This is a genomic window from Mesorhizobium sp. AA22, assembly GCF_001672375.2.
Lineage (GTDB): Bacteria > Pseudomonadota > Alphaproteobacteria > Rhizobiales > Rhizobiaceae > Mesorhizobium > Mesorhizobium wenxiniae.
In genome coordinates, this window is sequence record NZ_CP048406.1 from 3,143,009 (window position 1) to 3,198,788 (window position 55,780).

Below are 55,780 nucleotides of genomic sequence, written 5' to 3' on the forward strand. Positions count from 1 at the left end.
GCCGCACTTCGCCTTCTGGTCGAGGAGGGCGATCAGTTGACCATGACCGCCGTGGCGCGGCGGGCGAGCTGTTCCAAGGAAACGCTCTACAAATGGTTCGGCGATCGCGACGGGCTTTTGACGGCAACTGTGCAATGGCAAGCGTCCAAGGTGCGCGTAGTGCCGGTCGACCGCAAGGGGCTCGACCTTGCCTCGCTGACGGCGAGCCTAGAACGCTTCGCCTCGGATTGGCTGAGGGTGATTTCGAGCGACACTTCGATCGCGCTCAACCGCATTGCGGTCAGTCACGCCGGATCCGGCAAGGACGATCTCGGCGGCATCGTGCTGGAGAACGGCCGCTTCGCGCTGGCCAGGCGCCTGAAGCCGGTGCTGGAAGCCGGTCGGCAGGCCGGGCTTCTCGAGTTCTCGGACGCCGAAGCGGCATTCCGTACCTTTTTCGGGCTGGTCGCCCGCGACGTGCAGATCCGCCTGCTGCTCGGCGACCGGCTGGAATTGACTGATGCGGCGATCGGCGGTGATGCCGTCCGGGCGACGCAGCAGTTTCTCGCTCTTTACGGAGCAAAAACCGGGCCGCAAGGCCCCTAGAGCCGGATGATTTCAGGTCAACTCGACCTGAAATCTGAATCCGGCTCTAAATCAAAGAGATAGAGCATGATGTTGTCCGAAAACCGCTTCACACTTTTCGGCATCATGCTCTGAATTCACAACGGGAAGGAAAGAAAAATGCGTGTCTATTACGATCGCGATGCCGATCTCAACCTGATCAAGGGCAAGAAGGTCGCCATCATCGGCTATGGCAGCCAGGGCAGGGCGCATGCGCTCAATCTCAAGGATTCCGGCGTTAAGGATATCGCAATCGGCCTGAAGGCCGGATCGGCGACCGCCCAGAAGGTCGAGGCAGACGGGCTGAAGGTGATGAGCGTGGCGGAGGCCGCCAAATGGGCCGACCTGATGATGATGGCAACGCCCGACGAGCTGCAGGCCGACATCTATAAATCCGAGATCGCGCCGAACATCCGCGACGGCGCGGCGATCGCCTTCGCCCACGGCCTCAACGTGCACTTCGGCCTGATCGAGCCGAAGGCCTCGGTCGACGTCGTCATGATCGCGCCGAAGGGGCCCGGCCACACGGTGCGCGGCGAATACCAGAAGGGCGGCGGCGTGCCGTGCCTGGTCGCCGTTAACCAGGACGCTTCGGGCAATGCGCTCGATCTCGCTCTGTCCTATGCCTGCGGCGTCGGCGGCGGTCGCTCGGGCATCATCGAGACCAATTTCCGCGAGGAGTGCGAGACGGACCTGTTCGGCGAGCAGGTGGTGCTGTGCGGCGGTCTGGTCGAGCTGATCCGGGCGGGTTTCGAGACGCTGGTGGAAGCCGGCTACGCGCCGGAAATGGCCTATTTCGAGTGCCTGCACGAGGTCAAACTGATCGTCGACCTGATCTATGAGGGCGGCATCGCCAACATGAACTACTCGATCTCGAACACTGCCGAATGGGGCGAATATGTTTCGGGCCCGCGCATCATCACCGCCGAGACCAAGGCCGAGATGAAGCGCGTGCTGAAGGATATCCAGACCGGCAAGTTCACCTCGGAATGGATGCAGGAATACCGCGCCGGCATGTCGCGCTTCAAGGGCATCCGCCGCAACAACGACAGCCACCAGATCGAGGAAGTCGGCGCCAAGCTGCGCGCGATGATGCCGTGGATTTCGAAAAACAAGTTGGTCGACAAGGCCAAGAACTGATCCGCAATTTCACTTTGCGTAAGAGCCGGCGGAGCGATCCGCCGGCCCAGGGTGCGAGGCCTTTGGGTCCTGTGGGCCTCCGCCTCTATCTTACTTGCCGGGGCTGCACTGCTCGTCGGGGTATTCTAGGAGATTTTTCTCTCGCCTAACTTCGTCGACTGCTTAAAGGGCCCCGTGCAGAGGATTTAGCCGTAGTGCCAGTGGGGCTTTGGCTCGGTGCCGGTGAACATGATGCCGATGCGGTCCTCGCGGCGCCAGCGGACCACTGCCTTGTAGGCGATGCCGTCGGTCGGCACATAGAGCAGGAACTCGTCGGGCACGCGTGCGTCGATCGAGACCTTCAGTTCGGCGCCGCCGTCATGCATGTTGCGCACCGTGCACGTGACCTCGGAATTGGTCATGCCGGTTAGGATCGTCGCGCCCTTGAAGACGCGCTGCCTGCGTTTGTCCCGGTTTTCCTCTTCAGCCATCGCGCATAATCCCTGGTGCGATCGGCAAGATAGTTAGGCCCGCCTGATAAACATAGCGTTATCATCGGCGGCGAAAACGATTTCGCGGTGCCCTGGCCGGGCGGAGTACAAGAGAAGGATCGTGTAGACGAAAACGGCGCCGCGCGGCGCGGCGCCGTCTGGAGTTCATCACTCGCTCCGCTCAGCTGTAAGGCGACCAGCACTGCTGGCGCGGACCGCCATAGGGCTGGAATGTGTTGTCCCAGGCGCGATACGACCGGTAGCGGTCGTAGCACCAGCGGACATGGGCGCTGGAAAGCCTTTGTGTGCGATACTGACGCCGAGGCGGGTAATAGCCCGGCCCATAGTAGCTCGGCCCGCTGTAATAGTTGTAGGCGGGCAGCCCGAGGCCGAGGCCGAAAAAGATCGCGGAATCGTTGAAATGACGGCGATGATGACGACGGTGGCGCCAGCGCCAGCCATCGTCGCGATCACGCCATCTCCAGGCTTCGTCGCGACCGCGCCATCTCCGATGATCGCCGCCGCCCCGCCACTCCCGGATGCCGTGCCGATTGCGCCAGCGCCATTCGCTCAGCATCCGCCTGTCGTTGCCGCCGGCCCAACTCTCGCGGACCGGCACAATGTCGGGGGCGACGGCGTTGGCCGGCACCGGAAGGACAGGGTTGGCAATTGGGCCGGCAAGCGAGGGAGCCGTCAGGCCGGCCAGAAGACCCAGCGCCAGCAGCCCGGATCTGACAGAAAGAGAAAAGAGCGGTTTCATTGCACTCTCCAAGAAATTTCAGGCCCCACGCCCGAATACCCTGAGGAAGAATGTCATTCATGGAACTTCGCGCCTGAACGGAGGATGAACGGAAAGGTTTCGTCAACCATGACGGGCAGGGCAGGCCCTTGTTTTCGGGCGCGCTTGTGGGCAAAGGTCACCGCCATGTCGCTGCGCCTCGCCACCTTCAATGTCGAAAACCTGATGAACAGGTTCGATTTTTCCGGATACCGCAACCAGCTCAACGAAGATCGCACGCTGGCGCTCTTCGACATTCAGAGCGAGGCCGAATACAAGATGCTGGAGCAGGCGCGGGCGATTGCGCAATCCGACGATACGCGCCAGCTGACGGCATTGGCCATCGCTGCTACCCGCGCCGACATCATCTGCATGCAGGAGGTCGACAATATCGAGGCGCTGAAGGCTTTTGAATATGGTTATCTGTTCAAGATGGTCGGGCATGGCTACCGCCAGAAATACACTACCGCCGGCAACGATTCGCGCGGCATCGACGTCGCCGTGATGATGCGCAACGAGACCGCTCAGGGTCAGCCGATCGAATTCGTGCGCATGACAAGCCACGCCTATGTCACGTTCGAACAATTCGGCCTGCACACGCCGGAACTGGCAGCGTTTGGGCATCAGGCCAACCAGCGCATCTTCCGGCGCGACTGCCTGGAGATCGACCTGACCGTCGGTCGCGTGCCGCTGACGCTCTATCTGGTGCACTTCAAGTCGATGGGCTCGCCCCGCAACGGTCTCGACGGGCGCCAGGCGACAATGCCGCTGCGCATCGCCGAGGCGCAAGCGGTGCGCCGGATCATCGAGGAGCGTTTCGGTGGGGATCACGCCGCCGACAAGTACTGGGCGATCTGCGGCGACATGAACGATTATCGGCAGCGCGTGAAGATCTCCGGCGACGCCTTTGACGGCTACCGCTTCGAGGTGATCGATGAGAGCCAGTCCTGCCTCAACGTGCTCACCGCCGGCGGCTTTTGCGAGAATGCGGTCGAGCGGCGCCCGGAGATGGATCGTTGGACCTTATACCATACGCGCGGACCGCAAGAGCGGCATCTGTGCCAGCTCGACTACATCCTGTTGTCGAAGGCACTGGCAGCCAAGAACGCGACGGCCGTTCCCGACATCATCCGCCACGGCCAGCCCTGGCGCACGATCTTTCCGACGGGCCAGGAGGTGGACCGCTTTCCGCGTGCCGGCTGGGATCGGCCGAAAGCGTCGGATCATTGTCCGGTGGCGATCACCCTTGAAATGGCCTGAGGATCGCTCCGTTGAGCTTCGACCTGCCGCGCAACATCATCCTGCCGGTCGACGCCGTCGACGTCAGGCTCGACCCCGGCCCGCATCCGTTCGAACGCGATAATGCGCAAGCGATCGCCGAGAATTGGCGGCGCGAGACCGCAGCCAATCCGGCGTTGTTCGACGGCACTGTGGTGCTGCTTTCGGCGCTCAGCTTTCGCGATAACAGCCTCGTGGGCCGCTGCCATGCGGTGCGCTACTCGACTTTCATGCTTTGGCGCGGCAACCGGCAGGTGGCTGGGGCCGAGCACGCCTATGCCCATGCCATGCTGGTCGCCGGCGACAACGCGCTGGTAGCGATCCGCATGGCGTCGCACACGGTCAATGCCGGCCGCGTCTACTTCGCCGCCGGCTCGTTCGAGCCAACCGATTTCCGCGACGGCCTTGTCGATGTCGACTTCAACATGATCCGCGAGGTGCGGGAAGAAACCGGCCTCGACCTTGCCGGCGCGACACGCGGTAGGCGCTACTATGCCCTGTCGACGGCAACCGGCACGGTGATCTTTCGCCGCTATCGCGAGACGGCATCCGCCGACGAGGTCGCGCAGCGCATCAGTGCCTTTGTCGCCGCCGAGGCAGAGCCGGAAATCGACGGGCCTGTTATCATCCGCAATGCCGATGACCTGCCGGACGGGCTGATGCCGCATATGAAGCCACTGATCGAGTGGCATTTTGCCGGCAAGGACTGACGCATCGGCCCGAAATCGGAAAGCACCATGCAAAGATTAAAAGTGTTAGAGCGTACTTTGTGCGTCCAAGTGGACGCAGGTCGCTCTAACGACGCATTTTGTTTTCGATGGCTTTGCGGTCGTTGCGGGCGGCGACGAAAAACAGCATGACGCCGATACCCAGCAGCGCACCCATCGCCGTTCCCATCGTCTGACCAACAACCTGCTGGAAATCGGCGGTGACATGATCGGGGTTGGCCATGCCATAGCTGGCCAAGTACCACCAAAGGCCCGCCAATGCGGCCTCGATGATCACCGTCACCAGAATCACACGCTCTTTCTTGCTCATCCCACTATTCCCCCATATCCCCAAGGCGATTGCTACCACCGCGGATTGGATCGCGACAGGGGGAGGCGACGGCAGCGTCAAAATTTTGGGGGACATCTGAAGGCGGCGCGCGCTCCGCCGCGCTATTCATGCCTCAGCGCGTCGATCGGATCGAGCCGCGCGCCACGCAGCGCCGGGAAGAAACCGAACACAATGCCGATCAGCGCCGAGAAACCGACGGCGAGCAGGATTACCGCCGGGCTTGGCGCGAAGGGGATGGTCAGCGTCAGCGAGGCGAGGCCGGCCAGCGCCAGGCCGATCAGGATGCCGATGATGCCGCCGAGCAGCGACAGCACGGTCGCCTCGACCAGGAACTGGATGAGGATGTGCTTTTCATGCGCGCCGATGGCCAGCCGGATGCCGATCTCGCGGGTGCGCTCGGTGACCGACACCAGCATGATGTTCATGATGCCGATGCCGCCGACCAACAGGCTGACGCCGGCGACCGCACCCAGCATGCCAGTCATCGTCGTGGTGGCGCTCGCCATGGCGTCGGCGATCTGGGTCATGTCGCGTATCGAGAAATCGTCTTCGCGGTCGGGCGTGATGCGGCGTGTGTCGCGTAAGATGTCCTCGACGCGCGGCAGCAGCTCGGTCGTCGGCGTCCGGTCGTCGGCGGCGACGTAAATCGAGTCGATGTCGCGGTTGCCGGCGATGCGGCGCTGATAGGCGGCGAGCGGCATCAATACGACATTGTCCTGGTCCTGGCCGAAGCCGGTATAGCCCTTCGGCTCGAGCAGGCCGATGATCTTGCAGGATGTGCGATTGACGCGAATGATCTCGCCTTCGGGGTCGCCTGCGCCGAAAAACTGCTGGCGCACCGTTTCGCCGATCAGGCAAACGCCGGTACCCGAGCGGGTCTCCGAATCGCTGAACGGGCGGCCTGAAACCAGCTTCCAGTCGCGCGCATCGAGATAGGCGCTATCGGTGCCGGTGACACCCGATGTCAGGCTCTCGGTGCCGAAGATGACGCGGACCTGCTTTTGCGAGGCAGGTGAAATGGCGCGGGCGCCGCTCAGATGGGTGACGAGCGCGGCAAGGTCCTTTTGGGCAAGCGGACGGACCACCTGGTCGAGCCCTCCCGGTCCGCCGGGTCCGGCGGGGCGGCCGGAACGGACGACAAGCAGATTGCTGCCGAGCTTGGAGATATCGGCCTTTACCTTTTCGGTGGTGCCCGAGCCGATGGTGAGCATGGCGATGACGGCGGCAACGCCGATGACGATGCCGAGCAGCGTCAGAAACGAGCGCAGCACGTTGCGGCGGACCGACAGCAGCGAGAGGCGGACAGTTTCCCAGATCACGGTCACACCACCTCAAGGTTCATGGTGTCGGATGCGACATGGCCGTCGAGGAAGCGGATTGTTCGCTCGGCATAACCGGCGACATCGGCCTCGTGCGTGACCATGGCGATGGTGAGGCCAAGCTCTGTGTTCAGCCTGGTCAAGAGTTCCATGATCTCGTGGGTGCGGGCGGTGTCGAGATTGCCGGTCGGCTCGTCGGCCACCAGCAGGGTCGGCCTGGTGACAATGGCGCGCGCGATCGCCACACGCTGCTGCTGGCCGCCGGAAAGCTCGGCCGGCGTGTGGTGCTCGCGGCCGATAAGGCCGACCTCGGCCAGCGCTTTCATTGCGAGGTCATAACGCTCGCGGGCGGCAACGCCGCGATAGATCAGCGGCAATTCGACATTCTCCACCGCCGTGGTGCGCGGCAGGAGATTGTAGCCCTGAAAGACGAAGCCGACATAGAGGTTGCGCAGCATGGCGCGGCGGTTGCGGTCGAGACGGCCAGCATCGATGCCCATGAAGCTGTAGGTTCCGGCCGTCGGCGTGTCGAGGCAGCCGATGATGTTCATTGCCGTCGACTTGCCGGAGCCGGACGGTCCCATGATGGCGACGAATTCGCTGCTGCGGATAGCAAGGTCCACACCAGCCAGCGCATGGACCGTGGCCTCGCCCTGGCCATAGCTTTTCCAGACCTCGTCGAAGGTGATGAGCAGCGAGCCTGACATGATTTCAGCTCCGCTGCTGCGCTGCGGTGATGACGTGCGCGCCTTCTTCGAGGCCGGAGGTGATCTCGGTCAGTTCGCCATCGGTGGAGCCGACCTTGACGCTGACCGGCCGAGGCCGGCCGTTCTCCAGCACATAGAGCGTGCGCGAGCCGTCGGTAGGCTGCGACGTCGCCAGGCGCTGGCGGTTGCCGCCTGGACGGCCCATGCGGCCCGTGAACAGGTCGCTCAGGCTCCACGCGCGGGCGGCTGTTTGCGCCGGCCGATAGCGAAAGGCGATCGCCGGCACTGTGAGCACGCCCTTGGCCTGCTTGGTGACGACCGAAACGGTGGCAGTCATCCCAGGCCGCAACAGAAGCTCGTTGTTGTCGACCTCGAACCGTGCATCGTAGGTGACGACGCCGTCGGTGGTGACCGAAGCGTACGAAATGTCGCGGATCTCGGCATCGAACCGCCGTTCCGGAAAGGCGTCGACGGTGAAGCGCGCATGCTGGCCGGGCTTGACCGCGCCGATGTCGGCCTCGTCGACCGCTGCCTTCAATTCCATATTTCTGAGATCGGCGGCGATGACGAACAACACCGGCGCCTGCAGCGAGGAGGCAACCGTCTGGCCGGGATCGACCGAGCGCGTCAGAACGATGCCGTCGATGGGCGCATAGATGGTGCTCTTGGCGAAGTCCGTCTGCTGCGCCTTGAGATCGGCATTGGCGATGGCAAGACTGGCTTTGGCGCTGTCGAGCGCTGCCTTGGAGCGGTCGCGCGTCGCGGTCGCCGCTTCAAGCGACTGGTCCGTCGCCATGCCGCGCCTGGTGAGTGCCGCCGCGCGCACAAGCGCCCTTTCGTTTTCGGTGAGGGTTACGGTGGCGGTCTCGACATTGGCGGCCGCCGCCTTGGCGGAAGCCTCGGCGCGCTCGATCTGCACCTCCAGCTTGGCCGTATCGAGCGCAGCCAGCACATCGCCCTTCTTCACCTGCTGGTTCTCGTTGACCGCGACCGAGCGGACGACGCCGGACAGTTCGCTCGAAATGTCGACCTGGGTGAGGGGCTGCAGCGTGCCGGTCGCCGATACCTCGACCGTGAGATCGGCGACAGCGGCCGGCGCCGTGGTATAGTCGATCCTGGCGGGAGACGCGGCGTACCATTGGTAGCCGGCGAGGCTGGCGGCGATGACGACCAGCACAAGCAGGCCATAAAGCCAGCCGCGATGGCGTTTCTTCTTCAGACCCAGGTGGTCAAGCCCAAGTGCCGTCTCTATGTCGGAAGTGGATTCCGTCTTTGGCAGATTGACAATCTGGTCCACGCCGGACCCCTATGAACAGCGGTAATCCCATCAGTGCACAGATCAGGCCGAATGGTTCAAATATCAAATTAAATTTCGCCCATGTTGGGATTGAGGCAGGAGGCTTTCTACAATGCTGACCCGGAACTACTTACTGTACGACGTGTTCACGACCGAGCGGCTGGCCGGCAATCCGCTGGCCGTCGTGCTTGACAGCAATGGGCTGGACACGACCGCGATGCAGGCCATCGCACGCGAGTTCAACCTGTCGGAAACCGTTTTCGTGCTGCCGCCTGACAATCCCAAGCACCGCGCCCGCATCCGCATCTTCACGCCCGATTATGAGATGCCGTTCGCTGGCCATCCGACTGTCGGTTCCGCGATCGCGCTTGCCGAAATAGCTGGCGATGGCGACACCGCCGGCATCTTCGTCCTGGAGGAGAATATCGGCCCGGTGCGCTGCGCCGTCAGCAAGCATGATGGCACCATCTTTGCCGAGTTCGACCTGGCCAAACTGCCGGAACAACTGGAATTGTCCGCCGACCCGGTGGCGATCGGCGCCGCACTTGGGTTGGGTCCGCACGAAATCGGCTTCGAGAATCACCGCGTCTCGTTCTGGTCGGCCGGCGTGCCCTATGTGACCGTTCCGGTCGCCGGTCTGGAGGCCGCCGCCCGTATAAGGCTGGATAACCAGGCGTGGTCGGAATTAGCACCCCGCAAGAGCGAATGGGCCTTCGCCAGCCCGTATGTCTACTGCCGCGAGACGGTGAACTACGAAAGCGCCTTCCATGCCCGCATGATCGTGCCGGGCAATCCTTCCTATGAAGACCCGGCGACCGGTTCGGCGGCGGCGGCCTTCGCCGGCGCGATCATGCATTTCGACGACCCGCGAGACGGGGTCTCGCGACTGTGGATCGAGCAAGGGCTTGAGATGGGCCGGCCTTCGCGCATTCGCCTCGAACTGAATGTTGAAGGCGGCAGGCTGGCAGCCGCCCGCATCGGCGGCCATGCGGTAAAAGTGGCGGAAGGCAAGCTGTTCGTCTGATCGCGATTGGCTCGAGGCGATTTGTCGGGAAATGAATCCGGCAGGGCTGGACATGGCGGATGGCGGCGGCTATATGCCCGCCGACGCTGGTTTTACCGGCGAGTGGGTGCGTAGCTCAGTTGGTAGAGCAGCTGACTCTTAATCAGCGGGTCACAGGTTCGATCCCTGTCGCACCCACCAAAGATTTCAAAGACTTAGGTGGCAAGACCCTGAGAACGGGGCGAGAATGTGAGACTGAAAATCTCAATCTCACGCCCCTGTATCGAGCCGTGTCGCCTCTCATGAGTTTGCGAGCATTTACTTCTCCGACACCCCGGCCTCGGCGAAGCTTGCCATGCGGGCATGACATTCGAGCGCCGAACGGACAATGTTGACGGCGAGGCAGGCGCCGGAGCCTTCGCCGAGCCGCATGCCGAGATCGAGCAGCGGCGGCAGGCCGAGCGCCTCGAGCAGCCGGCGATGGCCGGATTCGGCAGAGACATGGGCGGCAAGCGTGTGGGCGAGGCCGGTGGGGTGCAATTTTGCCAGCGGTGCGGCGGCGGCGGTGCAGACGAAGCCGTCGAGCAGCACAGGTACGCCTAGATGGCGTGCGGCCAGCGTAGAGCCAAAGATGGCGGCGAGTTCGCGTCCGCCAAGCGCTGCTGCGATCTTCAGCGGGTCGGCAAGCGCCTCGGCGTGGCGCTTGAGGCCGGCCTCGATGGCGGTGATCTTGCGCACCAGGCCGGCATCGTCGACGCCGGTGCCGCGCCCGGTCCATTTTTCCGCGCCGCCGCCGAACAGGGCGGCCGAAATGGCTGCCGCCGGCGTGGTGTTGCCGATGCCCATTTCGCCGAAACAGACCAGGTCGAGGTCTTTCGTCACCGCGCCGTACCCGGCCGAGACGGCGGCGAGGAAGGCTTCGTCGTCCATTGCCGGCACTTGCGTGAAATCGCCGGTCGGATGATCGAGATCGAGCGGAATGACGTCGAGTTCAGCACCGGCGATGCGGGCGATCTGGTTGATGGCGGCACCGCCGCCGGCGAAATTCGCCACCATCTGCACGGTGACCTCCGACGGGAAGGCGGACACGCCCTGTGCGGTGACGCCGTGATTGCCGGCAAAGACGAAGACTTTGACGCGGCCGAGCTTCGGCATGTCGCGGCCCTGCCAGCGCGCAAGCCAGGCCGCTATGGTTTCCAGCCGGCCGAGACTGCCTTGCGGCTTGGTCAACGTGTCCTGGCGGCGGGCGACAGCATTTGCCGCGGCGTCGCTGCCGGCAGGCAGGTCGAGGCAGGCCGCGCGTAATTCATCAAGCGATTTGAAAAGCATGGGGGCATAGTCTCCGAAACAGAGTCAGGAAAGGCAAACGGAAGCGACGAGCAGTATTGCGATCTCGCCAAACTGCTGCAGCGCGCCGACCGTATCGCCGGTCTGGCCGCCGATCTGGTTGAGGCACAGCATACGGAAGGCGGCAAACAACAGGCCGAGCAGGATGAGCGCGGCGACCGCGCCACCGAACCCTAGCGTCAGCCCCGCCACAGCGCCGAGCACGGCGCCGGCAATGGCAGTTTCGGCCGACACGGTGCCTGCATCGGCCGAGAGACCGTCGCTGCGAGCCGGCGGCAACAGATGCATGAAAGCGCCGAGCAGGCCGCGCGAAGCGGCATGCGCAGCGATGAGAGCGACGAGAACTTGCACCGGGCTGCCGAATTCCGAAAGCACGCTCCAGCGGATCAGCAGCGAGAGGCCGAGCGCACAAGCGCCATAGGCGCCGATGCGGCTGTCGCGCATGATCTCCAGTTTTTTCTCGCGTGTCTTGCCGCCGCCAAAACCGTCGGCGACATCCGAAAGTCCGTCTTCATGCATGCAGCCGGTGGCGAGCAAGGTTGCGGCCAGGGTCAGTGCTGCTGCCGGACCGTCGGCAAGGCCGAGCCAAGTCCCGATCGCGTAAACCAAGGCGCCAATCAGAGCGACCGCGAGGCCGGCGACCGGCGCTGCCCAGATCGCGGCAGCAAGGCCGCGGTCCCGGAAATCGACGACCGGCAGCGGCAGCCGGGAGAAGAAGACGACGCAGAGCGCGATGTCATCGAGCGCTTGGCGAAGCGAAGGGGGCATGTCCTTGAGTTTGAGCATGATCTATTCCGAAAACCCGTTCCCGCTTTTCGCTGACGCGGACCCTCGGTTCGGGATCATGCCCTCGCCTCTCGCAATGGCGTGGAAGAACGTGCCGCTGACATGGCCGCGCCGGTAACCGGAGGCGCCGAGCGGATTGCCCTGGCCGTCAGCGAGGTCGGCCAGCGGCTCGTCATTGCCGGTCGCAATCATCTGCGCATAGTGGAACTCGTGGCCACGGATCCGCGTGCCCTGAGGCCCCAGTGGACAATCGGCGCGCAGCCGCGCCTCGCGGTAGCCGAGATTCATCTTTCGCTTGGCAAAGCTGGTCGAGTGGCCGAGCAGGCCGAGCATCCGGTGCATCTCTCCCGATGCGTCCTCCAGCGCTTCGCCGAGCACCATGAAGCCGCCGCACTCGCCATGCACCGGCCGTGTTGCCGAAAACGCCTCAATGCCGGCCCTGAAATTCACAGCCGCCGCAAGGCGGCCGGCATGAAGCTCGGGATAGCCGCCAGGCAGCCAGCAGACATTGCAATTGACGCTGGGCGCTTCGTCGGCGAGCGGCGAGAAGGGGATGATTTCCGCCCCGGCCTTGCGCCAATGCGTCGCGACATGCGGATAGAGGAAGGTGAAGGCGGCGTCCTCAGCCAGTGCGATGCGCTGGCCGGGTGGCGGCAGCGCGCCGCTGAAGCTGCCCGGTGCGGGCGCAATTGGCGCCGCCAACGCCATGATGGCCTCGAGGTCGAGCGATCTTTCGACCATGTCGGCCAGCCGGTCGAGATGGGCCATCAAATTCTCATATTCGCCGGCCTGGACGAGGCCGAGATGGCGCTCCGGCAGGTTAAGCGATGGATCACGCAGGATCGCGCCGACAACAGGCAGGCCGATCGCCTCGATCGCGTCGCTGCAAAGCCTTCGGTGCCGCTCGCTGCCCAACCGGTTGAGCACGACGCCGGCCATACGCACATCGGGATCATATGTAGCAAAACCCTTGGCGACGGCCGCCGACGTGGTCGACTGCCCGGAAACGTCGAGCACCAGCAGCACCGGCAGGCCGTAAAGCCGGGCAAGATCTGCGGCCGAGCCGGTGCGGCCTGGAGCAGCGGGAATCCCGTCGAACAAGCCCATCGCGCTTTCGAGGAAGATGAAATCGGCATCTTCAGTTGCGTCACCGGCTAGCGCGTTGAGCAAGGCGGGCGGCATTGCCCAACTGTCGAGATTGACGCCGGAAAGGCCTGTCGCGGCGGTGTGGAAGCCGGGGTCAATATAGTCCGGCCCGGATTTGGCGCCACGCACTTTCAGACCGCGCCGGGCGAGCGCGCGCAAGATGCCGATGGTGACGCTGGTCTTGCCCGAGCCCGAGCGCGGCGCGCCGATGATGATCGCGCGGGTCATGGCTCGCCCGCCAATGCCGCACGCATCGCGACGATGCCGCCGACGACGATCAGCGCCGGCGAGGTCAACCCGGCGGCGGCGGCCTCCTCGGCGATGGTGGCGAGCGTGGCGACGACGATGCGCTCCTGCGGCGTCGTCGCGGCGACGATCACTGCAGCAGGCGTGGAAGGCGGCAGGCCGCCCTCGAGCAGCGAGGCTGATATCAGCGGCAGATTGGCCATTCCCATATAGACAACGACCGGCTGGCCGGTCCGGGCGATTGCCGCCCAGTCGAGATCATCGTCGGTGCCGGCAGCGTGGCCGGTGGCCAGGATCACCGCCTTGTTGATGCCGCGCATGGTGGCCGGGATGCCGGCTCCAGCCAGCGCGCTGAGACCTGAAGTCAGGCCGGACAGGATGCGGAACGGGATGTTTTCGCGCGCCAGCGCCAGCGCCTCTTCGCCGCCGCGGCCAAAAACATAGGGGTCGCCGCCTTTCAGCCTGACGACGCGGCGGCCTTCTCGCGCCAGTCGCACAAGCAAGGCGGTGATGTCTTCCTGCTTCATCGACGGTTGGCGGCCGCGCTTGCCGGCATAGAACAGCTCGGCACTCGCCGCCACTGCCACGACATCGGGAGATACCAGCGCGTCGTAGACGAGGGCGTCGCACTGCCCAAGCGCGGCCAGCGCTTCCAGCGTCAGGCAGCCGGGATCGCCGGGGCCGGCGCCGGCCAGCCAGACATGGCCCGGCTCGAGCTGGCGCGGTTTGAAGTTCAGCCGGGCCAAAGCCTGTTCGACTGAGGCGTTTCGATGTCTGTTTCCGGTGCTGTCGTTCACGATCCGTCCCGTCCGCGAAAGCGCCGCTGGTAGTGGGCGTCGTAAAGTGAACTCTCGCCAAAGTCTTCCGCTGCCAGTGAGCGGCCGACGAAGATGATCGCCGTGCGCTCCATCGGATCGGCGGCCAATAGCGCCGCGATCGTCGCCAGCGTGCCGGTCAGCAGTCGCTCGTCCGGCCAGGAGGCGCGGAAGACAACCGCCACCGGGCAATCGGCGCCATAGAATGGCGTCAGCTCGGCGACGACACGGTCGATCGCGTGGATGGCAAGGTGAATGGCCAGCGTCGCGCCGGTGCGGCCGAAGCCGGCCAGGGTTTCGCCGGGCGGCATTTTCGAGGCACGACCGGAGATGCGGGTCAGCACCAGGCTTTGTGCGATTTCGGGAACGGTCAGTTCGCGGCGCAGCGCTGCCGCAGCGGCCGCAAATGACGGCACGCCCGGCGTCAGCGTATAGGCGATGCCGTGCTTCTCCAGCCGGCGGATCTGCTCGGCAACGGCGCTCCACACTGACAAGTCGCCGGAATGCAGGCGGGAGACATCGTGGCCGGCCTGGTGGGCCGCCACATATTCCGCTTCGATCTCGTCGAGCGACATCGGCGCGGTGTCGATCAATTTCGTGCCGGGCGCGCAGTGCTGCAACAGTTCCGGGGCGACGATCGAGCCGGCATAGAGGCAGACCGGGCAGCTTGCCAGCAGCCGGCTACCGCGCAACGTAATGAGGTCGGCCGCGCCCGGTCCGGCGCCGATGAAGTGGACGGTCATACCGCGTCTCCGCTGATGGCGATGGCACAGGTGACCGGGCCGAGCACGATGCGGGACCCAAGCAGTTTTGCGCCTTTCCCGGCGGCGGCAAGCGCGGAGGCTTCGGAAACCGACGGCGTGCCGGCATGTTCCTGCGACAGGCTCGAGCGGCTGATTGCGCGCGAAGACGCGGCCCTGAGCGCATCGTCCTCGACAATGGTCACCGGTAGGGCGAGCTCGCGCCCCGCCGAGAAGATTGCCTGCTCGTCCTGCTTCAGAGAAGCGGTGGCGAGCGCCGAAAGTGCCGTCATCGCCAGCCCATGCGCTTCCAGCGCGGTTTCTATGGCCGCAAGAACGTCTTGCACACTCACGCCTTTGCGGCTGCCGATGCCCGCGATCATCATGGCTTGACCCAGCTCCATTGGGTGACCGGCATAGCCGGCCGCCATGCCTGCATCGAACCAACCGGTGAAGCACGGGAGATAGAGATGTGGGTGAGATCGCCGCCGACCGCGGCGTGACGGGCGAGAAGCAGCGCCTCCATCTCCAGCGTCACCGCGTTGGCGACCAGCCGGCCGCCAACACGCAGAGCCTTGATCGCCGCGCCCAGCACGCCGGTATCGCTGCCGCCGCCGCCGATGAAGATCGCGTCGGGCGTGCCTAGCCTGGCAAGCGCCTTCGGTGCCGAGCCTTCGACCACGACAAGGCCAGGCACGCCACAGTGTGAAGCGTTGCGGTGGATGCGGGCGGCGCGGGTTGGGTCGGCCTCGATGGCAATGGCGCGCATGGAGGGATGGGCGAGCATCCATTCGATGCCGATCGAACCCGAGCCGGCGCCGATGTCCCACAGCAATTCGCCGCGCCTGGGGGCGAGGGCGGACAGGGTGATGGCGCGCACCTCGCGCTTGGTGATCTGGCCGTCATGCTCGAACAAATGATCGCCAAGGCCTGACGTCAGCGGCAGGATGCGTCCTTCTGAAGTCGATCCAACTTCGATTGCCAGCACGTTGAGCGGGTTGATCTTTTCGAGGGCGAAGGCGTCCGCGCGCGTCGAACGCAGCCTTTCGTTCGGGCCGCCCAGTGCCTCCAGAATGGTTAGACGCGACGCGCCGAAGTCGAGTTCGGTCAGCAGGCGCGCAATCGCGGCTGGTGCATCGCCGTCCGAGGTCAGCGCAAGGATGCGGGTGCCCGGATGCAGCAGCGGCCGGATCAGGTCGAGCGAGCGGCCGTGCAGCGAAATGGTCTCAATATCCTGAAGCGCCCAGCCGAGGCGGGCGGCGGCCAGCGATGTGGCCGAAGGGGCAGGAATCACCTGCATCTCTCGCGAAGGAATCTTGCGAGCAAGGGTGACGCCGACACCATGGAAGAACGGATCGCCGGAGGCCAGCACACAGACCTTTTTACCCGCAAGTGCCAGCACGTCGCGCATTTCTGCATCGAAAGGGGTCGGCCAGGCGCGTGCTTCGCCTTTGGTGAGCGATGCGACAAGGGCAAGGTGGCGTGTGCCGCCGAAGACGAATTCGGCCTCGGCGATCAACCGCTTGGCCTCTTCGCCGAGACCCGCTACACCGTCCTCGCCGATGCCGACGATTGTTAGCCATCTTGAGTTGAGCTTGGCGCCGCGCGAACCGTCAGCAGGCATGATGACCCACCGTATTCTGATCCTCGGCGGAACCACCGAAGCCCGGCAACTGGCGCGAAAGCTGGTCGCGCGCACCGATGTGTCGCTCACGCTGTCGCTGGCCGGCCGCACCGAAAATCCTGTCGCGCAAGACGTGCCCACCCGTACGGGTGGTTTCGGTGGTGCCGCCGGGCTGGCGGCATATCTGCACGAGACCCACATCGACCTGCTGATCGACGCCACGCATCCCTATGCGGCGCAAATCTCCGCCAATGCCACGGAAGCGGCGCATGAGGCCGGCGTGCCGATCATTGCGCTCAGGCGCCCGGGCTGGGAGCCTGCCGAAGGCGACCGATGGACGCTGGTCGACAGTGTTGCCAGCGCGGTGACGGCGCTGGGGTCGGCTCCACGCCACGTTTTCCTGGCGCTCGGGCGGCAGGAGGTCGCCGCTTTTGAGGCCGCACCCCAACATCACTATCTTATCCGCAGCGTCGATCCGGTCGAGCCAAGGCTCGCTGTGCCCGATGCGACCTATCTCTTGGCGCGCGGGCCGTTTCGGGAAGCCGACGAACGTGCACTGCTTCTGGAACACCGCATCGACGTCGTCGTTTCCAAGAACAGCGGCGGTGAGGGGACCTACGGCAAGATCGCCGCAGCGCGGGCGCTCGGCATCGAGGTGGTCATGATCCGTAGGTCGACGCTGCCGGATGTCCCGTCGGCGGAAACCGTCGAAGCGCTTGCCGCGATGGTCGATCATTTTCTGGTCAGTCATTTTCTTGGGCCCGCCGCCGAACGCGGCGTGTAGACCAGTGCCGGTTTTTCGCCGCGCTTGATGATCCTGGTTTCCGGCGAGCCGATGATGATGCAGGTCGCCATGTCGGCCTTTTCCGCATCGGCTTCCGCCAGCAAAAACACCTCGATGCGCTCGTCGGGACGGCCGGCGGCGCGGCCGAAGACGACCGGCGTGGTGCCGGGCAAGATCGCCGTGAGGCATTCGAAGGCGCGGCCAAGCTGCCAGGGGCGCGCCTTGCTGATCGGATTGTAGAGCGCGATGACGAAGCCAGCGCCCGCCGCCGCCAGCAGCCGCAGCTCGATCAGGTCCCAGGGTTTTAGATTGTCGGACAACGAGATGGCGCAGAAATCATGGCCGAGCGGTGCACCGATGCGGGCAGCGACCGCGAGCATTGCGGTGATGCCCGGCAGCATCGCGACGTCAACGGCACGCCATTCGGCCGGGCCGGCCTCGATCGCCTCGCAGACGGCCGCTGCCATGGCAAAGACCCCGGGGTCGCCGCCCGAGACGACGGCGACAGCGTGGCCCTGCGCAGCCTTTACCAGCGCGTCCCTGGCGCGGGACAGCTCCTCGCGATTGTCCGAGGCGACGCGGGTCTGGTCGGGGCGCAGATCGAGCCGGTCGAGATAGGGCTTGTAGCCGTAGAAGAATTTTGCCTCGGCGACGGCGCGGCTTGCCTCCGGCGTCACCTGGTCGGCATTGCCTGGTCCGAGGCCGATGACGGTCAGGCGGCCGCTCATGTTTCGGCTCCCAATGCGGCGGGCCGGCCTGACCAGCCGGCCACCAGCACGATGGCGAAGTAGGGCGCCTTGGCGTCCTGCTTGTCGGTCAGCCGCATCGAAACGCCGCCCGGCATGGTGCCGCGCTCGACATAGACGGCACGCGCCAGCTTGTCGGTCGCTTCCAGTGCACGCCTGATCTTGGGCAGGTTGCGGCCGACCTTCATGATGACTGCGGCATCGGTGTCGGCGAGGCGGCGCGTCAATTCGAATTCGCTCATCGTGCCCGGCAACACGGTCAGCACGTCGTCGCCCTGCACGATCGGCAGGCCGGTCGCCGACCAGCAGCCGGACATGGCGGTGACGCCGGGAATGACCTCGGTCGGGAAGCGGTGCGCCAGCCTGACATGCAGGTGCATGTAGGAGCCGTAGAACAGCGGGTCGCCTTCCGAAAGCACCGCGACCGTCCTGCCGGCGCTGAGGTGCTCGGCGATTTTTTCGGCCGACTCTTCGTAGAAATCCGTTATCTGCGACCGGTAATCGCTGTGATCCTTGTCGATCTCGGTTGTCACGGGATATAGCAGAGGCAACTCTATCAAATCAGGACGAAAATGCGCGCCGACGATGGCACGCGCATTGCTGTTGTTGCCGCGCTTGGCGAAATGCGCGACCATGTCGGCCTCGGTCAGCGCGCGCACGGCTTTGAGCGTCAGCAGCTCGGGGTCGCCGGGACCAGTGCCGACGCCAATAAGCCTGCCTTTTGCAATCGCGTTCACAGACCCGGCCTCGCCAGCGCGTTGAGTGCGGCGGCCGTCATGGCGCTGCCGCCAAGCCTGCCCCGCACGATGGCGTAGGGCACGCCATAGGAATTCTCGGCCAGCGCATCCTTTGATTCGGCAGCACCGACGAAACCGACCGGCATGCCGATGATAACAGCCGGTTTCGGCGCGCCGTCGCGCAATCTTTCCAGCAGGTAGAAAAGTGCTGTCGGCGCATTGCCGATGGCGACGACCGAACCGGCCATGCGTTCGCCCCACAGGTCTATGGCTGCAGCGGAGCGGGTGTTGCCGATCTTTTTCGCGACGTCAGACGTTTGCGGGTCGCGCAGCGTGCAGATCACCTCGTTACCGGCCGGCAACCGGGCGCGGGTGACACCGTGCGAGACCATCTCCGCGTCGCAGAAGATCGGCGCGCCACCCGCCAAAGCCGTGCGTGCGGCGGCGACGAAATCGCTGGAAAAAACAAAGTGCCTGCTGGCCTCGACCTGGCCGCAGGCATGGATCATGCGGATGGCAACATCGGCCTCGGCATCGGAAAAGCGCGACAGGTCGGCCTCGGCGCGAATGATGGCGAAGGAGCGCTCATAGATGGCCGTGCCGTCATGGATATAGTCGTAGGCGGCCATGTTTATTCCTGTCGATAGAGTTCGGCGACCCCGGCCGCGCCAAGCCTTGTCAGGCAGGCGGCGGTGGTATCGCCTCGAAGTCGTGCTTCGCGGATCGCTGCCGCAATGCGGCCAACGCCGCGCGCGGCGTCATAGCCTGGCCTGTATCCGGCAGGAAGGGCCTTTGCCGTCCCGTCCACGACAAGACCGGCTCCGTTTTCGCCGCCGATCAGCGTCAGCGCCGCCGGGCCGGGATGCGCGCAGCCCTTGGCGCAGCCGGAAATATGAAGCGTGAGCGAGGAATCGAGGATGTCGCGGTTTTCCGCAGCGATGGTCTCGGCGATGTCGCGCGTCGCGATCCGGCCGGAGGCGCAGGCTGGCGCACCAGGGCAAGCGGCGATCCTGGTGCGCGGATCAGCAGCGTCGGTGACGAGGCCGAGGGCGGCGGCGGCATCTCTCAGGGAAAAGCAGCCGGACAACTGAAGACCAAGGAACAGCAGCGCGCGGCCCGGCGCCAGGCGAACTTCGAGGGCGCCAAGGGCGAGGGCCTGTCGTATAAGGTCGATGAGCTTTTGTGCCGGCATGCTGCCGAAGGGCAGGCCGATGCCCAGGGCGGTTGCATCACCGCCGAGAGGGAATAGGCCGATTGGCGAAGGAGCTGGCGCGGCCGTGAGAGGAAGGCGATTCTTCGCGGGCGCGAAGGAATGCCAACTGGCGAGAGATGTTAGCTGCCTCTCCGACAAATCCCTTGCATGGGCTTCACGGCCTTTTTCGGCAACCATTCTCAGAATCGCGACGGCGATATCGCGCGCCGCATCTTCCTCGACCATGACGAGCGGCGTCGCATTCTGCCTGTCGCCGGCAACGGCTAACAGCCACTGGACACCCGCATCAATCCGCATCGCAGCCAGCCTGACATCGGCCGAAACCGCATCCATGGTCAGCCGCCCGCCGCCATCGACAATGACCGAAACCTTCGGCCCGAGGCGCTGTCCCAGTCCGGCGTCCTCGATTGCCGCCCGGATCCGCTCCGCCAGCGGGCGCGGATCGGCGATCTCTTCGGGATCGAGCCCCGCAAGCGGCCCGGTCTCGACCGGCACGCCGGTGCGTACGGCGATACCCATTGCATCGACCTCCACCGCCAGCAGCCGGGCGCTTGCCGGCGTCAGGCCGCGTATCTGCAGGCTACCACGTGCGGTCACTTCCATGATGCCGTTGCCGTGCCGCAAGGCGGATTCACCGAGTCCGAGCAAGGACTTCGGCGAGAGTCCTCCGGCGACCGGATTGAGCCGCACCAGACGCCCGTCGCCGGTCTGCACCGGCGCGGACAAAGCGGGGCAGGCACCGCGACGTGAGAAGGCGTTCATGCGGCCGCCCCCAGCGCCTGGGCCTCGGCGATCAGTGCGGCGAGATCGTCATCGATGGAATTGCGCAGCGGATGCCAGAGACCGCGCCGCCGCGCCGACAGAAACCGCTCGGCGATCACCTTCGCGGCGGAAGGGTTCTCGCGCAAGATGAAGGCGCGAACCACGGGATCGCCGAGATAGGCGTCGTGCACGACCTCGATCAGCGTGCCCGATATGGCATGGGTGGTCTCGGCGAAGCCGACCAGCCGGTCGACCGTCTCGGCGAATTCCGAAGCACCACGCGGCCCGTGCCGCATCTGGCCTGATATGAAGCGCGGGTTGGCCGCGCGGGCGCGAACTACCCGAGATACGGCTTCTCCAACCGAACGCAGCTTCGGCTTTTGCGGATCCGTGGTGTCGAGGACGATCACGTCGGCATTCTTGCCGAGTGCCGCAAGCGCCGCCGAAAAACCGCCGATGAAGGCGACGTCGGCCGAGCCTTCCAAAATATCGCGGCCGGGATCATCTCCCGTATGGACGAGAAGGTCGGCCTCGGCGACACGATCCTCGAACGCGCCGGGCGCCGAGATACCTTCGCCGTCGGCGCCGCCATAGGCATGCGAGGTGGCGTCGAGATAGGCGCGACCTATCTCTTCGCGCGCGGCCCAGTCGCCGCTCGACAGCAAATCCTCGCCGCCGGCGCCGTAGGTGCCGGGCGAGGTGCCGAAAATGCGCGGGCTGATCTTCCCCTCGGCGCGGGTCTTGGCCGCGAGCGGGTTTTCCGAAGCGTCCTCGTCGCGGGCGGCGACGGCGCTGGCGGCAGCATCGATCAGCGCGATCTGGGTCGGGAACATATCACGAAACAGGCCTGATATGCGCCAGGTGACATCGACGCGCGGGCGGCCAAGCGTTGCCGGCGGCAGCACCTCGATGCCGGTGACGCGGCCGGTCGCGGAATCCCATTGCGGCCGGCAGCCCATCAGGGCCAGGCCTTGCGCGATCTCCTCGCCGCCAGTGCGCAGCGAGGCCGAGCCCCAGAGATCGATGACCAGCGAGCGCGGCCAGTCGCCATGCGATTGCATGTAGCTGCGCAAGACCTCGTCGGACGCCACCCTGCCGAGATCGAAGGATGTCGGCGTCGGCATGTTGCGTGGATCTGATGTGAACAGATTGCGGCCGGTCGGCAGCACATCGCGCCGGCCACGTACCGGTGCCCCGGCCGGACCGGCAGCGACATGGCGGCCGTCGAGCACTGCGATGACTGCCGCCTTCTCGGCCGCCGCACTTTGCTCGCGCAGCGGATCGGTCTCACCCTCGGCTGAGCGGCCGTAGATGTGAAGGCCGTCCTTGATGGCAAAATCCTTGAGGTCGCAGAGCCAGGCGTCGATGCGGCGCAGCGCCTCGTCGGGCGCGTCGGTTCCGGCGACGCCGGCTTCGGAGGCGAGGCCGGTCTTTTGTGCGGTTTCGACGATCAGTTTCGCCAGGCGATCGCGGCGGCGGCGGTCGAGCCCGTCGGCCTGGGCGTATTCGTCGACCAATCGTTCAAGCTGGTGCTGGTTCTCATCGAGCCCGGCGCCGGTCAGCGGCGGCGGTAAATGGCCGAGGGTGACGGCGGCAATGCGCCGCTTGGCCTGTGCTGCCTCTCCCGGGTTGGAGACGATGAACGGATAGATGACGGGCAGGGGGCCAGTGACGATCTCAGGAAAACAGTTTTCGCTAAGCGCAACGGTCTTGCCGGGCAGCCATTCCAGCGTGCCGTGGGCGCCGACATGGACGAGAGCATGGACGCCGACCGATTTGCGCAGCCACAGACCAAAGGCGATCAGCGCATGCCGGGGCGGCAATGTCGGGTCGTGATAGTCGGCGCGTCGGTCGGCCGATCGCCCGCGATCGGGGGCGAGCGCCACGGTGATGTTGCCGAAAGTCGCGGCGCGGAAGGGGAAATTTGCGGTGGTGGGCGCTTGAACACCCCCCTCTGTCCTGCCGGACATGTCCGGCAGGACAGAGGGGGGTGCGTCGCACAAACCTGTCTCATCTGCTGCATTCCCCCACGCGGCCGTCACGGCAGCTATTGCCTCAGCCGGCAATTCCGCCGAAAGGTCGAGATAGTCCCCTAGTCCCAATCCACCTTCGCTGCGCTCCAGTTTATCCAGCAACTCACGCGGCGTTTGCGGAATCCCTTCAACGGCGTAGCCCTGTTCGCTCAGGTCGTGCAACATTGCCAGCACGCTGGACGGCACGTCGAGGCCGACGGCGTAGCCGGTGCGGCCGGGTGCGCTCGGATAGTCGGGGATCAGGATGGCGAGCTTGCGTTCCGCGCGCGGCGTGCGCTGCAGGCGGATGAAGGCTTGGACACGGTTCGCCACCTGCGCGACGCGGTCCGGCTCCGGCCGGTTGGCGAAGGCGCGGAGGGCCAGTGCCGGGTCGGTTTCGCTCTCGCCTTTGAAGGAAATGGCGCCGGCCAGAATGCGGCCGTCGAGCTCCGGCAATACGACATGCATGGCGAGGTCGGCGGGCGCCAGCCCGCGCTGATTGTTTTGCCAGATGTCACGACGAGTCGTCGCGACGATGACCTGGAAGACCGGTACGCCGGCGCGGTCGAACAGGGTTTCGACGCCGGGCTCGGCGCCGGAGGCGAAAGCCGTCGCGGTGATGATCGCGGCAGGGTTCAGCGCCGCGAGCGCGGTTTCGACGAAGGCGAGCGATGCTGGGTCCTTGAGGCTGGAGACGAAGATGGGGACGGGGGCCATTCCGCGCGCGCTCAGCGCCTCAAAAAGAGCGTCGATGGGCGCGACATCGGCGGCGAGCAGCATCGAGCGATAGAACAGGATGGGAATGACAGGCGCGGCGTATCCCTCCCCCTCGAGGGGAGGGTGGCCAGCAGGGCCGGGTGGGGTCGTTGCGGCAGTGCGCGACGTTTCTTTCTGTCGAAGCGCTTCAGGGTGTCGGCGCACTTCAGAGAGGACCCCACCCCCGGCCTGCGGCCGGACCTTCCCCTCGAGGGGGAGGGGGACGACACCGCGCCCCGGCTCATAATAGCCCGCCTTCGGCACGCTGACCGGCTCCGCGACCTCCATGTCCGATCCCGCCAGCCGGGCCAGCCGATGCACCAGCGCTGTCATGTTGGCCGGGCCGCCCTCGCGAAAATAATTGAGCAGACCGTCGAGCTCTTCGCGGGGCAGCGTCGAGCATTCGATCAGCCGCAAATCCTCGTCGTGGCTCTCGCCGGGCAGCAGCGCCAGTTTTATGCCGCGTGCGCGGGCGGTCGAGGCAAGCTGGTCGCAGCCATAGCGCCACCAGTCATAGCCGCCGAGAATGCGAACCAAAATAACCCTGGCGTGGCGGGCGACGCTGTCGATCCAGAGGTCGACGGACATGGGATGGCGCAGATCACGCAAAGCCGCCAGCCGCATCGACGGCAGGCGATCCGCACCTGCCTTCCACGCCGCCGCCAGCCCGGCCAGATCGCTGTCGGTGAAGGACAGCGCCGCGACATCCGCAGGCGTCTGCCTGAGATCAACGGGCTCGGCGAGATCGTCGAGCGAGGCGGATGTTGTGGTGAGGATGTGCATCGCGGCTCGTGCCTGGGGTCAGCCGGCGAGGATACGCTCGATGGCCGGGCGGCTCAGCCCTTTCAGACCGATGACGACGAGACGCGAACGGCGGTCGTCCTCAGCGGTCCAGGCGCGGTCGTAATAGTGATTGACGCGCGGACCGACAGCCTGCAGCAACAGCCGCATCGGCTTGCCGCCGACGTCGACAAAACCCTTGACGCGCAGCACGTTCTCTTCCTCCGCCGCCGTGGCAACACGCAAAGCCAGCTCATCGGGATTGGCGACCGACGGAATGTCGATGACGAAGGAATCGAAGTCGTCATGCTCGTGGTCGAGTTCGTCGTCGTGGTGGGTCTTGCGGTTCTCGATGTCGTCCTCGACGGCAAGGCCGAGGCCGAGCAGCACAGACGGGTCGACCTTACCTTGCGAGATCGGCACGATCTTGACGGCGCGCGCGGTGTGCTCGCCGATGATGGCATTGGCGCGGGCCGAACCGGCGGCGTCCATCAAGTCGCTCTTCGACAATATGATCAGGTCGGCGCAAGCGAGTTGGTCCTCGAACACCTCCTCGACCGGGTCGTCGTGGTCGAGCGTCTCGTCCTGCGCGCGCTGCGCCTGCAGGGCGTCCATGTCGTTGGCGACGCGGCCTTCGGCCAGCGCTGGTCCGTCGACCACGGCGACGACGCCGTCCACGGTCACCCGGCTCTTCACCGACGGCCACTGGAAGGCCTTGACCAGCGGCTTGGGCAGAGCCAGCCCAGAGGTTTCGATCAGGATATGGTCGACCTTCGGCGTCAGCGACAGGATCTGGTCGAGTGCCGGGACAAAGTCGTCGGCGACGGTGCAGCAGATGCAACCATTGGCCAGCTCGACGATATTCTCCTCGGGGCAGGTGTCGATGCCGCATCCTTTGAGGATCTCGCCGTCGATGCCGATGTCGCCGAACTCGTTGACGATGATGGCCAGCCGCTTGCCCCCGGCGTTTTCGAGCAGATGGCGGATCAGCGTTGTCTTGCCGGCGCCGAGGAAGCCGGTGACGACGGTGCAGGGCACGCGGGAGACGGAAGCGGTCATGTCAGATCCTTCAAAAGGTCGAGGGGAGGGATGCGGGCGACGAGGCCGCGCTTCAGGCAATCGGGGCGGCCGCGCCATGGAATGAGGCCGTCCGTCGAGGTGGCGAAGAGCTTTGCGCCAGCGACGAGATCGGCGCCGCTGGTCACGACCAGGTCGCCGAAGACATAGCTCCAGCAGCCGTCGCGCAGGATCGCGGCGCTCAGCCGACGCTTGCAGTTGCCGAGGCATTCGACGCTGCGGATACGGATATTTTCCCCTGATGCTGCGCGGCGCGTGTCTTCGGCCAACAATTCGCCGGCGCGGGGATGGCCATCGGAGCCGGTCTCGTCACGGCAAGAGTCACAGACGATCACCGTGACGCCGGTCAAAGCATCATTATCGCCGGACAAAACGTCCGCTGTCTCAGCCGAAAAACTGCTGTCGCGTTCCAAATCAGGCTCCTTGCCCGGAAAACCCGCCAGGCGATCGGATTCTTATGTCCTAGACGGCAGGTCTCCTGGCTCGCGGGTCATCGCCTTGGTGCCGCCTTCCCGGGACCGTCCCAGTGGTTTTCGGCCTTGGCTCGTCGCTTACAGTTGCGGGGACAGCCGCGGATTTGAAATCGGGATTTCGCACCGCATTCCCTCTTGGCTCCTCCCTTTGCCGAGAGGAGACCGTCTGGATTGGATTTAGGCCTGTGCAGGCAGTCGTGTCAACGCACGTCTACGATGCGGCAATGTTGGCGAGAGCCGAACCCAGGTCGCCGGCCGGAGTCACTTCGATGCGTTCCAGCCCGAGCCAACCCTGCATCAGCTTCAACTCCTCGAAGAGTTCGGCGGCGGTTTTCGGCGGGGCGCCGGGCTCGGCATAGGCGGCATGGACGCGCAGCACGCCGGCGGGGCGGTCAGCCTTGAGATCAATGCGAGCCACGATCCTTTCGCCGAGCAAAAACGGCAGCACATAATAGCCGTACTGGCGCTTTTCGACGGGGGTGTAGATCTCGATGCGATAGCGGAAGTCGAACAGTCTTTCCGTGCGCGACCGCTCGAAGACGACCGGATCGAACGGAGCGAGCAGCGCGCGTGCCTCGACCTTGCGAGGAAAACGGGCGTCCTTGTAAAGATAGGCAGGCTTGTCCCAGCCTTCGACGCGTACGGGCAAAAGATCGCCGGCGTCGACCAGTTCCTCAATACGGCCCTTGATGTCGGCTGGAGAGAGGCGGAAATAATCGCGCAGGTCGCCCGCCGTCGCGACCCCGTGGGCGCGGGCGGAAATGCGCAGCAATTCGCGGTGCGCATCCTCAGGGGAGGGCACTGGCAGGGCAAGTATCGCAGGCGGCAGCACTCGCTCCGGCAGATCGTAGCGCCGCTCGAAGCCACGACGCGACGCCGTGGTGATGCGGCCGGCCCAGAACAGCCATTCGAAAGCGTGCTTGGCATCGCTCCAGCCCCACCAGCCGCCCGAGCCTTTCTGGCCTTCCAGGGCGGAAGCGGCGATCGGGCCGCGTTGAACGACCTCGCGATAGATGTCTTCAATGTAGGCGGCGCGTTCGCGGCCCCACTTGGCCAGCCCGTTATACATTTCCTCGCCGCGCTCGGCCCGCTCCATGCGCCAGCGCATCAGTGGATAGGTCTCGACCGGCAGAAAGGAGGCCTCATGCGCCCAATATTCGAAGACTTTGCGCTTGCGCGTCACGGCGGCGTTGTCGAGCAGCGCAAGCGGGTAGGGGCCAAGCCGCGAATAGAGCGGCATATAGTGAGCACGCACCACCGCACTGACGGAATCGATCTGCAGCAGGCCGGTGCGGGCAAGGACGCGGGCCAGATGGCGGCGATCAGGCGTGCTGTTAGGGCGAGGGTCGGCAAACCCCTGTGCGGCAAGCGCGATGCGCCGGGCCATGGCGAGCGAGATTTTTTCCTTCATGCAGACGTTACTCTGTTGGCGTTCGACCTAAGGTTTGGACGATGATTCCGCGCCATGCTAGCAGGGTTTTGGCGGCATCTATGTCAGGAGAGAAAACTGGAGTAAAAGTTGAAAGAAATCAAACGGGAGCGATCGGACCAGTTTATCCGGATATGCCGTCCAGGCACCGTGTTTTGAACAAGGTTTGACTTGCTTCGCCGAAAGCGCTGCGCTAACCCTCGCCGCGTTGCAGCATAGAGCCTCCTAAAACGGTTCAGTGGTTAAACTGTCACGCTTCCGCAAGTGGGTCCGGTGCTGTAATCAGAGTGGATTGGCCGCCAACGGAAAGCTGCAGCATGAACGCATTGTTGAGTTCGTACCTGCCTATCGTCCTGTTCATCGGCGTGGCGCTGGTCGTCGGCCTGGCGCTGCTTGCCGCCCCCTTCCTGGTGGCCTTCCGCAACCCAGATCCGGAAAAGCTTTCCGCCTATGAGTGCGGCTTCAATTCGTTCGACGACGCCCGCATGAAGTTCGACATCCGCTTCTACCTAGTGTCGATCCTGTTCATCATCTTCGATCTGGAAGTGGCCTTCCTGTTCCCGTGGGCCGTGTCTTTCAGCCAGATCGGCATGCTCGGTTTCTGGTCGATGATGGTGTTTTTGGCGGTGCTGACCATCGGCTTTGCCTATGAATGGAAGAAAGGAGCGCTGGAATGGGATTGAGCGACAATTCCGGCACGCTCGTCGCGCCGAAGCCGAAGGGCATTCTCGACCCCAGCACCGGGAAGCCGGTGGGGGCGAATGATCCATTCTTCCTCGAGATCAACAACGAACTGGCCGACAAGGGTTTTCTCGTCACCTCCACCGAGGCGCTGATCACCTGGGCGCGCAGCGGCTCGCTGATGTTCATGACCTTTGGTCTCGCCTGTTGCGCGGTCGAAATGATCCACACCTCGATGCCGCGCTATGACTCGGAGAGGTTCGGTGTTGCTCCTCGCGCGTCTCCGCGCCAGTCCGACATCATGATCGTCGCCGGCACGCTGACCAACAAAATGGCGCCGGCGCTGCGCAAGGTCTATGACCAGATGCCGGAACCGCGCTACGTCATCTCGATGGGCTCCTGCGCCAATGGCGGCGGCTACTATCACTATTCCTATTCGGTGGTGCGCGGCTGCGATCGCGTCGTGCCGGTCGACATCTACGTGCCCGGCTGCCCGCCGAGTGCGGAAGCGCTGCTTTACGGCATTCTTCTCCTGCAGAAGAAGATCCGCCGCACCGGCACGATCGAACGGTGAGCGGCATGAGCCAGTCCTTGAGTGAACTCTCGAGCTATCTCGGGGAGAAGCTGAACGGCCGGATCGGCGAGGCGGTTCTTGCCTATGGCGAACTCACCATCTCTGTCGAGCCGCACGATCTGATCGAGGTGATAACCTTCCTGCGCGACGATCAAAAATGCCAGTTCATTTCGATCATCGATGTGTGCGGCGCCGATTATCCGTCGCGGGCCAATCGCTTCGACGTCGTCTATCATCTGCTGTCGCCGAAGCAGAATGTTCGCATCCGGCTCAAGGTGCAGGCTGACGAAGAGATGGTGGTGCCATCTATCACCGGTGTGTTTCCGGGCGCCGACTGGTTCGAACGCGAAACCTACGATCTCTATGGCGTGCTGTTTTCGGGCCATCCCGATCTCAGGCGGATTCTGACCGATTACGGCTTCGAGGGTCATCCGCTGCGCAAGGATTTTCCGCTGACCGGTTTCGTCGAGGTGCGCTACGACGACGAGGCCAAGCGGGTCATCTACGAGCCGGTGGAATTGAAGCAGGAATTCCGCAATTTCGATTTTCTGTCTCCGTGGGAAGGTACGGATTACGTGCTCCCGGGGGATGAGAAGGCAAAGCAGTAAATGGCTGAAACCTCCGTTCGCAACTTCAACATCAATTTCGGTCCGCAACATCCGGCGGCGCATGGCGTTTTGCGCCTCGTGCTGGAGCTTGATGGCGAAGTCGTAGATCGCGTCGATCCGCATATCGGGCTGTTGCATCGCGGCACTGAAAAGCTGATCGAAGCCAAAACCTATCTGCAGGCGGTGCCATATCTCGACCGGCTCGACTATTGCGCGCCGATGAACCAGGAGCATGCCTTCGCGCTTGCCGCCGAGCGACTGCTCGGCATCGAAGTGCCGAAGCGCGGCCAGCTGATCCGCGTGCTTTATTGCGAGATCGGCCGCATCATGTCGCACATCCTCAATGTGACGACGCAGGCGATGGATGTCGGCGCGCTGACGCCGCCCTTGTGGGGCTTCGTCGAGCGCGAAAAACTCATGGTATTCTATGAGCGGGCCAGTGGCTCGCGCATGCATGCGGCCTATTTCCGGCCCGGCGGTGTCCACCAGGACCTGCCGCAGAAGCTGGTCGAGGATATCGGCAACTGGATCGACCCGTTCCTGAAATCGCTGGACGATCTCGACGCACTGCTGACCGGCAACCGCATCTTCAAACAGCGCAATGTCGACATCGGCACGGTCTCGCTGGCCGATGCCTGGGCGTGGGGCTTTTCCGGCGTCATGGTGCGCGGATCCGGCGTCGCCTGGGATCTGCGCAAGTCGCAGCCCTATGAATGTTATGCCGAGATGGATTTCGACATTCCAATCGGCAAGAACGGCGACTGCTTCGACCGTTACCTCGTGCGCATGGAAGAGATGCGCCAGTCGGCGAAAATCATGCGCCAGTGCGTCGACCTGCTGCTCGGCAAGGAAGGCGGCGGACCGGTGTCGAACCTCGACGGCAAGGTGGTCCCGCCGAAGCGCGCGGCGATGAAGCGCTCAATGGAAGCGCTGATCCACCACTTCAAGCTCTACACCGAGGGCTACCGCGTGCCGGCGGGCGAGGTCTATGCGGCGGTCGAAGCGCCGAAGGGCGAGTTCGGCGTCTATCTGGTCTCCGACGGCACCAACAAGCCCTACCGCTGCAAGCTGCGCGCGCCAGGCTTCGCACATCTGCAGGCCATGGACTTTTTGTGCCGTGGCCACATGTTGGCCGACGTCACCGCCGTGTTAGGTTCACTCGATATCGTCTTCGGGGAGGTGGATCGGTGAAAGCACGCGGCGCTCTGCACGTTGCGACCGGCTTTGCAGCCGGTGTCGCCGGCATGGGAGCGCTTGCTGCTTGGGGCAGCTCGCCGCAGAACTATCTGGTGTCTTGCAGACCTGAGGGCACAAAAACTGAAGTCGTTTGTGGTATCGCCGCAAACGGCAGGTTGTGGAGCTTGTATTCGGGTTGGTATCTCCATGCCGATGCGGAATATCCAGACTGGAAGGTGGCACTTGGCACGGATTGTTCGGATCGGTACCGCGAATATCGCGATTACGTCGACACCGCTTGGGAAAAGATCGGAAAACAAGTGAATTCCGACGTTTTGGCTAGCTCCGACCCTCGCTTTTATTTCGACTGCTACAGCAGAGTTCAAAACTAAATGTCAGTCCGCCGTCTCGCAGAAGCCAGCCTCCAGCCAGCCTCCTTCGCCTTCAACCGGGCGAATGCGGCAGCGGCGAAGCAATGGATCAAGAAGTATCCGAAGGGTCGCGAGCAGTCGGCGATCATCCCGTTGCTGATGCTGGCGCAGGAGCAGGAAGGCTGGGTGACCAAGGCGGCGATCGAGGCGATCTCCGACATGCTCGGCATGCCCTACATCAGGGGGCTGGAGGTCGCCACCTTCTACACGCAGTACCAGCTCAATCCGGTCGGCACTCGCGCGCATATCCAGGTCTGCGGCACCACGCCCTGCATGCTGCGCGGCTCGGAAGCGCTGATGGACGTGTGCCGCTCGAAGATCCATCACGACCAGTTCCACACCAACGACAAGGGTACGCTGTCATGGGAGGAGGTCGAATGCCTTGGCGCCTGCGTCAACGCGCCGATGGTGATGATTTTCAAGGACACGTTCGAGGACCTGACGCCGGAGCGGCTTGCCGAGATCATCGATCTTTACGACGCCGGCAAGGGCGCCTCGGTGACGCCGGGCCCGCAGAACGGCCGCATCACCTCCGAGCCGATCACCGGCCTGACGACGCTGAAGAGCGAAAAGGCGATCCTGAAGACGACCCGCGACAGGGAAGCCAAGGCAGCCGCCAAGGCCGCTAGGGAGGCCGCGCCAGCGGCAATTGTCGCATCGCCGGCGGCTCCGGCCGCACAGGTACCGGCTCCCCCTGTCGCGCCATCGAAAGCCAGCAAGCCGAAGACCGATGCGCCCGAAACCAGCCCGGCGCTGAGATCGCCTTCGCCGACGAAGGTCGCACCAGAGACGGAAAAGGCGGCGAGCGTCGCCGCGCCGCGGCATTCGGCGGCCAACGCCAACAAGGCCGCGCCGGAGGTCGAAAAGGTTTCGAAACAGCGCAGCGGTCCCAAGACCAAGGCTGATCCAGCGGCTGCTTTCAAGGCGCCGGAATTGAAGAATGCGCCGTTGGACGCTGGCGGCAAGAAGGTAGCCGCCAAGCCGGCCAAGCCGTCGCTCATGGACAAGAATCGGCCCACCGGCAAGAAACCGGTCTGAGGAACGAACAATGCTTCAGGACAGAGACCGCATCTTCAACAACATCTACGGCCGCTTCGACAAGTCGCTGGCCGGCGCGATGGCGCGCGGCGCCTGGGACAACACGCCTGGCATCATCGCCAAGGGGCGCGACTGGATCGTCAACGAGATGAAGGCATCCGGCTTGCGCGGCCGCGGCGGCGCCGGCTTCCCGACCGGGCTGAAATGGTCGTTCATGCCCAAGCAGAGCGACGGGAGGCCGAGCTATCTCGTCGTCAATGCCGACGAATCCGAACCCGGCACGTGCAAGGACCGTGACATATTGCGCCACGACCCGCACACGCTGGTCGAGGGCTGCCTGATCGCCGGCTTCGCCATGGGCGCGGTCGCCGCCTACATCTATGTGCGCGGCGAGTTCATCCGCGAGCGCGAGGCGCTGCAGCGCGCCATCGACGAGGCCTATGAGGCCAAGCTGATCGGCAAGAACAACACGTCCGGCTCCGACTTCGACATCTACATGCACCATGGCGCCGGCGCCTATATCTGTGGCGAGGAAACGGCGCTGCTCGAAAGCCTCGAAGGCAAGAAGGGCCAGCCGCGGCTGAAGCCGCCATTTCCGGCCAATGTCGGCCTCTATGGCTGCCCGACGACGGTCAACAATGTCGAGTCGATCGCGGTGGCGCCGACCATTTTGCGCCGCGGCGCTGCCTGGTTCTCGTCCTTCGGCCGGCCCAACAATGTCGGCACCAAGCTGTTCTGCGTCTCCGGCCACGTCAACAATCCGTGCACCGTCGAAGAGGCGATGTCGATCCCGTTCCGCGAGCTGATCGAGACGCATTGCGGCGGTATTCGCGGCGGCTGGGACAATCTGCTGGCGGTCATTCCGGGCGGCGCTTCGGTGCCGCTGGTGCCGGCGGAGCAGATCATCGACGCGCCGATGGATTTCGATGCGCTGCGCGACCTGAAATCGGGCCTCGGCACGGCGGCTGTCATCGTCATGGACAAATCGACCGATATCGTGAAGGCGATCGCGAGGCTTTCCTACTTCTACAAGCACGAGAGCTGCGGCCAATGCACGCCTTGCCGCGAAGGCACCGGCTGGATGTGGCGGGTGATGGAGCGGCTGGTGCGCGGCGAGGCGCAGAAGCGTGAGATCGATATGCTGCTCGACGTGACCAAACAGGTCGAAGGCCACACGATCTGCGCGCTGGGCGACGCGGCGGCGTGGCCGATCCAAGGCCTGATGCGGCATTTCCGCGGCGAGGTGGAGCGGCGCATCGACGAGTTTTCGCGCAACGCGCACCGCGCAGAGCCGGTGATGGTTGCGGCGGAATAAACAAGAAAGAACGGGCGAACGCCCAAATGAAATACGGGCAAACGCCCGATTTGAAATACGGGCAAAGGCCCGATTTGAAATACGGGCAAACGCCCGATTTGAAATACGGGCAAACGCCCGATTTGAAGCAAGTGCCCGATTTGAGATACGGGCAAGTGCCCGATTTGAGGAAACAGGCCGGGGCATACGGAAGAAACGACCAGGAGACCACCTATGTCGCTGAATTCGAGACCCGATCATTTGATGCCAGATTTGGACCCGTTCGAGAAGATGAACCAGGACCTGACAAGGATGATGCCGAAGGAGATGGCCAGCGCCGTCAATCTCCTGGCGCATCCTGTTGCGGGTGCGGCGGCGCTGTCGGCGCTCGGCTTCGGGCTTGCCAATCATGCCTTTGGGGTGTGGATGGGCGTGCTCTCTGGCGCCGCCGAGGCCTCGCAGCGGCTTTTCCAGCCGATCGTCGACGACTTCGATGCCAGGGTCGAACGCTTTTCCGGGACAGGGACAAGCTCCTCGACCAAGGCGCGCGCGGCGACGAAAACCCTGATCGCCGATGCGCAGTCCTTCGCCAGGAACGTGAATGACATAGCGGCGAGCGGCATGGATAATACACGGAGCGTGGTGGATGCGGCTGCCGCGCCGACCGGGTTGATGCCCGAGGACTTCAAGCAGCCCAAGGCCATGGATCGTCCGGCAAATCCGGCCGACCTCAAGGCGATATCGGGGATCGGGCCGAAGCTGGAAGAGGTGCTGAACGGCTTGGGGATCTGGACCTACGGCCAGATTGCGGCATGGACGCCGGAAGAGATCGCCTGGGTCGACGATTATCTGTCGTTCAAGGGCCGCATCGAGCGCGACGACTGGCTCGGCCAGGCGGCGGTGCTGGCCGCGGCCAAACATTGAATTCAATGCCGGGCGCGGTTTCGGTTGCGCCCCGGAAAGAAAGATTGCGGAATGTCCGCAGGGGTTTGAGACGACATGGCAAAGCTCAAGGTCGACGGGAAAGAGATTACTGTACCCGACCACTACACGCTGCTGCAGGCAGCCGAGGATGCCGGCGCGGAAGTGCCGCGCTTCTGCTTCCATGAGCGGCTGTCGATCGCCGGCAACTGCCGCATGTGCCTGATCGAGGTGAAGGGCGGTCCGCCCAAGCCGCAGGCGTCCTGCGCCATGGGCGTGCGCGACCTGCGCCCCGGACCGAATGGCGAAACGCCGGAAATTTTTACCAACACGCCGATGGTCAAGAAGGCCAGGGAAGGCGTGATGGAATTCCTGCTGATCAACCATCCGCTGGATTGCCCGATCTGCGACCAGGGCGGCGAGTGCGACCTGCAGGACCAGGCGATGGCGTTCGGCGTCGATTCCTCGCGCTATCACGAGAACAAGCGGGCGGTCGAAGACAAGTATATCGGGCCGCTGGTCAAAACGATCATGAACCGCTGCATCCATTGCACGCGCTGCGTTCGCTTCACCACCGAAATTGCCGGTATTTCCGAGCTCGGCCTGATCGGCCGCGGCGAGGACGCCGAAATCACCACCTATCTCGAAAGCGCGATGACCTCGGAACTGCAGGGCAACGTCATCGACCTTTGCCCGGTCGGCGCGCTGACCTCCAAACCCTACGCCTTCCAGGCACGGCCGTGGGAGCTGACCAAGACCGAATCCATCGACGTGATGGATGCTGTCGGCTCGGCGATCCGCGTCGATTCCAGAGGCCGCGAAGTGATGCGCATCCTGCCGCGCACCAACGAGGCGGTGAACGAGGAGTGGATTTCCGACAAGACCCGCTTCATCTGGGACGGCTTGCGCACCCAGCGCCTCGACCGGCCATACGTCCGCAAGAACGGCAAGCTGGCCCCGGCAAGCTGGGCCGAGGCTTTCTCCGCGATCAAGGAAGCGGTGTCGAGCTCTGCACCCGACAAGATCGGCGCCATTGCAGGTGATCTCGCCGCCGTCGAGGAAATCTATGCGCTGAAGCTGCTGATGGCCTCGCTCGGCTCGAAGAACACCGACTGCCGCCAAGACGGTGCCGCGCTCGATCCGTCGCTCGGCCGGGCAAGCTATATCTTCAACCCGACCATCGAGGGCATCGAGCAGGCCGACGCGGTGCTGATCATCGGCGCCAATCCGCGCTTCGAGGCGTCCTTGCTCAACGCCCGCATCCGCAAGCGCTGGCGGGTCGGCAACCTGCCCGTCGGCGTTATCGGCGATGTCGGCGACACGCGCTACGACTATGAGCAGCTCGGCGCCGGAACGGAATCGCTGAAGGATCTGGCCGACGGCAACGGCAAGTTCTTCCAGATGCTGAAGAAAGCGACGCATCCGCTTGTTATCGTCGGGCAGGGTGCGCTGGCACGCTCGGATGGCGCGGCCGTGCTCGGCCAGGCGGCGAAGCTCGCCACCGCCGTCAATGCCGCGAGAGCCGACTGGAACGGATTTGCCGTGATGCACACTGCGGCGGCTCGTGTCGGCGGGCTCGATGTCGGCTTCGTGCCGGGTGAGGGCGGCAAAAACGTCGCCGGAATGCTGGGCGATATGGACGTGCTGTTCCTGCTCGGCGCCGACGAGATCGACATGGCCAAGACCGGCGGCGCCTTCGTCGTTTATATCGGCACGCATGGCGATCAGGGCGCGCACCGCGCCAACGTTATCCTGCCGGGCGCCGCCTATACCGAAAAATCGGGCACCTACGTCAACACCGAGGGCCGCGTGCAGCAGACCAACCGTGCCGGCTTCGCGCCGGGCGATGCGCGCGAGGACTGGGCGATCCTGCGGGCGCTGTCGGATGTGCTGGGCAAGAAGCTGCCGTTCGATTCGCTGCCGCAGCTTCGCGCGAAACTCTATTCGGAATACCCGCATCTTGCCCGCATCGACCAGGTGGCGGCCGGCAACGTTGACGATGTCGCCAAAGTGGCGAAGCTCGGCGGGCGGCTGAACAAGGGCGCCTTCACCTCGCCGGTCAAGGATTTCTACCTGACCAACCCGATCGCGCGGGCTTCCGCGGTGATGGCGGAATGCTCGGCGCTGGCGAAAAACGGCTTCAGGCAGGCGGCGGAATAAGCATGGACACCTTCTTCTCCTTCTACGTGCTGCCGGCGCTGCTCATCCTGTTGAAGTCGGTCGTGCTGATCGTCGTGCTGTTGATCTTCGTCGCCTACATCCTGTACGCGGACCGCAAGATCTGGGCGGCAGTGCAGCTGCGCCGCGGCCCGAACGTCGTCGGTCCATGGGGCACGCTGCAGGCTTTCGCCGACCTTCTGAAGTTCGTGTTCAAGGAGCCGGTGATTCCGTCCGGCGCCAACAAGGGCGTTTTTCTGCTGGCGCCTTTGGTTTCGGCAGTGCTGGCGATCTCGGCCTGGGCGGTGATCCCGGTCAACGAGGGCTGGGCGATCGCCAACGTCAATGTCGGCATCCTCTATGTCTTCGCCATCTCCTCGCTCGAGGTCTATGGCGTGATCATGGGCGGCTGGGCGTCCAACTCGAAATATCCGTTCCTGGGCGCGCTGCGCTCGGCGGCGCAGATGGTGTCCTACGAGGTCTCGATCGGCTTCGTCATTGTCACCGTGCTGCTTTGCGTCGGCTCGCTCAACCTGTCCGACATCGTGCTGTCGCAGCAGGATGGGCTGGGCACGCGGGTTGGCCTGCCCAACACCTTCCTCGACTGGCATTGGCTGTCGCTGTTCCCGATGTTCGTCATCTTCTTCATCTCGGCGCTGGCCGAAACAAACCGCCCGCCTTTTGACCTTGTCGAAGCCGAATCGGAACTCGTCGCCGGCCATATGGTCGAATATTCGTCGACGCCGTTCCTGCTGTTCTTCCTCGGCGAGTATGTCGCCATCGTGCTGATGTGCGCGCTGGCCACCATCCTGTTCCTCGGCGGCTGGCTGCCGCCTTTCGACTTCGCTCCTTTCACCTGGGTGCCGGGTCTGATCTGGTTCGTGCTCAAGGTCTGCCTGGTGTTCTTCATGATCTCCATGGTGAAGGCCTTCGTGCCGCGCTACCGCTACGACCAGCTGATGCGGCTCGGCTGGAAGGTCTTCCTGCCGATCTCGCTGGCGATGGTGGTGATCGTCGCCGCGTTCCTCAAGATCACGGGGTTTGCGTGATGTCCGCTCTAGCCCAAGCCGCCAAGTCTCTGCTCTTGCAGGACTTCGTGAGCGCCTTCTTCCTGTCGATGCGCCAGTTCTTCGCGCCGAAGGAGACGATCAACTATCCGCACGAGAAGGGGCCGACCAGCCCGCGCTTCCGCGGCGAGCATGCGCTGCGCCGCTATCCGAACGGCGAGGAACGCTGCATCGCCTGCAAATTGTGCGAGGCGATCTGCCCGGCGCAGGCCATCACCATCGAGGCCGGCCCGCGCCGCAACGACGGCACGCGCCGCACGGTGCGTTACGATATCGACATGGTGAAGTGCATCTATTGCGGCTTCTGCCAGGAGGCCTGCCCGGTCGACGCCATCGTCGAGGGGCCGAATTTCGAATTCGCCACCGAGACGCGCGAGGAACTTTATTACGACAAGGACAAGCTGCTGGCCAATGGCGACCGCTGGGAGCGCGAACTGGCGCGCAACATCTCGCTGGATGCGCCGTATCGCTGACATTTGACGCATGGACGGGGCTAGAGGCCTCGTTCAGAGGATGATCCCGAAAGTTGCAGACTTTTCGGACAAAGATCATCCACCGAAGTAAGAGAGTGGCGCATGTTTCTTTCGATCGGGTCTTTCAACCCGATCGGAACATGCGCTAGGAACACGCGGCTTCGGCACCGGAGGCGGAACGAAGCACACAACGGACAGGGCGAAAGCCGGTCCGACAGGAACCCCGGGGGAACCCATGCTAAATGGACTAGAGGCGGCCTTTTTCTACCTCTTCGCCTTTGTCGCGGTGGCGTCGGCGTTCATGGTCATTTCGGCGCGCAATCCCGTGCATTCGGTGCTGTTCCTGATCCTGACCTTCTTCAACGCTGCGGGCCTGTTCATGCTGACCGGCGCCGAGTTCCTGGCGATGATCCTGCTCGTCGTCTATGTCGGCGCGGTCATGGTGCTGTTCCTGTTCGTCGTCATGATGCTCGACGTCGATTTCGCCGAAATGAAGGAAGGCGCCCTGCAATATGCGCCGATCGGCGCGCTGGTCGGGCTGATCCTGGCGGCTGAGCTGATCGTGGTGCTCGGCGGCTATACGTTCGCGCCGCAACTGGCCGCGACGGTTTCGAAGCCCATTCCGGACCTTGCCGCGCGCTCGAACACGGCAGCGCTCGGCGACATCCTCTACACGGACTACCTCTACTATTTCCAGATTGCAGGCCTTGTGCTGCTGGTCGCCATGATCGGCGCTATCGTGCTGACGCTGCGCCACAAGCCGGGGATCAAGCGGCAGTCGATCTCAGCCCAGGTTGGCCGCACGCCGGCAACGGGAATGGAAATCCGCAAGGTCAAGACGGGCGAGGGAATCTGAGATGATCGTCGGCATCGCGCACTATCTGACCGTATCGGCGATCCTGTTCACGCTCGGCGTGTTCGGCATTTTTCTCAACCGCAGGAACATCATCGTCATCCTGATGTCGATCGAGCTGATCCTGCTCGCGGTCAACATCAATTTCGTCGCCTTCTCGGCAGCACTCGGCGATCTCGTCGGACAGGTGTTTGCGCTGTTCGTGCTGACGGTCGCAGCGGCTGAAGCGGCGATCGGCCTCGCCATTCTCGTCGTCTTCTTCCGCAACCGCGGTTCGATCGCGGTCGAAGACGTGAACATGATGAAGGGTTGACGGAAAACCACCATGTATCAGGCCATCGTCTTCCTTCCTCTGCTCGGCTTCCTGATCGTCGGCCTGTTCGGCACGTCGCTCGGCGCCAAGGCGTCCGAATACATCACCTCCGGCTTCCTGGTGATATCAGCCGTGCTGTCGTGGGTCGCCTTCTTCGCCGTCGGTTTCGGCGAGGGCGAGGTGTTCACCGTGCCGGTGTTGCGCTGGATCCAGTCGGGCGGGTTAGAGGCCGCATGGGCGCTGCGCATCGATACGCTGACGGTGGTGATGCTGGTCGTGGTCAACACGGTGTCGGCGCTGGTCCACATCTACTCGATCGGCTACATGCATCACGACCCCAACCGGCCTCGCTTCTTCGCCTATCTGTCGCTGTTCACCTTCGCCATGCTGATGCTGGTGACCGCCGACAACCTCGTGCAGATGTTCTTCGGCTGGGAAGGCGTCGGTCTCGCCTCCTACCTGCTGATCGGCTTCTGGTACAAAAAGCCGTCGGCCAATGCCGCCGCGATTAAGGCCTTCGTCGTCAACCGCGTCGGCGATTTCGGCTTTGCGCTCGGCATCTTCGGTGTGTTCGTGCTGTTCGGCTCGGTCAATCTCGGCACCATTTTCGCCAATGCCGCGACATTCATTCCGGCCGAAGGCGCCCCCGAGGGCGCTGCAGTATTGACCTTCCTCGGCTATGCGCTCGACAAGCAGGCCGCGATGACCGTCGTCTGCCTGCTTTTGTTCATGGGCGCCATGGGCAAGTCGGCCCAGGTGCCGCTGCACACCTGGCTGCCGGACGCCATGGAAGGCCCGACGCCGGTCTCTGCGCTTATCCATGCCGCCACCATGGTGACCGCCGGCGTGTTCATGCTGGCGCGGCTGTCGCCGCTGTTCGAACTGTCGCATTCGGCGCTGATCGTGGTCACCTTCATCGGCGCCTTCACCGCCTTCTTCGCGGCGACCGTCGGCCTCGTCCAGAACGACATCAAACGCGTCATCGCCTATTCGACTTGCTCGCAGCTCGGCTATATGTTCGTAGCGCTCGGCGTCGGCGCCTATGGCGCGGCGATCTTCCATCTGTTCACGCATGCCTTCTTCAAGGCGCTGTTGTTCCTCGGCTCCGGCTCGGTGATCCACGCCGTCTCCGACGAACAGGACATGCGCAGGATGGGCGGCCTCAGGACGCTCATTCCGAAGACCTACTGGATGATGGTGATCGGCACGCTGGCGCTGACCGGCGTCGGCATTCCGGTGACGGTCATCGGCACCGCCGGCTTCTTCTCCAAGGACGCGATCATCGAAAGCGCCTTTGCCGCGCACAATCCGGTTGCCGGCCTTGCCTTCGTGCTGCTGGTCGTCGCCGCCTGCTTCACCAGCTTCTATTCCTGGCGGCTGATCTTCATGACCTTCCACGGCCAGCCGCGGGCGAGCCACGAGGTCATGCACCATGTCCATGAATCGCCGCCGGTCATGCTGGTGCCGCTGTACATCCTGGCGGCGGGCGCGCTGTTCGCCGGCGTGATCTTCCATGGCGCGTTCATCGGCGAGGGCTATGCCGAGTTCTGGAAGGCGTCGCTGTTTACGCTCCCGGAAAACCACATCCTGCACGACATGCACGAAGTGCCGTTATGGGTGAAGCTGGCGCCGTTTGTCGCCATGCTGATCGGCTTTGCGATTGCCTGGCAATTCTACATCCGCGCGCCGGAAATGCCGAAGAATTTGGCGGCGCAGCATCGCGGGCTCTACGCCTTCCTGCTCAACAAGTGGTATTTCGACGAACTTTACGACCTCCTGTTCGTGCGGCCGGCAAAACGCCTCGGCCATTTTCTGTGGAAGACCGGTGACGGCACTGTCATCGACGGGCTCGGTCCGGACGGCGTTTCGGCGCGCGTCGTCGATGTCACCAACCGGGTCGTCAAGCTGCAGACCGGCTACCTCTATCACTACGCCTTCGCCATGCTGATCGGCGTTGCCGCACTCGTCACCTGGATGATGCTCTGATGACCGCCTGGCCGATCCTCTCGCTGGTCACCTTCCTGCCGCTGGTTGGTGTGCTGTTGATTCTGCTGATCAATGACGACAGCGAGAATGCCCGCCGCAACATCCGCGCCATCGCGTTGTGGACGACGAGCATCACCTTCATCATCTCGCTGTTCATCTGGACCGGGTTCGACAATTCGGAGCCTGGCTTCCAGTTCGTCGAGAAGTTTGCCTGGCTGGATTCCGGCATCTCCTACCATATGGGCGTCGACGGCATCTCCATGCTGTTCGTCATCCTGACCACCTTCCTGATGCCGCTTTGCATCCTGGCTTCGTGGGAATCGATCGAGAAACGCGTCAAGGCCTACATGATCGCCTTCCTGCTGCTGGAGACGCTCATGATCGGTGTGTTCTGCGCGCTCGACATCGTTTTGTTCTATGTCTTCTTCGAAGCCGGCCTGATCCCGATGTTCATCATCATCGGCGTGTGGGGCGGCAAGCGGCGCGTCTACGCCTCGTTCAAGTTCTTCCTCTATACGCTGGCCGGCTCTGTGCTGATGCTGCTCGCTATCATGGCGATGTTCTTCCAGTCCGGCACCACCGACATCCCGACGCTCCTGACGCACAACTTCCCGGCCAACATGCAGACCTGGCTATGGCTCGCCTTCTTCGCCTCCTTCGCCGTGAAGATGCCGATGTGGCCAGTGCACACCTGGCTGCCGGACGCCCATGTCGAGGCGCCGACGGCCGGCTCGGTGATCCTGGCCGCCATCCTGCTGAAGATGGGCGGATACGGCTTCCTGCGCTTTTCGCTGCCGATGTTTCCGATCGCCTCTGAGATGTTCGCGCCGCTGGTCTTCGCGCTGTCCGTCGTCGCCATCATCTACACCTCGCTGGTGGCGCTGATGCAGGAGGACATGAAGAAGCTGATCGCCTATTCGTCGGTCGCCCATATGGGCTTCGTCACCATGGGCATCTTCGCGATGAACCAGGAAGGCGTCCAGGGGGCAATCTTCCAGATGCTGTCGCACGGCCTCGTCTCCGGCGCGCTGTTCCTCTGTGTCGGCGTCATCTATGACCGCATGCACACGCGCGACATCGACGCCTATGGCGGGCTGGTCAACAACATGCCGAAATACGCCACCGTGTTCATGATCTTCACCATGGCCAATGTCGGCCTGCCAGGCACCAGCGGCTTCGTCGGCGAGTTCCTGACCATGCTCGGCGTGTTCCGGGTCAACACTTGGGTGGCGTTCTTCGCCGCCACCGGCGTCATCCTGTCGGCGGCCTATGCGCTCTGGCTCTATCGCCGGGTGATCTTCGGCGCGCTGACCAAGGACAGCCTGAAAGGCCTGCTCGACCTGTCGGCGCGCGAGAAGGTGATCATCTATCCGCTGGCGGCGCTGGTCATCTTCTTCGGCGTCTACCCGGCGCCGGTCTTCGATGCGACGGCCGAATCGGTCAAGGCGCTCGTCACCAATGTCACCGCATCCATCGACACCGCGCAAACCGCGGCGGCGAACTGACTAAGAGGTTTGCGAACCATGACGCCGGACCTTCTCTCCAGCCTGTCGCTTTCGACTCCAGAGCTGATCCTCGCCGTCGGCGCCCTGGCGCTGCTGATGCTCGGCGCCTATTCGCGCGCGAACACCACCACCATGGTGAGCGGCCTTGCCGTCGCCGTCCTGGTGATTGCCGGCGTCTGGACGATCTTTTCCACCGGGCAGGGCAATGCCTATGGCGAGGCCTTTGTCCAGGATCCCTTCGCCCGCTTCATGAAGGTGCTGGCGCTGATCGGGTCGGCGGTGACGCTGGTCATGTCGATGCGCTTTGCCAAGGCGGAGCATTTCGACAAGTTCGAATATCCGGTGCTGATCCTGCTGTGCACGCTCGGCATGATGCTGATGATCTCGGCTAACGGCATGATCGGGCTTTATCTCGGCCTCGAATTGCAGTCGCTGGCGATTTATGTGCTGGCGGCGATCAACCGGGACAATCTGCGCTCGACCGAGGCGGGGTTGAAATATTTCGTCCTCGGCGCGCTGTCGTCAGGCATGCTGCTTTACGGCATCAGCCTCGTCTACGGCTACACCGGCAACACCGGGTTCCAGGAGATCGCCACGGCGTTGGGCGGCGGCGAGCGGCAGCTTGGCCTCGTCTTTGGCCTGGTCTTCGTGCTGGCCGGCCTCGCCTTCAAGATATCGGCGGTGCCGTTCCACATGTGGACGCCCGACGTCTATGAGGGCGCGCCGACGCCGGTGACGGCCTTCCTCGCGGCGGCGCCGAAGATGGCGGCAATGGCGCTGATCGTGCGCGTCACAATGGGCGCGTTCAAGCCGATCGCCGCCGACTGGCAGCAGATCATCGTCTTCATCTCGATCGCTTCGATGGCGCTCGGCGCCTTCGCGGCCATCGGCCAGACCAACATCAAGCGGCTGATGGCCTATTCCTCGATCGGCCATATGGGCTACGCGCTGGTCGGTCTCGCCGCCAACAGCCAAGCCGGCGTGCGCGGCGTCGCCATCTACATGCTGATCTATCTGGTTATGACGCTCGGCACCTTCGCCTTCATCCTCGCCATGCGGCGCAAGGATGGCAATGTCGAACAGATCAGCGATCTCGCCGGCCTGTCGTCGACCAATCCGATCATGGCGACGATCCTCACCATCCTGATGTTCTCGCTGGCCGGCATCCCGCCGCTCGCCGGCTTCTGGGGGAAGTGGTACGTGTTCCTCGCCGCCATCAACGCCAACCTCTACGCGCTGGCGATCATCGGCGTGCTGGCCTCGGTAGTGGGCGCCTATTATTATCTGCGCATCATCAAGATCATGTGGTTCGACGAACCGGTCGGCGGCTTCGTGCCGATGGCGACCGAACTTCGCGTGGTGCTCGGCGTCTGCGGCGCCTTCGTGCTGTTCTATGTGCTGATCGGCGGGCCGATCGGCACCTATGCCGAAGCCGCCGCCAAGACGTTTTTCTGACGGGATGGCATTTCGGCTGGCTCCAACAGCGGCCTCGGAAGGGTTCCGGCTCGAGGCACATGATACCGTCGGTTCCACTAATGCGCTGGCGCTGGACCATGCGCGGGCGGGAGATCCGGGCAAGCTCTGGGTCGTTTCAAAAAAACAGGAAAGCGGACGTGGCCGGCGCGGCCGGGTCTGGGCGACGCCCGAGGGCAATCTGGCGGCAACGCTGCTGGTGGTCACCAATGCCGAGCTTCGCTTGGCCGCGACACTCGGCTTCGTCGCCGGCCTGGCGCTGGCCGATGCGCTCGACGCCGTCGTGCCGAAGGGCAGGATCGCAATCGGCCTCGACGGCGGCAGCGATGGAAGAAACCGTTTCGAGCTGAAATGGCCGAACGATGTGCTCGCCTCCGGCGCCAAGCTTGCCGGCATCCTGCTGGAAACGGCGATACTCGAAGGCGATCGCTTCGCGGTGGCTGTGGGCATCGGCGTCAATGTTGTGGCTTATCCCAAGGATTTGCCTTATCCGGCGACATCGCTCAGCGCGCTGGGCGCTGCTTGCGATGCCGAGACGTTGTTTCTGGCGCTGTCGGATGCCTGGAGCGAGAATGCGCGGCTGTGGAATGATGGGCGCGGGCTTTCCGCCGTCAGGCGGCGCTGGCTGGCGCGCGCGGCAGGGCTTGGCGGGCAGGTTGCTGTCAGAATTGACGGTAATGTGGTGCGCGGCACGTTCGAGACCATTGACGAGGACTGCCGTTTCGTGATCCGCGACGATAAGGGTTCGGTTCTGACGATCGCCGCCGGCGACGTGCATTTCGGTGCGGTCGCGTCGGCCCAGGTTTGACGGGTCAGGTTTGACGGGCCCCAGTTTTGAAGGGCCTGGCTTGACCGCCAGGAAAGGAAAGATCATGGCGACAGCGGAAAACGCCGAACTCGTCTTCGTGCCGCTCGGCGGCGTCGGCGAGATCGGCATGAACTTCGCTCTCTATGGCTACGGCCCGGTCAATGCGCGCGAATGGATCGTTGTCGATGTCGGGGTCACGTTTCCCGATGCCAGCCTGCCTGGCGTCGACCTGGTGCTGCCCGACACGCGCTTCATCGAGGAGAGCGTCGCCAATCTGCGCGGCATCATCATTACGCACGCGCATGAGGACCATTACGGCGCGCTGCTCGATACATGGCCGAAGCTCAAGGCGCCGGTCTGGATGACGCCGTTCGGGGCCGGATTGCTGGAAGCCAAGCGGCAGGGCGAGCAGGGCGCACCGAAGATCCCGGTGACGATCTACCGCGCCGGCGAAAAATTCAGTGTCGGCCCGTTCGAGATCGAGGCCATCCCTGTCGCGCATTCGATCCCCGAACCGATGTCGCTGGCGATCACCTCGCCGGCCGGCACCGTCATCCACACCGGCGACTGGAAGATCGATCCGGCGCCGACGATCGGGCCGATGACCGACGAGGCCCGCTTCCGCGCCTATGGCGACAACGGCGTGCTGGCGCTGATCTGCGATTCCACCAATGCGCTGCGGGAAGGGGAGTCGCCGTCGGAAGTGGCGGTGGGCGAGGGCCTCAAGGGCGTCATCCAGAGCGCCAAGGGCCGTGTCGCGGTCACCACTTTTTCCTCCAATGTCGGGCGCATCGTCTCCATTGCCAAGGCGGCACGCGACGCCGGCCGCCAGTGCCTGGTGCTCGGCCGCTCGCTGAAGCGCGTCATCGATGTTGCCGGCGAGCTCGGCTATATGGACGGGCTGCCCGAATTCATCGCCGAGGAGGATTTTGGGTTCATCCCGCGCGAAAACCTCGTCATCATCTGCACCGGCAGCCAGGGCGAGCCGCTTGCGGCATTGGCAAAACTGTCGCGCGAGGAGATGAAATCGGTGTCGCTGACAGCAGGCGACACGGTGGTGTTTTCCTCGCGCACTATTCCCGGCAACGAGAAGGGTATCCTCGAGATCAAGAACCGGCTGATCGATCTCGGCATCAAGATCATCGAGGACGGCGATGCGCTGGTGCACGTCTCCGGCCATCCGCGCCGCAGCGAATTGCGCAAGATGTATCAATGGGTGCGCCCGCAGATCGGCGTGCCGGTGCATGGCGAGGCGGCGCATCTGGTAGCGCAGGGGTCGCTGATGTCGGTGTCGGGCATCGGCCAGGTGGCGCAGGTCCGCGACGGCGACATGCTGCGGCTCTATCCCGGTGCGGCGACGATCATCGACCAGGTGCCATTCGGCCGTATCTACAAGGACGGCAGGCTGATCGGCACCGACCAGGCGATGGGCATTCGCGACCGGCGCAAGCTGTCCTTTGCCGGCCATGTCGCGGTCAATGTCGTGCTCGACGACAAGTATGAGCTCGCCGGCGATCCCGATCTGGTCGCCATCGGCGTCGCCGAGGCCGACGCCCGCGGCGAGAGCCTGGAAGACCTAATGATCGATGCGGCAATCGGCGCCGTGGACTCCATCCCCCGTCAGCGCCGAAGAGATCTCGACCTCGTGCAGGAGGCAGTGCGCCGCGCCGTCCGCGGCGCCGCCAATGAAGCGTGGGGCAAGAAGCCGCTGGTGACGGTGTTCGTCACGCGGTAACTTTCGGAGCACGCTATGCTCGGACGCCTGAACCATGTCGCGCTTGCTGTGCCGGATCTGGCCGCGGCGACAGCGGCCTATCGCGATACGCTCGGCGCTCAGGTGAGCCCGCCGCAGGCGCTGCCGGAGCATGGCGTGACGGTGGTGTTCGTCGATGTCGGCAACACCAAGATCGAATTGCTGGAGCCGCTCGGCGAGGATTCGCCGATCGCGGCATTCCTCGAGAAGAACCCCTCGGGCGGCATGCATCATGTCTGCTACGAGGTCGACGACATTCTTGCCGCGCGTGATCATCTCAAGGCCAGCGGCGCCCGCGTCCTTGGCGACGCCGACCCGAAGATCGGCGCGCATGGCAAGCCGGTGCTGTTCCTGCATCCCAAGGATTTCTTCGGCACGCTGGTCGAACTGGAGCAAGCATGAGCTGGGTTTCGTTTCTCGCCCTGTTCTTCATCACATGGTGGGTAGTGCTGTTCGCCATCCTGCCGTTCAGTCTGAGGACGCAGGACGAGGATGAGGACGTGACGCTGGGCACTGTACCCAGCGCGCCGCGCGGATCGCATATGCTGCGCGCCGTGCTGCGGACGACAATCGTCACGATGGTTCTTCTTGGCATCTTCTATGGCATTACGAGGGGGCTCGGCCTCGGCATCGACGACATCCCGCACATCGTGCCGGATTTTAGCCAGAAACCCGAAAATTAGACCGCCGGGCGCGGCTGGTCACATCTTGCATGCAAGCACCAATCCGGGCTGGAAGCCGATACAGGTTCCGAACCCGCTGTGCTGGCGCTTGGTAAAGTGGTCTAGCAATTTGTCGTGCTAACAAGATGATTGCACAAAAAAAATGCAAGGCACGAGGCCTTGCAATTTAAACGCGTCCGATCTGTTTCCGGTGTCCGGCGGCAGCGAGTAACCGCGCCTAGATCGCATCCTCCCAAGACTTTGACCGCGTAGGAGGGCAGATTTCTTTCCGCCCTCTCGGTTATCGGGGCACATTAGACCAAGGCGGGTGAAAATGTCACGCAGAATTTTGCCTGGAAATAAGCAATCTCGTGCTGCAGTGCACAATAGTGTGGCAGGCGTTGCTTGCGAAACGACCAGCAAGGCGGATGCGGCACTGCGGTGCCCTTTGCGACACCCGATGGGCGGGTTTCCATTCCGTCATGAAATGGCTATGAAGCCGGGGCAGGCAAGCCTGCGCTGCGCCGATTCCGGTGCGGCAATCCTCTCTCTTACGGACCAGTCCATGCGTTTGTCGCGCTATTTCCTGCCTATCCTTAAAGAAAATCCGCGCGAGGCCGAAATCGTCTCGCACCGGCTTATGCTACGCGCCGGCATGATCCGCCAGCAGGGGCAAGGCAGTTTTTCCTGGCTGCCGTTCGGCAAAAGGGTGCTGGACAAGGTCTGCCGGATCATTCGAGAGGAGCAGGACCGGGCCGGCGCGCTCGAGATCCTGATGCCGACCATCCAGTTCGCCGAGCTGTGGCGCGAAAGCGGTCGCTATGACGACTATGGCAAGGAGATGTTGCGCATCAAGGACCGGCAAGACCGGGACATGCTCTACGGTCCGACCAACGAGGAGGTGGTCACCGAGATTTTCCGCGCCTACGTGAAGTCCTATAAGGATCTGCCGCTCAATCTCTATCACATCCAGTGGAAATTCCGCGACGAGGTGCGGCCGCGCTTCGGCGTCATGCGCTCGCGCGAGTTTCTGATGAAGGACGCCTATTCCTTCGATCTCGACTTCGAAGGCGCCAAGGCGGCCTACAACAGGATGTTCGTGTCCTATCTCAGGACGTTCACGCGCATGGGGCTGCAGGCAATCCCGATGCGTGCCGACACCGGGCCGATCGGCGGCGACCTCAGCCACGAATTCATCATCCTGGCCGACACCGGCGAGAGCCAGGTTTATTGCCATCGCAACTATCTCGCGCTTGATGTGCCGGGTGCCGACACGGACTTCTCCAACGATGCCGAGATCGGCGAGATCGTCAAGACATGGACGACGCCCTATGCCGCGACCGACGAGATGCACGACGAGGCCGCGTGGGAGAAGGTTGCGACAAGCGACCGGGTCTCGGCGCGCGGCATCGAGGTCGGCCACATCTTCCATTTCGGCGACAAATATTCGAAGCCGATGGGCGCCAAGGTGACAGGGCCCGACGGAAAGGATCATTTTGCCTCCGGGGGTTCCTACGGGATCGGCCCGACGCGGCTGGTCGCGGCGATCATCGAGGCCAGCCACGACGACAACGGCATCATCTGGCCGGAGGCGGTGGCGCCTTTCGACGTCGGCCTGATCAACATGAAGGCCGGCGACGCCGAGTGCGACCGCGTCTGCGACGAACTTCATGCGGCGTTTGTCGCCGTCGGCAAGGACGTGCTCTACGACGACACCGATCAGCGGCCGGGCGGCAAGTTCGCCACCGCCGACCTGATCGGCCTGCCGTGGCAGGTGATTGTCGGGCCGCGCGGCGTGGCGGCCGGCGAGGTCGAAATCAAGAACCGCAGGACCGGCGAGCGCGAGACGCTGCCGATCGTAGACGCGAAGAAGCGCTTCGGTTTTGCCGCATGAGCGAAGCGGCAGTAGCGAAACCCCCGGCCGCGGGACCTTTTTCCGTCTTCGAACGCATGGTCGCGTGGCGCTATCTGCGCTCGCGCCGCAAGGAGACGGTGATCTCCGTCATCGCCTCGATCTCGTTCCTCGGCATCATGCTGGGCGTCGCCACGCTGATCGTCGTGATGGCCGTCATGAACGGGTTTCGCGCCGAGCTCCTGACGCGCATCCTCGGCGTCAATGGCCATCTGATCGTGCAGCCGCTCGACATGCCGCTGGAGGACTATGCGCAGGTCGCCAGCCGCATCAACGGCGTGCCCGGCGTCCAGTACGCCATTCCGCTGATCGACGGGCAGGTGCTGGCGCAAGGCAATATCGGCGGCGGGTCAGGGGCGCTGGTTCGCGGCATACGCGGCGAGGATCTCGTTAAAATTTCGATCGTCGCCAACAATATCAAGCAGGGCTCGATCGCCGGCTTCGACACAAGCGAGGGCGTCGCCATCGGCAGCCGAATGGCCGACAATCTCGGTCTTGTGCTCGGCGACACGATCACGCTGATCGCGCCCGACGGCGATGTCACGCCGCTCGGCACGACACCCCGCATGAAGGGTTACCCGATCACGGCGATCTTCGAAGTCGGCATGTCGGAATATGACAGCTCCATCGTCTATATGCCGTTTTCGGAAGCACAGCTCTATTTCAACATGGATGGCCGAGCTCAGGCGATCGAGATCTATGTCGACAATCCCGACAATGTCGACGCGCTGAAACCGAAGATCGAAGAGGCGTCGCAGCGGCCGATCACCATGGTCGATTGGCGAGAACGCAACAGGACATTCTTCGATGCGCTGCAAGTGGAGCGCAACGTCATGTTCATGATCTTGACGCTGATCGTGCTGGTTGCAGCGCTCAACATCATTTCGGGCCTGATCATGCTGGTAAAGGACAAGGGCCACGACATCGCCATCCTGCGCACCATGGGCGCCACCCGCGGCGCGATCCTGCGCATATTCCTGATGACGGGCGCGGCGATCGGCGTGGTGGGCACCATCGCCGGCGTGCTGCTCGGCGTTGTAATCTGCCTGAACGTCGAGCGAATCCGCCAGTTCTTCTCCTGGCTGGCCGGCGAGAGGCTGTTCAATCCCGAGCTCTATTTCCTGAGCCAGCTGCCTGCCCGCATGGATGCCAGCGAGACGATCTCGGTGATCCTGATGGCGCTGGTGCTGTCGTTCCTGGCGACGCTGTTTCCGGCATGGCGCGCGGCCAGGCTCGATCCGGTCGAAGCGCTGAGGTACGAATGACTGCCGAGGCCATTATCGAGTTGAAGAGCGTCGAGCGGCACTATGTCCAGGGGCCGCGCAAGCTCACCATCCTCAACGGCGCCGATTTTTCGCTGAAGCGCGGCGAGATCGTGGCGCTGGTGGCGCCGTCGGGAACCGGCAAATCGACGCTGTTGCACACCGCCGGACTGCTGGAGCGGCCGGACGCCGGCGACGTGATTCTGGCAGGCCGCGCCTGCGGGCGGCTTTCCGACGACGAGCGCACGGCGATCCGCCGTAACGATGTCGGCTTCGTCTATCAGTTCCATCACCTGCTGCCGGAGTTCACGGCGCTGGAAAACATCATGATGCCGCAACTGATAAAAGGGCTGACGCGCAAGGAGGCTGCCGAGCGGTCGGCGCAACTGCTCGACTACATGCAGATCGGCAAGCGCGCGCAGCACCGCCCCTCCGAACTGTCCGGCGGCGAGCAGCAGCGCGTCGCCATTGCGCGCGCCGTCGCCAATGCGCCGCTGGTGCTGCTTGCCGACGAGCCGACCGGCAATCTCGATCCGGTCACCGCCTCCTATGTGTTCGAGGCACTGGGAGCGCTGGTCCGGCAGTCGGGCTTGGCGGCGCTGATCGCCACCCACAACCACGAGCTTGCCTCGCGCATGGACCGTCGCGTCACGCTGGCCGACGGCAAGGTTGTTCCGCTTTAGGGATCTCGCACAGCGCTCCCCTTGTCGACGGCTTCGCTGCGGTCGCAAATGTGCGCCGCGCTGGCGGCAGGCCTGACGCGTCGCTGTCCGCCGCCCGCGCCCGACCGGGGCTTAGCGCGGGCCATGCCGACCGCCATAGAAGATTTCTGACGTCGCACCGATGATTTCCGCCCGTCTGTGTTGTCCTTATCAATGGGCGCGCCTGGATGGTCCAGCGGCCCGGATAGCAAGGTGGTCCATGAGATTGTTACAAGGTCGGAATCTCGTCGTCGTTGGAGGCAGCCGTGGTGTCGGCCGCTCAATCGCAGAAGCCGCCCTCAGCGAGAGAGCGACGGTCATGGCTGTCGCCCGCGGCGAGTCGGCGCTGGCGCAATTTGCCTGGGAAACTCCGGGCGTGAAGACGTTCGCGGTCGACGCAACCGTCGAGTCCGCCCCTGACGAGGTCTTTGCCGCGCTGGAGCCGGACGCCCTGGTGATCTGCGCGGGTGCCCTTGCCCCCTCGGCGCCCCTATATGAACAGAACTGGAAGGCGTTCTCCGCAAACTGGGAGACGGACGTCAAGATATCGTTCCTGTTTTGCAAGGCCGCGCTCCGACGTCCGCTCAAACCGGGCGCCCGGATCATTCTGATCTCCAGTGGCGCAGCCTTGACCGGGGGGCCACCGAATTCCGGCGGCTATGCCGGCGCAAAACGCATGCAGATGTTCCTGGCCGGTCATAGCCAAAAGGAATCGGATCGGCTCGGCCTCGACCTGCGCTTCATGGCGCTTGCGCCTATGCGCATCATGCCAGGGACCGGCGTGGGCGACGCCGGCATCGAGAGCATTTCGGCCTATATGGGCATCCGGCCGATGGAGTTCATCGCGGGCATGCTAGACATGCAAACGCCGGCCGAAGTGGGACGTGCGGTGGTCGCACTCGCCACCCAAAAACCGCAAGGATGTTCCTTCGCAGTGAGCGGTAGCGGGCTTGCGCCGGCGGGCTGAGGCGCGCGTAATGCAAACCGGACTCAAAAATGCCGGATCCGCATGACAGACGCCCAGGCACCTCTCAAGCCGATACGCCAGCCGGGCCAGCCGATCCTGGATCGACTGGCCTTCGAGCAGTTCACGGCGGCCCATCGCCGGGAACTTAAGCTCCATTGCTATCGCATGATGGGTTCGCTGCACGAGGCGGACGACCTCGTCCAGGACACGTTTCTGCGCGCCTGGCGTGCAAGGGCGGAGTTCGACGGGCGGGGTTCGATTCGCGGTTGGCTCTACACGATCGCGACCAACTCTTGCCTCAACGCCCTCAAGGCCAGATCGAGGACGCGTCGCATTCTCCAGCAGCCGGGACGGCCGGCCTTCCACGGGCGGGCCACAGACGGGCCTGCAGCCGAGGTCACCTGGTTGGAGCCTTACCCGGATGCGGAGCTGCCAGGCCTCACAGATGGTGAGCCGGGTCCGGAAGCGCGCTACGAGACTCGCGAAGCCGTCCAGCTCGCCTTCCTCGCCGCGATCCAGGACCTGCCACCCAGGCAGCGCGCCGCTCTACTGCTTTCCGACGTGCTGGGATGGTCGGCTGCCGAGACGGCGGGACTGCTGGGTGGATCGACAGCTTCGATCAACAGCGCATTGCAGCGGGCCCGCGCAACCCTCGCGGCGCGATATCCAGAGGGACGTCCCATGCGGCGATCGAAGCCCGGCCGGGAAGAAGGCCTGCTGCTCGAACGTTACATGCAGGCCTGGCAGTCCGCCAATCTCGACAGCCTGATCGAGCTGCTGCGGGAGGACGCCACCTATCGCATGCCGCCCTGGCGGGAATGGTATCAAGGACGCGCGGCGATCCGCGGTTTCCTCGAGACCATCTGGGGTAACTTTGCGGGCTTCCGCACCATGGCAACAGGTGCCAATGCCCAGCCGGCAGTCGGTGTCTATTCCCGCAGCCACAATGACCCTGCGTGGCGAGCCCATTCCCTGCATGTGATCGAGCCCGCTGACGGCGGAATCGCGGCTCTGACGGTCTATGTGCCGCCTCTCGGCCCGAAATTGTTTCCGGCCTTCGGCCTGCCGCCGGCCTAGTGTCATGTTTAGAAGGCCTGGACCTCACATTCCCCAACGGGCCGACCTCGAGCCGCATTTTCCGGCAGGCGGTCACGGTGGGCTCTCAACGTTTCCTTAACCTTGCCGAACTGAGCGCCGGAATTGCGCGGCCGCTCGGATTGCGGCCGGTGACATTTGAAAAAAATTAGAACAAAAAACGAACATACTGAAAACATGAGAGTGTTATGCCCGACCTTGTTCAGGATGTCGTGTCACTGGTGTGCATGAGCACGTTTCTCATTTCCATGGCGATCTGGATCGGAGCGATGTGAGGCAGCGCTGAAAGACGTGGCTCAAACGCTGACGTTCTTCACGGGGTGGGGGCAGCCGTCGGAGCTCGGTGGTTCAGTGCTGCTTTGTCAGCCGGCCTTGCGGGCCGCTTCGACAAGCAAAGGTGCCGCGGGTCCGAAGATGTCCTCGAAGGCGGATTTCAGCGCGAGATCGAGGTCGGCCATCGCCAAGGGAAGGCCGAGGTCGACTAGGCTGGTGACGCCGTGATCCTGCACACCGCACGGCACGATGCCGCTAAAGTGGCTGAGATCCGGCTCGACATTAATGGCGATGCCGTGAAAGCTCACCCAGCGCCTCAGCCTGATGCCGATGGCGGCGATCTTGTCCTCGGCCGGCGAGCCGTCGGGTCGGACCGGGCGATCCGGCCGCACCACCCAGACGCCGACGCGGTCCTCGCGCCGTTCACCGCGCACGTTGAAGGTGGCGAGCGTGCCGATGATCCATTGTTCGAGCGCCGCGACGAAGGCGCGGACATCCTCGCGCCGCCGCTTCAGGTCGAGCATCACATAAGCGACGCGCTGGCCCGGCCCATGATAGGTGTATTCGCCGCCGCGCCCGGCCGCGAATACCGGAAAACGGTCCGGCTCGATCAGGTCATCGATGCGGGCGCTGGTGCCAGCGGTGTAGAGCGGCGGGTGCTCGACCAGCCAGACCATCTCGCCGGCAGCGCCGCTTCGGATCGCTTCGGCACGCGCCTCCATGACGGCAAGCGCATCCGGATAGGCGGTGAGGCCGGGTTCGATCCGCCATTCGACCGGTGCCGAACCGGGCAGGGGCAGGAACGACGTGGCGATCTGGCTACGTTCTGTCATGGCGTGTCTCGTGTCGCCTCACATATGGCGGCAATCGGCTGAAACGTCCAGTTCCGAGCGCGTTCCACCCCTTTGGAGCGTTATGCCGAATCTCGGGCAATTATTGCGCGACGCGCCCTTGTTTCGCCGGAAACGATTTGCTACACGCCGCGAGCCGGTTCGTTTCGGCTCCTACCACGTGCGGTCGTGGCGGAATTGGTAGACGCGCAGCGTTGAGGTCGCTGTGGGGCAACCCGTGGAAGTTCGAGTCTTCTCGACCGCACCAGCTTTATCCAATAAGCTGTTATTTTATTACGCAATTTTCTGTTTCACCACAGCTCTTCCCAAGTCTGTTTGTGCAAGCTTAAACACTGTGCGAACCTGCGGCTGGTTGGGCGCGGAATGCCGCGCGCTAAGCGCATGGTTGAGCCGTCATCAAATGCCAGCTGCTTCAAAGACCCGAACCGTGTCGCGAAGCGGGCCATTGGGAATCCTCGGCAAAAGTTGCGCTTTTCACGCAAGCTCGCGCGGCTATCTATTGATGTGATGCGCGGCAAATAGTCCGCTGGTTGCATTATCTCGGGGCTTGTTTGCGGACGCGACTTTCCAGCCGCATAAGCAAATAGTCGACTTCTTGTCTGGCCGCCGCCGACAACGCACTGCCCGGCTTGCGCTGGGCGTCGGACGCGATGGCACCGCGCTTCATCATCACATATTTGCGTACCGCAAGTCCCACACCGGGTTGCTGCTCATAGCGCAGGTAGGGCAGGTGCGCGTCGAAAAGATCGTGCGCCTTGTCGCGCTCGCCGGCGGCAGACAATTTCACCACGTCGACGAGCATATCGGGGAAGGCATAGCCGGTCATCGCGCCGTCGGCGCCGCGCTCCATCTCGAAGTCGAGAAAGAGGCCGCCATTGCCGGTGAGGATGGACAGCGGCCGCAGTGAGCCGTCCTTCTGAAAGCCGCGCAGCGCGCTGATCTTCTCCAGGCCCGGCCAGTCCTCGTGCTTGAGCATGAAGCAGGCCGGATTGTCGGTGACGATGCGGCGGATGACGGCCGGGGTCATGACGACCGAGAGGGTCAGCGGATAGTCCTGCAGGACGAAAGGAACATCCTCGCCGACCGCTTCGGATGCGTTGCGAAAATAGGTGACGATCTGGTCATCGGTGCGCAGCGCCGGCGGCGGCGCAATCATCACGCCTTGCGCGCCAACCTCGATCGAGGCGCGCGCAAGGCTACGCATGGCGGCGAAGCCAGGGGCGGAGACGCCGACGATGACCGGCAGCCTGGTGCGCGCCACGATGCGCTTGACGATCTCGAGCGATTCGCCGGCGTCGAGCTTTGGGGCCTCGCCCATGATGCCGAGGATTGTCATCCCATCGACGCCGCAGCGCTCGTAGAAATCGACCATGGAATCAAGTGATTCCCAGTCGATCTTGCCATCCGCCTCGAACGGCGTCGGGGCAATGGTGTAGACACCTTTGGTGTCAGGACCGATGGCCATGAGATTCTCCTAAATTCAGCTTTCAGTTATAGCGCAGGACCGACGGTCCGATCCAACCCGGCAGTTGGTCCGGACGGGCGGGGCGCGAAGTAACCGCATGGTAAGCTTGCTTCGCTATCACATTGATAATGCCATCGATGGCATATTTGCATCTCGGTAAATTAGTATGTCATTAACTATAGGGGTAAGGGACTACAGTCCATCGACAAGATGGTGGTTGGGCCTTGCCTTGTTTATGGCAACTTACGTGGCAGGCGCGTCTGCACTAAGTCCGCAGTCTTTCTTCCATCTAATTCTGGTTTATGCTCAGAAATTCACCGTCGGTATTCCGATCTTGTTTCTCAGCGGGGTCTG

Annotated in this window: 55 protein-coding genes, 2 tRNA genes and 1 riboswitch (2 of these 58 cut by a window edge); of the genes, 34 read left to right on the forward strand and 23 right to left on the reverse strand. The window is 63.7% G+C overall.

The window, feature by feature from the left end; all coding sequences use genetic code 11:
* Together A9K68_RS15220 and ilvC are read left to right on the forward strand one after the other, a co-directional pair.
* Window positions 1–585, forward strand: partial view of a TetR/AcrR family transcriptional regulator gene (locus tag A9K68_RS15220; RefSeq protein WP_065012331.1) — the 3' portion only. 69 nt of this gene lie to the left of the window's left edge; the window shows 585 of its 654 coding nt (coding positions 70–654); its start codon lies off the left edge, out of view; the stop codon is at window positions 583–585.
* Between the two features lie 138 nt (window positions 586–723).
* Window positions 724–1,743 carry a ketol-acid reductoisomerase gene (gene ilvC, locus A9K68_RS15225; protein WP_065012330.1) on the forward strand — a complete coding sequence of 340 codons (1,020 nt, stop codon included), beginning with the start codon at window positions 724–726 and terminating at the stop codon, window positions 1,741–1,743.
* Window positions 1,744–1,928: 185 nt separating this feature from the next.
* On the opposite strand, the gene A9K68_RS15230 is transcribed toward ilvC, so the two are convergent.
* Both A9K68_RS15230 and A9K68_RS15235 read right to left on the reverse strand, forming a co-directional pair.
* A complete protein-coding gene (locus tag A9K68_RS15230; protein ID WP_065012329.1) occupies window positions 1,929–2,213 on the reverse strand; it encodes a PilZ domain-containing protein in 285 nt (94 codons plus the stop codon).
* A gap of 181 nt (window positions 2,214–2,394) precedes the next feature.
* Window positions 2,395–2,973, reverse strand: coding sequence for a BA14K family protein (locus A9K68_RS15235; RefSeq protein WP_065012328.1), 579 nt, complete (start codon window positions 2,971–2,973; stop codon window positions 2,395–2,397).
* A gap of 165 nt (window positions 2,974–3,138) precedes the next feature.
* Here A9K68_RS15235 and A9K68_RS15240 point away from each other — a divergent pair, with 165 nt between their 5' ends.
* A complete protein-coding gene (locus tag A9K68_RS15240; protein WP_065012327.1) occupies window positions 3,139–4,251 on the forward strand; it encodes an endonuclease/exonuclease/phosphatase family protein in 1,113 nt (370 codons plus the stop codon).
* An 11-nt stretch (window positions 4,252–4,262) separates the two neighbouring features.
* On the forward strand, window positions 4,263–4,979 hold the full coding sequence (locus tag A9K68_RS15245) for a hypothetical protein (RefSeq protein ID WP_065012326.1): 717 nt from the start codon (window positions 4,263–4,265) through the stop codon (window positions 4,977–4,979).
* Window positions 4,980–5,064: 85 nt separating this feature from the next.
* Here A9K68_RS15245 and A9K68_RS15250 read toward each other — a convergent pair whose 3' ends face one another.
* The 4 genes from A9K68_RS15250 to A9K68_RS15265 form a co-directional block, all read right to left on the reverse strand.
* Window positions 5,065–5,307 (reverse strand): hypothetical protein, encoded by a 243-nt coding sequence (locus A9K68_RS15250; protein WP_065012325.1) that lies wholly within the window; start codon window positions 5,305–5,307, stop codon window positions 5,065–5,067.
* A 122-nt stretch (window positions 5,308–5,429) separates the two neighbouring features.
* Complete coding sequence (locus tag A9K68_RS15255; RefSeq protein WP_065012360.1) at window positions 5,430–6,647, reverse strand: ABC transporter permease; 1,218 nt, start codon at window positions 6,645–6,647, stop codon at window positions 5,430–5,432.
* Between the two features lie 2 nt (window positions 6,648–6,649).
* Entirely contained in the window at window positions 6,650–7,357 is a 708-nt protein-coding gene (locus A9K68_RS15260) for an ABC transporter ATP-binding protein (protein ID WP_065012324.1), read from the reverse strand.
* A gap of 1 nt (window position 7,358) precedes the next feature.
* Window positions 7,359–8,651, reverse strand: coding sequence for an efflux RND transporter periplasmic adaptor subunit (locus tag A9K68_RS15265; protein WP_065012323.1), 1,293 nt, complete (start codon window positions 8,649–8,651; stop codon window positions 7,359–7,361).
* A 112-nt stretch (window positions 8,652–8,763) separates the two neighbouring features.
* Between A9K68_RS15265 and A9K68_RS15270 the strand changes: the two genes are divergently transcribed.
* A complete protein-coding gene (locus tag A9K68_RS15270; protein WP_065012322.1) occupies window positions 8,764–9,675 on the forward strand; it encodes a PhzF family phenazine biosynthesis protein in 912 nt (303 codons plus the stop codon).
* 104 nt (window positions 9,676–9,779) lie between these two features.
* Window positions 9,780–9,855 (forward strand) — tRNA-Lys (locus tag A9K68_RS15275).
* A gap of 117 nt (window positions 9,856–9,972) precedes the next feature.
* Here the strand turns inward: A9K68_RS15275 and cobT are convergent.
* From cobT to A9K68_RS15310, 7 genes are read right to left on the reverse strand one after another with little or no spacing between them, the layout of a single operon-like run.
* On the reverse strand, window positions 9,973–10,983 hold the full coding sequence (gene cobT / locus A9K68_RS15280) for a nicotinate-nucleotide--dimethylbenzimidazole phosphoribosyltransferase (protein ID WP_065012321.1): 1,011 nt from the start codon (window positions 10,981–10,983) through the stop codon (window positions 9,973–9,975).
* Between the two features lie 24 nt (window positions 10,984–11,007).
* The gene (locus tag A9K68_RS15285) at window positions 11,008–11,787 is read right to left on the reverse strand and encodes an adenosylcobinamide-GDP ribazoletransferase (RefSeq protein WP_065012320.1); all 780 of its coding nucleotides are present in this window, start codon (window positions 11,785–11,787) and stop codon (window positions 11,008–11,010) included.
* A 3-nt stretch (window positions 11,788–11,790) separates the two neighbouring features.
* On the reverse strand, window positions 11,791–13,161 hold the full coding sequence (locus A9K68_RS15290; protein ID WP_065012319.1) for a cobyrinate a,c-diamide synthase: 1,371 nt from the start codon (window positions 13,159–13,161) through the stop codon (window positions 11,791–11,793).
* Window positions 13,158–13,976, reverse strand: a complete 819-nt coding sequence (gene cobA / locus A9K68_RS15295; RefSeq protein WP_065012318.1) for a uroporphyrinogen-III C-methyltransferase — start codon at window positions 13,974–13,976, stop codon at window positions 13,158–13,160. Before cobA ends, A9K68_RS15290 begins: the two co-directional genes overlap by 4 nt.
* Window positions 13,973–14,737, reverse strand: coding sequence for a precorrin-4 C(11)-methyltransferase (cobM, locus tag A9K68_RS15300; protein ID WP_065012317.1), 765 nt, complete (start codon window positions 14,735–14,737; stop codon window positions 13,973–13,975). The genes cobA and cobM overlap by 4 nt, the downstream gene beginning before the upstream one ends.
* Entirely contained in the window at window positions 14,734–15,120 is a 387-nt protein-coding gene (locus A9K68_RS15305) for a cobalamin biosynthesis protein (RefSeq protein WP_065012359.1), read from the reverse strand. Before A9K68_RS15305 ends, cobM begins: the two co-directional genes overlap by 4 nt.
* The gene (locus A9K68_RS15310; RefSeq protein ID WP_065012316.1) at window positions 15,117–16,358 is read right to left on the reverse strand and encodes a bifunctional cobalt-precorrin-7 (C(5))-methyltransferase/cobalt-precorrin-6B (C(15))-methyltransferase; all 1,242 of its coding nucleotides are present in this window, start codon (window positions 16,356–16,358) and stop codon (window positions 15,117–15,119) included. The genes A9K68_RS15305 and A9K68_RS15310 overlap by 4 nt, the downstream gene beginning before the upstream one ends.
* A 1-nt stretch (window position 16,359) precedes the next feature.
* On the opposite strand from A9K68_RS15310, the gene A9K68_RS15315 reads away from it, so the two are divergent.
* Window positions 16,360–17,142 carry a cobalt-precorrin-6A reductase gene (locus tag A9K68_RS15315; RefSeq protein ID WP_065012315.1) on the forward strand — a complete coding sequence of 261 codons (783 nt, stop codon included), beginning with the start codon at window positions 16,360–16,362 and terminating at the stop codon, window positions 17,140–17,142.
* Here the strand turns inward: A9K68_RS15315 and A9K68_RS15320 are convergent.
* The 8 genes from A9K68_RS15320 to A9K68_RS15355 all read right to left on the reverse strand — a co-directional run bounded on the left by A9K68_RS15320 (window position 17,106) and on the right by A9K68_RS15355 (window position 27,109).
* Window positions 17,106–17,870, reverse strand: coding sequence for a precorrin-3B C(17)-methyltransferase (locus A9K68_RS15320; RefSeq protein WP_029352074.1), 765 nt, complete (start codon window positions 17,868–17,870; stop codon window positions 17,106–17,108). The genes A9K68_RS15315 and A9K68_RS15320 overlap by 37 nt on opposite strands.
* A complete protein-coding gene (locus A9K68_RS15325) occupies window positions 17,867–18,625 on the reverse strand; it encodes a precorrin-2 C(20)-methyltransferase (protein WP_065012314.1) in 759 nt (252 codons plus the stop codon). Before A9K68_RS15325 ends, A9K68_RS15320 begins: the two co-directional genes overlap by 4 nt.
* Window positions 18,622–19,254: a precorrin-8X methylmutase gene (locus tag A9K68_RS15330; protein WP_029352070.1), complete on the reverse strand. Its 633-nt coding sequence runs from the start codon at window positions 19,252–19,254 to the stop codon at window positions 18,622–18,624. Before A9K68_RS15330 ends, A9K68_RS15325 begins: the two co-directional genes overlap by 4 nt.
* A gap of 2 nt (window positions 19,255–19,256) precedes the next feature.
* Window positions 19,257–20,600: a precorrin-3B synthase gene (gene cobG / locus A9K68_RS15335; protein WP_065012313.1), complete on the reverse strand. Its 1,344-nt coding sequence runs from the start codon at window positions 20,598–20,600 to the stop codon at window positions 19,257–19,259.
* Window positions 20,597–24,151, reverse strand: coding sequence for a cobaltochelatase subunit CobN (gene cobN / locus A9K68_RS15340; protein WP_065012312.1), 3,555 nt, complete (start codon window positions 24,149–24,151; stop codon window positions 20,597–20,599). The genes cobG and cobN overlap by 4 nt, the downstream gene beginning before the upstream one ends.
* 18 nt (window positions 24,152–24,169) lie before the next feature.
* Entirely contained in the window at window positions 24,170–25,207 is a 1,038-nt protein-coding gene (gene cobW / locus A9K68_RS15345) for a cobalamin biosynthesis protein CobW (RefSeq protein ID WP_065012311.1), read from the reverse strand.
* Window positions 25,204–25,638 carry a DUF1636 family protein gene (locus A9K68_RS15350; protein WP_065012310.1) on the reverse strand — a complete coding sequence of 145 codons (435 nt, stop codon included), beginning with the start codon at window positions 25,636–25,638 and terminating at the stop codon, window positions 25,204–25,206. The genes cobW and A9K68_RS15350 overlap by 4 nt, the downstream gene beginning before the upstream one ends.
* Before the next feature lie 37 nt (window positions 25,639–25,675).
* A riboswitch (cobalamin riboswitch) is annotated at window positions 25,676–25,880 on the reverse strand.
* Window positions 25,881–25,909: 29 nt separating this feature from the next.
* Window positions 25,910–27,109 (reverse strand): winged helix-turn-helix domain-containing protein, encoded by a 1,200-nt coding sequence (locus A9K68_RS15355; protein ID WP_065012309.1) that lies wholly within the window; start codon window positions 27,107–27,109, stop codon window positions 25,910–25,912.
* A 335-nt stretch (window positions 27,110–27,444) separates the two neighbouring features.
* Between A9K68_RS15355 and A9K68_RS15360 the strand changes: the two genes are divergently transcribed.
* From A9K68_RS15360 to A9K68_RS15480, 25 genes are all read left to right on the forward strand, one after another.
* Complete coding sequence (locus A9K68_RS15360; protein ID WP_029352062.1) at window positions 27,445–27,810, forward strand: NADH-quinone oxidoreductase subunit A; 366 nt, start codon at window positions 27,445–27,447, stop codon at window positions 27,808–27,810.
* Window positions 27,801–28,382, forward strand: coding sequence for an NADH-quinone oxidoreductase subunit B (locus A9K68_RS15365; protein ID WP_027156092.1), 582 nt, complete (start codon window positions 27,801–27,803; stop codon window positions 28,380–28,382). The genes A9K68_RS15360 and A9K68_RS15365 overlap by 10 nt, the downstream gene beginning before the upstream one ends.
* Before the next feature lie 5 nt (window positions 28,383–28,387).
* Window positions 28,388–28,990 (forward strand): NADH-quinone oxidoreductase subunit C, encoded by a 603-nt coding sequence (locus A9K68_RS15370; protein WP_065012308.1) that lies wholly within the window; start codon window positions 28,388–28,390, stop codon window positions 28,988–28,990.
* Window positions 28,991–30,181: an NADH-quinone oxidoreductase subunit D gene (locus A9K68_RS15375; protein ID WP_065012307.1), complete on the forward strand. Its 1,191-nt coding sequence runs from the start codon at window positions 28,991–28,993 to the stop codon at window positions 30,179–30,181. It begins immediately after the preceding gene.
* The gene (locus A9K68_RS15380) at window positions 30,178–30,558 is read left to right on the forward strand and encodes a hypothetical protein (protein ID WP_065012306.1); all 381 of its coding nucleotides are present in this window, start codon (window positions 30,178–30,180) and stop codon (window positions 30,556–30,558) included. Before A9K68_RS15375 ends, A9K68_RS15380 begins: the two co-directional genes overlap by 4 nt.
* Entirely contained in the window at window positions 30,559–31,635 is a 1,077-nt protein-coding gene (gene nuoE, locus A9K68_RS15385) for an NADH-quinone oxidoreductase subunit NuoE (RefSeq protein WP_246811382.1), read from the forward strand. It begins immediately after the preceding gene.
* A gap of 10 nt (window positions 31,636–31,645) precedes the next feature.
* The gene (gene nuoF / locus A9K68_RS15390) at window positions 31,646–32,950 is read left to right on the forward strand and encodes an NADH-quinone oxidoreductase subunit NuoF (protein ID WP_065012305.1); all 1,305 of its coding nucleotides are present in this window, start codon (window positions 31,646–31,648) and stop codon (window positions 32,948–32,950) included.
* A gap of 213 nt (window positions 32,951–33,163) precedes the next feature.
* The gene (locus A9K68_RS15395) at window positions 33,164–33,853 is read left to right on the forward strand and encodes an NADH-ubiquinone dehydrogenase (protein WP_065012304.1); all 690 of its coding nucleotides are present in this window, start codon (window positions 33,164–33,166) and stop codon (window positions 33,851–33,853) included.
* A gap of 75 nt (window positions 33,854–33,928) precedes the next feature.
* Window positions 33,929–36,010 carry an NADH-quinone oxidoreductase subunit NuoG gene (gene nuoG, locus A9K68_RS15400; protein ID WP_065012303.1) on the forward strand — a complete coding sequence of 694 codons (2,082 nt, stop codon included), beginning with the start codon at window positions 33,929–33,931 and terminating at the stop codon, window positions 36,008–36,010.
* A gap of 2 nt (window positions 36,011–36,012) precedes the next feature.
* Window positions 36,013–37,056, forward strand: coding sequence for an NADH-quinone oxidoreductase subunit NuoH (nuoH, locus tag A9K68_RS15405; RefSeq protein ID WP_023798860.1), 1,044 nt, complete (start codon window positions 36,013–36,015; stop codon window positions 37,054–37,056).
* On the forward strand, window positions 37,056–37,547 hold the full coding sequence (gene nuoI, locus A9K68_RS15410; protein WP_023798861.1) for an NADH-quinone oxidoreductase subunit NuoI: 492 nt from the start codon (window positions 37,056–37,058) through the stop codon (window positions 37,545–37,547). Before nuoH ends, nuoI begins: the two co-directional genes overlap by 1 nt.
* A gap of 235 nt (window positions 37,548–37,782) precedes the next feature.
* Window positions 37,783–38,403: an NADH-quinone oxidoreductase subunit J gene (locus tag A9K68_RS15415; RefSeq protein ID WP_029352049.1), complete on the forward strand. Its 621-nt coding sequence runs from the start codon at window positions 37,783–37,785 to the stop codon at window positions 38,401–38,403.
* A gap of 1 nt (window position 38,404) precedes the next feature.
* Window positions 38,405–38,713, forward strand: a complete 309-nt coding sequence (gene nuoK, locus A9K68_RS15420; protein ID WP_029352048.1) for an NADH-quinone oxidoreductase subunit NuoK — start codon at window positions 38,405–38,407, stop codon at window positions 38,711–38,713.
* A 12-nt stretch (window positions 38,714–38,725) separates the two neighbouring features.
* Window positions 38,726–40,699: an NADH-quinone oxidoreductase subunit L gene (gene nuoL / locus A9K68_RS15425; RefSeq protein ID WP_065012302.1), complete on the forward strand. Its 1,974-nt coding sequence runs from the start codon at window positions 38,726–38,728 to the stop codon at window positions 40,697–40,699.
* The gene (locus A9K68_RS15430) at window positions 40,699–42,204 is read left to right on the forward strand and encodes an NADH-quinone oxidoreductase subunit M (RefSeq protein WP_065012301.1); all 1,506 of its coding nucleotides are present in this window, start codon (window positions 40,699–40,701) and stop codon (window positions 42,202–42,204) included. Before nuoL ends, A9K68_RS15430 begins: the two co-directional genes overlap by 1 nt.
* An 18-nt stretch (window positions 42,205–42,222) precedes the next feature.
* The gene (nuoN, locus tag A9K68_RS15435; RefSeq protein ID WP_065012300.1) at window positions 42,223–43,659 is read left to right on the forward strand and encodes an NADH-quinone oxidoreductase subunit NuoN; all 1,437 of its coding nucleotides are present in this window, start codon (window positions 42,223–42,225) and stop codon (window positions 43,657–43,659) included.
* 4 nt (window positions 43,660–43,663) lie between these two features.
* A complete protein-coding gene (locus tag A9K68_RS15440; RefSeq protein ID WP_065012299.1) occupies window positions 43,664–44,485 on the forward strand; it encodes a biotin--[acetyl-CoA-carboxylase] ligase in 822 nt (273 codons plus the stop codon).
* Between the two features lie 64 nt (window positions 44,486–44,549).
* The gene (locus tag A9K68_RS15445; protein WP_065012358.1) at window positions 44,550–46,220 is read left to right on the forward strand and encodes a ribonuclease J; all 1,671 of its coding nucleotides are present in this window, start codon (window positions 44,550–44,552) and stop codon (window positions 46,218–46,220) included.
* 15 nt (window positions 46,221–46,235) lie between these two features.
* Window positions 46,236–46,640 carry a methylmalonyl-CoA epimerase gene (gene mce / locus A9K68_RS15450; protein ID WP_029352037.1) on the forward strand — a complete coding sequence of 135 codons (405 nt, stop codon included), beginning with the start codon at window positions 46,236–46,238 and terminating at the stop codon, window positions 46,638–46,640.
* Window positions 46,637–46,921, forward strand: coding sequence for a DUF1467 family protein (locus tag A9K68_RS15455; RefSeq protein WP_065012298.1), 285 nt, complete (start codon window positions 46,637–46,639; stop codon window positions 46,919–46,921). Before mce ends, A9K68_RS15455 begins: the two co-directional genes overlap by 4 nt.
* 544 nt (window positions 46,922–47,465) lie before the next feature.
* Window positions 47,466–48,794 carry a proline--tRNA ligase gene (gene proS, locus A9K68_RS15460; protein ID WP_065012357.1) on the forward strand — a complete coding sequence of 443 codons (1,329 nt, stop codon included), beginning with the start codon at window positions 47,466–47,468 and terminating at the stop codon, window positions 48,792–48,794.
* Complete coding sequence (locus A9K68_RS15465) at window positions 48,791–50,077, forward strand: lipoprotein-releasing ABC transporter permease subunit (protein WP_065012297.1); 1,287 nt, start codon at window positions 48,791–48,793, stop codon at window positions 50,075–50,077. The genes proS and A9K68_RS15465 overlap by 4 nt, the downstream gene beginning before the upstream one ends.
* On the forward strand, window positions 50,074–50,757 hold the full coding sequence (locus tag A9K68_RS15470) for an ABC transporter ATP-binding protein (RefSeq protein WP_065012296.1): 684 nt from the start codon (window positions 50,074–50,076) through the stop codon (window positions 50,755–50,757). Before A9K68_RS15465 ends, A9K68_RS15470 begins: the two co-directional genes overlap by 4 nt.
* Before the next feature lie 160 nt (window positions 50,758–50,917).
* Window positions 50,918–51,742 (forward strand): SDR family oxidoreductase, encoded by an 825-nt coding sequence (locus A9K68_RS15475; RefSeq protein WP_246811383.1) that lies wholly within the window; start codon window positions 50,918–50,920, stop codon window positions 51,740–51,742.
* A 42-nt stretch (window positions 51,743–51,784) separates the two neighbouring features.
* The gene (locus A9K68_RS15480) at window positions 51,785–52,819 is read left to right on the forward strand and encodes an RNA polymerase subunit sigma-70 (protein WP_065012294.1); all 1,035 of its coding nucleotides are present in this window, start codon (window positions 51,785–51,787) and stop codon (window positions 52,817–52,819) included.
* A gap of 380 nt (window positions 52,820–53,199) precedes the next feature.
* On the opposite strand, the gene lipB is transcribed toward A9K68_RS15480, so the two are convergent.
* On the reverse strand, window positions 53,200–53,943 hold the full coding sequence (gene lipB / locus A9K68_RS15485; protein WP_065012293.1) for a lipoyl(octanoyl) transferase LipB: 744 nt from the start codon (window positions 53,941–53,943) through the stop codon (window positions 53,200–53,202).
* Window positions 53,944–54,123: 180 nt separating this feature from the next.
* On the opposite strand from lipB, the gene A9K68_RS15490 reads away from it, so the two are divergent.
* Window positions 54,124–54,208, forward strand: a tRNA-Leu gene (locus A9K68_RS15490).
* Window positions 54,209–54,496: 288 nt separating this feature from the next.
* Here the strand turns inward: A9K68_RS15490 and A9K68_RS15495 are convergent.
* Window positions 54,497–55,426 carry a dihydrodipicolinate synthase family protein gene (locus A9K68_RS15495; RefSeq protein ID WP_065012292.1) on the reverse strand — a complete coding sequence of 310 codons (930 nt, stop codon included), beginning with the start codon at window positions 55,424–55,426 and terminating at the stop codon, window positions 54,497–54,499.
* Between the two features lie 217 nt (window positions 55,427–55,643).
* Here A9K68_RS15495 and A9K68_RS15500 point away from each other — a divergent pair, with 217 nt between their 5' ends.
* On the forward strand, window positions 55,644–55,780 hold the 5' end (the start) of the coding sequence (locus A9K68_RS15500) for a phosphatase PAP2 family protein (RefSeq protein ID WP_246811384.1). Its footprint extends 829 nt past the window's final position; only the first 137 of its 966 coding nucleotides appear in the window; it begins with the start codon at window positions 55,644–55,646; its stop codon lies beyond the right edge, outside the window.

What these genes read in the sequence shown, in the direction of transcription:
- ilvC (WP_065012330.1), top strand. Translation starts at nt 724, where the DNA reads ATGCGTGTCTATTACGATCGCGATGCCGATCTCAACCTGATCAAGGGC.
- A9K68_RS15230 (WP_065012329.1), bottom strand. Translation starts at nt 2,213, where the DNA reads ATGGCTGAAGAGGAAAACCGGGACAAACGCAGGCAGCGCGTCTTCAAG.
- A9K68_RS15235 (WP_065012328.1), bottom strand. Translation starts at nt 2,973, where the DNA reads ATGAAACCGCTCTTTTCTCTTTCTGTCAGATCCGGGCTGCTGGCGCTG.
- A9K68_RS15240 (WP_065012327.1), top strand. Translation starts at nt 3,139, where the DNA reads ATGTCGCTGCGCCTCGCCACCTTCAATGTCGAAAACCTGATGAACAGG.
- A9K68_RS15250 (WP_065012325.1), bottom strand. Translation starts at nt 5,307, where the DNA reads ATGAGCAAGAAAGAGCGTGTGATTCTGGTGACGGTGATCATCGAGGCC.
- A9K68_RS15270 (WP_065012322.1), top strand. Translation starts at nt 8,764, where the DNA reads ATGCTGACCCGGAACTACTTACTGTACGACGTGTTCACGACCGAGCGG.
- cobT (WP_065012321.1), bottom strand. Translation starts at nt 10,983, where the DNA reads ATGCTTTTCAAATCGCTTGATGAATTACGCGCGGCCTGCCTCGACCTG.
- A9K68_RS15285 (WP_065012320.1), bottom strand. Translation starts at nt 11,787, where the DNA reads ATGCTCAAACTCAAGGACATGCCCCCTTCGCTTCGCCAAGCGCTCGAT.
- A9K68_RS15290 (WP_065012319.1), bottom strand. Translation starts at nt 13,161, where the DNA reads ATGACCCGCGCGATCATCATCGGCGCGCCGCGCTCGGGCTCGGGCAAG.
- cobM (WP_065012317.1), bottom strand. Translation starts at nt 14,737, where the DNA reads ATGACCGTCCACTTCATCGGCGCCGGACCGGGCGCGGCCGACCTCATT.
- A9K68_RS15305 (WP_065012359.1), bottom strand. Translation starts at nt 15,120, where the DNA reads ATGATGATCGCGGGCATCGGCAGCCGCAAAGGCGTGAGTGTGCAAGAC.
- A9K68_RS15310 (WP_065012316.1), bottom strand. Translation starts at nt 16,358, where the DNA reads ATGCCTGCTGACGGTTCGCGCGGCGCCAAGCTCAACTCAAGATGGCTA.
- A9K68_RS15315 (WP_065012315.1), top strand. Translation starts at nt 16,360, where the DNA reads ATGACCCACCGTATTCTGATCCTCGGCGGAACCACCGAAGCCCGGCAA.
- A9K68_RS15320 (WP_029352074.1), bottom strand. Translation starts at nt 17,870, where the DNA reads ATGAGCGGCCGCCTGACCGTCATCGGCCTCGGACCAGGCAATGCCGAC.
- A9K68_RS15330 (WP_029352070.1), bottom strand. Translation starts at nt 19,254, where the DNA reads ATGGCCGCCTACGACTATATCCATGACGGCACGGCCATCTATGAGCGC.
- cobG (WP_065012313.1), bottom strand. Translation starts at nt 20,600, where the DNA reads ATGAACGCCTTCTCACGTCGCGGTGCCTGCCCCGCTTTGTCCGCGCCG.
- cobN (WP_065012312.1), bottom strand. Translation starts at nt 24,151, where the DNA reads ATGCACATCCTCACCACAACATCCGCCTCGCTCGACGATCTCGCCGAG.
- cobW (WP_065012311.1), bottom strand. Translation starts at nt 25,207, where the DNA reads ATGACCGCTTCCGTCTCCCGCGTGCCCTGCACCGTCGTCACCGGCTTC.
- A9K68_RS15355 (WP_065012309.1), bottom strand. Translation starts at nt 27,109, where the DNA reads ATGAAGGAAAAAATCTCGCTCGCCATGGCCCGGCGCATCGCGCTTGCC.
- A9K68_RS15360 (WP_029352062.1), top strand. Translation starts at nt 27,445, where the DNA reads ATGAACGCATTGTTGAGTTCGTACCTGCCTATCGTCCTGTTCATCGGC.
- A9K68_RS15365 (WP_027156092.1), top strand. Translation starts at nt 27,801, where the DNA reads ATGGGATTGAGCGACAATTCCGGCACGCTCGTCGCGCCGAAGCCGAAG.
- A9K68_RS15370 (WP_065012308.1), top strand. Translation starts at nt 28,388, where the DNA reads ATGAGCCAGTCCTTGAGTGAACTCTCGAGCTATCTCGGGGAGAAGCTG.
- A9K68_RS15375 (WP_065012307.1), top strand. Translation starts at nt 28,991, where the DNA reads ATGGCTGAAACCTCCGTTCGCAACTTCAACATCAATTTCGGTCCGCAA.
- nuoE (WP_246811382.1), top strand. Translation starts at nt 30,559, where the DNA reads ATGTCAGTCCGCCGTCTCGCAGAAGCCAGCCTCCAGCCAGCCTCCTTC.
- nuoF (WP_065012305.1), top strand. Translation starts at nt 31,646, where the DNA reads ATGCTTCAGGACAGAGACCGCATCTTCAACAACATCTACGGCCGCTTC.
- A9K68_RS15395 (WP_065012304.1), top strand. Translation starts at nt 33,164, where the DNA reads ATGTCGCTGAATTCGAGACCCGATCATTTGATGCCAGATTTGGACCCG.
- nuoG (WP_065012303.1), top strand. Translation starts at nt 33,929, where the DNA reads ATGGCAAAGCTCAAGGTCGACGGGAAAGAGATTACTGTACCCGACCAC.
- nuoH (WP_023798860.1), top strand. Translation starts at nt 36,013, where the DNA reads ATGGACACCTTCTTCTCCTTCTACGTGCTGCCGGCGCTGCTCATCCTG.
- nuoI (WP_023798861.1), top strand. Translation starts at nt 37,056, where the DNA reads ATGTCCGCTCTAGCCCAAGCCGCCAAGTCTCTGCTCTTGCAGGACTTC.
- A9K68_RS15415 (WP_029352049.1), top strand. Translation starts at nt 37,783, where the DNA reads ATGCTAAATGGACTAGAGGCGGCCTTTTTCTACCTCTTCGCCTTTGTC.
- nuoK (WP_029352048.1), top strand. Translation starts at nt 38,405, where the DNA reads ATGATCGTCGGCATCGCGCACTATCTGACCGTATCGGCGATCCTGTTC.
- nuoL (WP_065012302.1), top strand. Translation starts at nt 38,726, where the DNA reads ATGTATCAGGCCATCGTCTTCCTTCCTCTGCTCGGCTTCCTGATCGTC.
- A9K68_RS15430 (WP_065012301.1), top strand. Translation starts at nt 40,699, where the DNA reads ATGACCGCCTGGCCGATCCTCTCGCTGGTCACCTTCCTGCCGCTGGTT.
- nuoN (WP_065012300.1), top strand. Translation starts at nt 42,223, where the DNA reads ATGACGCCGGACCTTCTCTCCAGCCTGTCGCTTTCGACTCCAGAGCTG.
- A9K68_RS15440 (WP_065012299.1), top strand. Translation starts at nt 43,664, where the DNA reads ATGGCATTTCGGCTGGCTCCAACAGCGGCCTCGGAAGGGTTCCGGCTC.
- A9K68_RS15445 (WP_065012358.1), top strand. Translation starts at nt 44,550, where the DNA reads ATGGCGACAGCGGAAAACGCCGAACTCGTCTTCGTGCCGCTCGGCGGC.
- mce (WP_029352037.1), top strand. Translation starts at nt 46,236, where the DNA reads ATGCTCGGACGCCTGAACCATGTCGCGCTTGCTGTGCCGGATCTGGCC.
- A9K68_RS15455 (WP_065012298.1), top strand. Translation starts at nt 46,637, where the DNA reads ATGAGCTGGGTTTCGTTTCTCGCCCTGTTCTTCATCACATGGTGGGTA.
- proS (WP_065012357.1), top strand. Translation starts at nt 47,466, where the DNA reads ATGCGTTTGTCGCGCTATTTCCTGCCTATCCTTAAAGAAAATCCGCGC.
- A9K68_RS15465 (WP_065012297.1), top strand. Translation starts at nt 48,791, where the DNA reads ATGAGCGAAGCGGCAGTAGCGAAACCCCCGGCCGCGGGACCTTTTTCC.
- A9K68_RS15470 (WP_065012296.1), top strand. Translation starts at nt 50,074, where the DNA reads ATGACTGCCGAGGCCATTATCGAGTTGAAGAGCGTCGAGCGGCACTAT.
- A9K68_RS15475 (WP_246811383.1), top strand. Translation starts at nt 50,918, where the DNA reads ATGATTTCCGCCCGTCTGTGTTGTCCTTATCAATGGGCGCGCCTGGAT.
- A9K68_RS15480 (WP_065012294.1), top strand. Translation starts at nt 51,785, where the DNA reads ATGACAGACGCCCAGGCACCTCTCAAGCCGATACGCCAGCCGGGCCAG.
- lipB (WP_065012293.1), bottom strand. Translation starts at nt 53,943, where the DNA reads ATGACAGAACGTAGCCAGATCGCCACGTCGTTCCTGCCCCTGCCCGGT.
- A9K68_RS15495 (WP_065012292.1), bottom strand. Translation starts at nt 55,426, where the DNA reads ATGGCCATCGGTCCTGACACCAAAGGTGTCTACACCATTGCCCCGACG.